Genomic DNA, 57671 nt, shown 5'->3' on the forward strand with positions numbered 1-57671 from the left:
ACCGCCCACACCGGAACGGACGCGATACTGGACTGGGCGATGGACCAGCGGGAGTTCGCCTTCGGCGGCATCCACGTTCCCATGCAACTGCCGGAGTACTACGGCATGGTCGGCGGCGCCTGTCGGTACGGGGTCGGGTACGCCAGCGCGACGGCGACGAGCGAACTGACCGAGTACACCCAGCCGTTCGTCGACGACTACGAGGCGTTCCACGACGGGACCACCCCGGTCTACACCGGTTACATCGCCTACGACGCGGTCAACCTGTTCGCCGAGGCGGTCGAGCGGGCCGACTCCCTCGACAGCGACGTCCTCGTCGACGAACTCGAGGCCACCGAACACACCGGGACGACCGGAACGATCGAGTTCTACGATCGGGATCACCCGCACGCTCACGATGTCGTGTACGGCGAAGACAACGTCCACCCGGTCTTCTTCCAGTGGCGAGAGGACGGCGATGGAGAGGGAATTCAGGAGACGATCTGGCCCCGCGATCAGGCAACCGCTGACTACGTCGACGCCAGCTGGTTGTAGGCGATCGATCGCCCCGTCTGCAGCCGGTTTTGGTGGCGGGGTTCGCTTCGGACGGCGACGGAGGTTTGCTTTGGATGGTGACGGAAGTTCGCTTTGGATGGTGACATCGAGGTGAGAGCGCAGTAGCCGCAAACGAACGACCGTTTCTCGATTCGGCGGCGACTCGAACTGGCTCCGGTTTCGACTCGACCGGTACCGTCATTTCGATGCAGATTTGGCCACCCACATTCACATCGGAAATAATCTAATTAAACGAGAGTAAACCAAACATACATTTCCTCGTATCCGGTAGTTGGCGTCGAAGCTCCACTGATTCTTCCGTATCGTTCCGTCCTGTACTATTTGCCCACAAACATTAAGGAACCAAGGAGATAACAACTGCATGGTATGAATAAACGTGGGTGTCGTGGTGAGGGCGACTTCGGTTCGAACGGGCGACCCGGGTCGCTAGACCGACGGACGCTGCTCAAAGTGACTGCCGGCGGGACCGCAGGTGTCTCTCTCGCGGGCTGTCTCAGTTCCTACGAGTCCATTACCGGAGCCAGCGGCGACGAGGAGACGATCACGATCGGGATGCTGGCTCCCGAACCCGAGAGCAACTTCGTCGGCCGGTCGATGGCTCAGGCAGCCGCGGTCGCCGTCGACGAACTCAACGAGAACGGCGGTATCGACGGCAAGGAGGTCGAACTGGCCGTCGGCGATACGAACGGGAGCCCGCTCGAGGCCCGCCGGCAGTACCAGCGGCTCATCCTCGAGGAGGGTGCGGACGTGACGGTTGGAACCTTCGCGAGCGAGGCGCTCGTCAACATCATGGACGACATCGCCGAGCAGGAGACCCTTCATCTCACCACCGGCTCGGCGACTCAGATTGCAAGCCGGCGAGTGCACGAGGAGTACGACCGCTACAAGTATCACTTCAGGGTCGGGCCGACAAACGACGTCGACCTCGGTCGGGCACAGATCAACTTCATGAACGATGTCGCGACCGATATCGGCTGGGAGTCGATCGCGGTGCTCGCGGAGGATTATCCCTGGGCTGACGAACCGTGGCGCATCTATCAGGACCAGCTCGGCGACACCCCCGTCGATGTCGTGATGGAGGAGCGCTATCCGCCGGCGACGAACGATTTCTCGGAGATGTACGACGAGGTCGTCGAGGCGGGCGCCGACGCGGTGTTCATCTCGACCGCACACACGGGTACCGACGCGCTCCTCGACTGGTCGTACCCGAACCGCCCCGATCCCCAACCCCAGCCGCAGCCGTTCGCGTTCGGCGGGATCCACGTCCCGATGCAGTTGCCGACGTACTACGAGGACACGAACGGTGCGTGTCGGTACGGGCTGGGCTACTCGGCCGCGACGGAGGAGAGCGAAATCACCGAGGTGACGCCGCAGTTCATTGATCGCTATTACGACACGTTCGACTCCTACCCACAGGATATGGGCTACTACACGTACGATTCGGTCGCGCTGTTCGCCGAGGCCGTCGAGCGCACCGGGACGACGGAAACCGACGAACTGATCTCGGAACTCGAGGAAATCGAGTACACCGGTGCGACCGGAACCGTTGAGTTCTACGATACGGACCACGATCACGCGCACGACCGAGTGTACGACGAAACGGACGATACGACGGTTGGCATCTACTTCCAGTGGCAGGAAAACGACGACGGCGAGGGCGTCAGAGAGGTCATCTGGCCCGAGTCGTACGCGACGAGCGAGTACGTAACGCCACCGTGGCTCGCAGACCGGTGACGAACGCTTCATCGTTCACATAACTGCAAAGAAGAAGCCCACCCCTTTAGGAGTGGGAGGGGTCCGACACCGGTGCGTTCGTCGTCGGCCGAAATCCTTCGAGACTCGTGTTCCAGTAGCCACTCTCAAAAAATCAGTTCTGATAGTCGCTTGGCAACTATTATCATAGGTAGCTGTGAACGGAGTTCAATATGACCGGGCCCGAGGGCCACGATACGGAGGACCGAACGCACTCGAGTGCGAGAGGAGGACGGCGACGACTGAATCGGCGGACCCTGCTCAGAACGACAGGAGGGACCATCGCCGGCGTCTCCTTCGCGGGCTGTCTCAGCTCTTACGAGACTATGGTCGGGAGCAGCGCCGAGGAGGAATCGGTGACGATCGGGGTATTGGCCCCGGATCCGGACAGCGACTACATCGGTCAGTCGATCGTCCGAGCCGCGGAGGTCGCTGTCAGCGAACTCAACGAGAACGGCGGGATCGACGGCCAGGACGTCGATATGGTCGTCGGCGATACGAACGGGAGCCCGCTCGAGGCGCGTCGCCAGTACCAGCGACTCGTCCTCGAGGAAGGGGCCGACGTGACGGTCGGCGTCTTCGCGAGCGAGGCGCTCATGAACATCATGGGCGACATCGCCGAGCAGGAGACGATTCATCTCACCTCGGGCGCGGCGACGACGGCGGCCAGCAGACTCGTACACGAGGAGTACGATCGGTACAAGTACCATTTCCGGGTCGGGCCGAACAACGACGCCGACCTCGGGCAGATGCAGATCGACCTCATCGACGACATGGGCCCGGACCTCGGCTGGGAGTCCGTTGCGCTCCTCGCGGAAGATTACCAGTGGACCGAACGGCCGTGGGAGGTCTATCAGGAACAACTCGGGGATACGGGCGTCGAAATCGCGATGGAAGAGCGGTATCCACCGGCGACGGACGACTTCTCGGAGCTCTACGACGAAGCCGAATCGGTGGGTGCCGACGCGGTATTCATCACGACGGCCCACACCGGGAACGAGGCGCTTCTAGACTGGTCGTACCCGAATCGACCCGACCCCGAGCCCCAGCCGCGACCGTTCGCGTTCGGCGGCATCCACGTCCCGATGCAGTTGCCGGCGTACTACGACATGGTTGGCGGGGCGTGTCGATACGGCGTCGGTCAAACCAGTGCGACGGCGACCAGTACGATCACCGAGAAGACCCAGCCGTTCGTCACGGCCTATCAGGACGCCTTCGACGGTTCGAACCCCGTCTACACGGGCTATCACACCTACGACGCGGTCATGCTGTTCGCCCACGCGGTCGAGGAATCGGGAACGCTCGATGCCGACGCCCTCGTCGGGACTATCGAGGACGCCTCGTTTACCGGTGCGGCCGGCACCGCGGAGTTCCACGATCGGAACCACGAGTTCACACACGATCTCATCTATCGGAAGGAAGACACCCTCTACTTCCAGTGGCAGGAAAACGAAGACGGCGAGGGCGTCCAGGAGGTCGTCTGGCCCGAGGAACAGGCCACCGCCGACTACGTAACGCCGCCGTGGCTCGCGTGAACGCGCTGACCGTTTCGAACGCCTTCCATTACGCCGCCGAGACGGACCTGTACGCGGCAAGTGGGACGATATCGCGAAGCGACACTCCAACGCGAACCCGGCGTCAGAACAGGTAGCGTTCCTCGAGATCCTGCGGTAGAATAATCTCGATCTCACCGCTCGATTCGTACTCGTGGACCGTCTCGACTAGCGTTTCGAACGCCTCGAGATCCTCGCCCTCGAGGCGGTGGTAGAACATCGACGTGATGCCTCTCATCTCGGCCGTCCGCTCGAGCGCTCGCTCGACGCGCTCGACGTCGGGTTCGCCGATGCGGGAGGCCAGCCGCGTGTTCGTGGTGTATCCCTGGACGGGCCGCCCGCCGGCGAAGCCGATCGAGTGGTAGTCGTCGACGAGTTCGATCGTCGTTGCGTCGTACTGGCCGAACGGGTACGCGAAGTACTCGGCGTCGTCTTCGAACCCCTGATCGATGAGCCACTCCTTCCCGTCGCGGATCTCGGCTTCCTGCTCCGCCGCGCTGAGTTCGGGCAACCGCGGGTGACTCATGGTGTGATTCGCGACGCACCAGCCGGCGTCGTGGAGTTCGTGGACTTCGTCGGTCGTCACCCGCGGATCCCCGCCGGCTTCACCGCGTTCGACGTAGTCGGGGTTGATGAACGTGACCGCCGGATAGCCGTACTCCTCTAAGATCGGCAGCGCCTTCGTGTAGTCCGTCTTGTGAGCGTCGTCGAACTGGATCATCACCTTCCCCGTCTCCGGCCGGGGCGTGAAGTGGAAGTCGTCGAACCAGACCGTCCGCTCTTGGCCCTCGCCCGTGCTTATCTGAAGGTGTACCTCGTCGACGCTTCCCGCGTCGAACCCGTCGTCGACGTCTGTCACGCCGAAGTTGTACCGATCGAGCGGCAGATCGGGGGTGATCCCGCGCCGATACTCGATCGAGTTGCGTTCGCTGTCGACCAGTCGGAGCCACGGGACGACGAGGTTGTCCGACGCGACCGCGACGCCGGGAACGACGTCAGTCAATTCGCGAGACTCCGAGAACGTTTTTGCGAGTCTGGCACTCCCTTCCGTCACCTCAAACCGAGCGCTCTGCGAGCCGATGAGCGCTCGGCTCTCGTCGGCCGTCAGCGTACCGCCAGTGACGTCCCAGACGTCGAGGTCTTCGAAGTCGTCGTCGGTTCCCGCGGCGTCGGGGTAGTCCCGCGACTCGTCACCGTTGCCGGTCGAGGTCGATCCGTCGTCGTCGCCGTTTCCCGAATTCGAGTCGAGAAACGTGGCGTCGGTACAGCCGGCGAGCCCAGCCGCTGCTGACGTTGCGACGGCGAGGTACGTTCGTCGGTTCATTGACGAGAAAACAGATCAGCAATCACTATTGTTACGCAGCCGTTACTGTCACTCTCCGAAAAGAAACCAAAATCTAAACGGTTGTTCGGCGACCGTTCTACTCGCCGAGCGATCGGCCGAATGGCGTTTACAGCCGTCGTACGGGACGATTCAGTCCTCGAGATCCTCGTCGCTGACTCCAACGGCCTTCGAGACGTCGGCGTCGTCGGGTTCAGCCTGTCCACCGACGATGAGTTCGCCGTCTTCGGTTTCGACGTAGACGTCGTCCGCGAACCCGCCCTCGGCGTGGGGATGCTCGGGGTCTTCGAGTCGTTCGGGCGTCGAAGGTGCCTCGGGAAGCCCCTCCGGCGGTGCGAACTGGCCGAGCGGGTCGTCGATCGTGATATCCCAGCGCCCGAAGAACTCCCCGTAGCGGTCGTGGTGGGCCTCGAGCTCATCGATCGGGATCTCCATCATCTCGGTCCAGCCGTGGTTGTAGAAGTCGAAGTTAGCCTGAATGTGGGTGATTTCGCGGGCCTCGGCCTCCGAGTACTCCTCCTGTAGCGCCTTCAGATAGCTATCCATCGTCGCGTCGAAGAGCGCGTCGAGTCGCTCCTTTCGCTCGTCTGCGTGCTCGGGGTCGGCTTTCCCGAGGAAGATCTTGGTGTGCATGCGAACCAGCCCCGACGTCGCGACCGAGCGAACGACCGGCGTCTCGAGAGCCTTGCGAGAAGCAAAGTGACGAACGTTTTGACGGAGTTTCATATCGCCGTCTACGGAGGGACACGTCAATAACGGTTTGGCTAACGACGTACCCCGGTCGGGTGACCGGCGGACGACATTCGCCCGGTTCGGAACTGTCAAAAACAACGGCAAATCGTGCAATATTCAGAATTGGAACGGAGCCAGCGTCGTTTCGCTACCGACCGTTACAATATTTGGAAGATAGATCACGATCGTTGTCTTCGATCAGGCAGCTGGACGAAATAGACGAGATAGCAACCCACTTTAACCCGCATTACGAACGTTCTGGATATGACCCAGTACGTGATCATCGGTGACGGGATCTCGGGCAGCTCGGCTGCCGAGACCCTCCGGGAAGAAGACCCGGATGCGAAGATTACCGTCATCACCGATGAGGGGGAGCCACTGTACAATCGGATTCTCATCAAGGAACACGCGAAAGGAAAACTCCCCGAAGCCCCCATCTCGATCCACGAGGAAGAGTGGTACGAGGAACGCGACATCGAACTCTCGCTCAACACGCACGTGACGAGCGTCGATACCGACGAAAACATCGTCCACACCCACGACAGCGGTGACATCCCCTACGATAAGCTGCTGGTCGCGACGGGCGGGACGCCGACGCAGTTGCCCGTCGACAACAGCGATGCCGACGGGATCCACCACTTCTGGACGTTCCAGGACGCACGCGGGATCCGCGAGAGCGCCGAAGCGGCCGACGAAGCCGTCGTCGTCGGTGCCGGTCTCCTCGGTATCGACTTCGCCGCGGTCTGTGGTGCACAGGGTGTCGACGGCAAGTATCTGATGCGCGGCGATCGGTGGTGGCGCTACGCGCTCTCGGGTGAGGGTGCGGAGATCATGCACGAGGGAATGCGCGACGTCGGCGTCGAACCCGTCTTCGACAGCGGCGTCGACCACTTCGAAACCGACGACGACGGCGCCGTGACCGCGGCCGTCGATCCGAACGGCGAGCGTTACGACTGTGACTTTGCCGGCGTCGCCATCGGCCTGACGTTCAACACGGAGTTCCTCCGCGGAGCCGGTCTCGAGCAGGACAACGGCATCCTCGTCGACGAGTACATGCAGACCAACGTCGACGACATCTACGCGGCCGGCGACATCACGCGCTTCTACGACGTGTTGCTTGGCGAGCAGGCCCAGAACGGATCGTGGGGGTCGGCCAAAGAACAGGGCCGCGTCGCCGCGGTGAACATGGCGGCCGACGCCGAGGAAGAGGAGTTCCAGTGGGTCTCTTCGTACTCGATCACCCACTTCGACTTCCCGTTCCTTTCTTTCGGCCATCCCACCCTCGGCGACGAGCACGCCGAGCGCAAGTACAGCGACACCGAGTGGCGTCGCGTCGCGTTCAAGGACGGCAAGATCGTCGGCGGTGTCCTTATCGGGGACCTCTCGCCACAGAGCAAATTCAAACAGCTCATGCGCGAACAACGCGTCGTCTCCGATCAGGCCGAGGTCCTCCTCGAGAAACAGGTCGACCTCGATAACCTCGCGCCGGAACAGGAACAGTAATCTCGCGAGCGGTCGATCAACGCCGCCGATTGTCACCGATTTTCTCGCCCGGGTTCCCATCGATACTGTCCGAAGAGCGTTCGGTCTCCGCGTTGGCACTTCGTTTCACTGGTCTGTCCGCAACAGTTACATACTGAAAGACATTCGGTAACAATGAACTTGGCCTCCAGTGAAATCCTCCGGCGATCGCGACACCTCGAGCGAGTCGAGTCAGTGACGGCTGAGGCGACCGTTCGTCACGTCGATCAACTCGATACGGAGACACTGGACGCGTTTTATAGCGCACTGACGGCCGACCGGCCGGTTTCGGAGGCCGACGTCGACCTCGAGTCGGGTGAGGTGATCGTCTTCACCGACTACTACCGCGTCGCTCGCGCCTGATACGGACGAACGTACTGAGTCGGTGAATTCGTCGAACCCACTTCGTTAGATGGCCATTTCAGTGAGCTTTCCGCACACTACAACTGCGTACTGTTCGATGTTCTCCAGTACATGACACTCAGATTATGCTGTCATCATAACTGCTTATGGAGCGAGGAGATGTCTCTCCTCTATGACCGATTCGAGTAGCGACGAGTTCGACCCAACAGCGCCAGATCAACGGGAGATCGGCCGTGAAATGGTTGACGACAGTACGGGACTCGGTTCGGTGATGGCCCATGCCTATCGCGGAGAGATAGACCGAGTGGGGACGTGGCGGCAGCGCCTCGACGAGTCGACGACGTGGGCGGTGACGCTGATGGCAGCAATCTTGACGTGGGCGTTTTCGAGTCCCGATAACCCACACTATATCTTGCTGATCGGAGTCCTTATCGTCACCATCTTTCTGGGCATCGAAGCACGGCGGTACCGGGACTACGACGTCTTTCGCTCTCGTGCTCGAGTGATCCAAGAGAACCTGTTCGCAAACGCCCTCGATCCGTCCCAAGGCATTGAAAGTCACGACTGGCGAGCGGAACTGAGCAGGGACTATCGCAGGCCGACGCTGAAAGTCTCGGTATACGAAGCACTCGCAAACCGGCTCCGGCGTGTGTACCTTGCTCTGCTCAGTGTCCTCTTGGTCGCGTGGGTCTTCAGGATTACAGCGTTCGCGCCGCGCCAGGACTGGCTGACAACCGCTGGAATCGCTCGTATCCCCGGGATAGGTGTGGTTGCCGTTGTGGGTGTGTTCTACGTCGTACTGTTGGGCGTCACCTTCTGGCCCCACGAGCGCCATGCCAAGGGTGAATTCCGTGAAGGGGACCCGGACGACTGGAAAGAGAACCGATAAATTCGTTCTCTGTATGCATCAACAGGGGTATTGAAGCTACCAGCTGAGAAGAGTTTCAACAATGCCCACTTTCCCTCTACTGATCACACCTCGGATTTCGTTCGCTCTCTATGGGGCTGAATTTGTCGATCACTACATTTTTCGAGCTGTACACTTCCAAATTACTGCTGTTGACTACATGACCTGCTCAATAACGAGGCGTCCAGAATCCTGGTTTTGTTGAAATCCTATTCTTCAGGTGTATTTTAGCGTGAAACGCACGCTCACTACACGTGCTTATTGTGTACTCTTTTAGTGGGCCGTGTTTAGACGCTAGTAATATTGCCTCTATGTCGAGAATTCTAGGAAATGAAGCGAGCACAGGTGGATGTGCACTCCAAACTGGCCCGCTTCACCGAACGATGCGTCGAATTGTCTCAAAAAGCTGTCGGAAGCGGTTCGAAAGAACCTCTCAGCAAAGGAAAAGATGGCTACGCCGACTGGGTGATCGTAGCGATCCACGGTCTTCGAGAATACCTCGATCACTCCTACCGACGGTTGCTAGACGTTCTTCGAGAAATGCCTGCTATTGTCGCCAAACTCGGTCTTTCACCGGATGAGCTGCCGGACCTCACCACCGTTTGTGCTCGAAAACAAGATCTCAAGATGCCCGTCTGGCGGATGCTGTTACAGCTGTCGGCGGAACTATTCGATACCGGAGAGGTCCAAGCAATCGACTCAACCAGCATCGCTCATCGCTCGTCCAGCCATAACTACGCAAAGCGCGTTAAAGGAACGTTTGAGTCGGTTAAGACCACTATTCTCGTAGACTGTTCTACGCGGGCTATTCTCGACGTACACTGCTCGGTGAACCTACCACATGACACGCAGATTGCGTGACAAGTCCTGAAAAGAAACCTGAACAACGTAGATACCGTCGTCGCTGACAAAGGGTTTGATTGGGATGAACTCCGGCAGATGCTGCGAAACGAGGGAATTAGACCGGTAATCAAGCACCGTGAGTTCTACTCGCTCGACGCCGCACACAATGCTAGGATTGATGATGAAACCTACCATCAACGGTCTATCGCAGAATCGATATTTTTCGCACTGCGCAAACGTTTCGGTTCGACACTTAAGACAAGAACGTGGTTTGGACAGTTCCGAGAGCTCGTCCTTAAGTCCGCCGTGAAAAACATCGAACAATCGCTCAGGGCCTAAATCTGATGATATCGACCGTCTAAACAAGACCGCTGGCGCTATATCGTCCGACTCTACCGACCACGTGAAGAGGTTCTCGATGGAAGCTATCAGTTTCCCGAGGCCGAGCCGATCGAGTGAGACGGTCGTCCTCGGGGACGGATCTGTTTCAGCTGCGATCTCTCGAACCTCGCTGAGCCGTCCGAACGGATAACGGCTCGAATCCGAGGCGGCCGGCGTGGCGTCTTCGGTCAGTCCTCCACGGCTGTTTCAGACGTTTCATGTGTCGAACCCTGGGGCGATTCGGAGCGGTCGGTTCGTTCGTCGGCTTCTGGTATCTCCCGTGGCAAGAACGTCGATGCGACGAGCAAGAGCAACACGACCAGTACGAGGAGGAGCAACGTCGCCCGCTGGGCGTCGAACATCGCAGCCTCGAAGATCTCCTCGAGCAACTGTTGTTGTGTCGGAGTGAGTCGGTCCAGAAACTGTTGTTGTGTGGCTTCGGTCGCCGTCTCCGCTGCGTCCTCGAGGGCGATCACCAGATCGTTTCGTTGCGACGCTGAAACGGTCACGTGTTCCGCTCGGAGGACCCCGTCGACGACGCTCCCGTAGAACCGTCCGAGAAAATACGAGCCGACGACCGCTGTCCCCAGGGCGAATCCGATCGAACTGCTCACGTTCAGGACGGCGGATGCCTCGGGGGAGTCCGTGGTCGGGACAGCTGACATCGTCATATTGCCAATCTGTGCCACGATGAGTCCGACACCGGCCCCGTAAAGCGCCACTGGAAGAAGCATCCGGCCGATCGTCTGACCGGGACCCGTCTGCTCGTACAGTACCAGCAGTCCAGCGCCCATACACACGATGCCGACCTGGACGAGCGTCTTCGGTGAGATGTATTTCCGCCAGCCGGTCGTAAACGTCGCAAAGAGGATCGATGCGATGGAATACGGCAACAGCGCGAGTCCGGTTTCGAAAGCGGTGTACCCGAGTACTGCCTGGAGATAGACCGGGAAGATAAACATGAAGCCGGCCGAGACTATCGAGCGTATATTGTACGTTATAATGCCGGCTAAAAAAGGGCGGTTCGTCAGTACGTGTAGCGGAACGAGCGGCGACTTCCCGGCGCGTTCCAGTCGGTGTTCGTACTGAACGAGCGCGGCGAACGCGAGCAGTCCGACCCCGAGAAACCAGATCGCCGGCGACGTCCCGAACGGATTGAACTGCATCTCGCCGACGACGAACGGCCGCCGTTCGACCAACCACCCGTACTTTCCGCTCAGGAGGAATCCAGCGACGAGCGACGTCGCACCGACGATGGACAGTGCCGTCCCACCTTTATCCAGCGAACTGCGCGATTCCGACAGCGGGTTCGGAGTCACGTACTGAACGAAGAAGAGAATAATCCCCGCACCGAGGATTTGGAGAGAAAATCCCCAGCGCCAACTTGCGTACGTGGTTAGTGCCCCACCGATAATCGGTCCAAGAGTCGATCCAACCCCGTGAACGCCAGCCAGCAGGCCGAACGCCTTTGCCCGGTCATCGTCTTCGTAACTGACTGTCAATACAGTGAACGTCAGGGGAAATATCACAGCGGCCGCGGAACCCTGGACGAGTGACCAGCCGAGATAGAGGACCGTCGTGTTCCAGCTAATCGCCGCCACCAGCGTTCCGCCGGCGTAGACGGTCAGTGCGACTGCCATCACACGCCGAGGACTACGCCGAGACGGCAGCGTACCGGCTGGGAGAATTAGCGCAGCTATCACCAGCGAGTAGAGTGAAACCGCCCCTTGAATCACGGTGACCGTGGTATCGAATTCGTCCACCATCGTGGGAATCGCCACGTTCATCAGGGAGGCGTTGACAACCACGATGAACGTTGTCAGACTCACGGCGATTGCCGGAGCCCAGTACTGTACCCTCGTCCGCAACTCCTTAGATATAGACGTATCCCCCTTTGAAGGAAACTCGTCCGGGGTCATAGAGTGGTCTCATGCTTTTGACCGCCAAATAACCGGGATGTGGTCAGGTACGTCGATTGGTCAGCGACTGGCGAGACACCGAGTGTCTTTATACTACCAGCGAATGTGATCGAGAAGGCGAGATACACCCCCTCATCGTCAGAACGCTACTTTTCAGCCCCATCGAGGGTTCCTGTGGAGAGTCTCGTGAAGTGCCTGGAGAATTCTCCTCGAGCGCCTGAAAATAGAGGATCACCCGACGATGTTGTTGACAGTGATCACGACGAAGATGAGGATCACGATTTCGCTCACGATCCACGAGTGTGTGTTCATCCAGGTGCGAACCTTCGGAAGGAGCGTCTCCGCACGGTTACCGATCGTAACCAGGGCGAGCGATGGACCGGCCAGGAACAATAGCGTCAGTAAGACGAACCCGGCCGCGTACCACAGCGGATCGCCGTGACTCGCGAGGTAGGTCCCGACGGTGATCGACGTGAGAATGTCGGTTGGAAAGAATCCCAATAGCAGGAATCCGAGTCGAAACGAGAACGTCGGGTTCGCAGTCTCGAGTTTGCCCATCCACGTCGGCGGCTCCGATTGCTCGCGCTTCAGGTAGACGTTCACCATCGCGGCAAGGAGAACGACGAGCACGAGCAGGTGCACCAGCCGATTCGACCCGCCCTGACGAACGCCACTGCCGAAATAATACGCGAGCGTGACGATGAGACTGATCGAGAGAGAGGCACCGAAGACGAACGCGGCTGAATTCCGTCGCCAGTCTTCGCTCGTGGCCAGAAAGATGGCGCTGAGGATTTGCGGCCCGCCGATCATGACGAATACCAAGGGGAGAACCACCAGGAAGTTCATCGGTCGAGGATTACACGCATGGTCGCGGCCTGTCCGTGGACACTCGAGATTGTCGGCTCACGGCTAGAACTGACGTCGATCGGAAACCACGGTTCGAGTGTCGGTAGTTGATTATACTCATATGACTTTCGACCGAATACACTGCCCACCGACATTATAGCCCACTCCTGTGAGAGATCGTCGATAGCCAGAGTTGTTGCTGAAAATCAAGCGGATGAGGACACCGCTGACACGGTGCCGATCACGGCGAGTCAACGGTCGCCCGGAACGTTCGAGACACCCAACTGGGATCAGGAATCGCTCGAGGGAATCCGCAATGCGCTCATCACGGTCGGAGAGACGATTGACGACTCCCGGGGCGTGTGGGACGACGCCGCCGAAGGAGAGTACCTCGTGATGGTAACGGGCAGATTCGTGACAAGAATCGAAACAATCAGTGCTACTGAATAGTTAGTTCACGAGTTTCGACCTGAGATCAGCAGTTGTGGGGTGTTGAATAGATTCTCTAGGCCTTGTTTGAACGCGTGATCTTACGGGTGTGAGTCCTCGATGGCGCGTTCGATGTTTCGGACCGCGGATTTCATGACAAGCTCACGGAATTGACCGAACCAGTTCCTCGACCAGAGTGTATCGCCGTATCTGCGCCGAAGACCGAAAAATACCGATTCAGCGTTCGAACGCTGGTGATACGCTCGATCCTTGATGAGCAAATTTCTCGACCATCCCCGCATTCCAGGATCTCGCTGCGGGATCAGCGGTGTGACACTTTCCGCACGCAATCTCGTGCGAAGCTCCTCCCAGTCGTAGCCCTTATCGGCAGCGACAGTCGCCAACTTGTCGAGATTCCGCACTAACACCTGCCAGCCGACCTGTGTATCATGCGGTTGTTTCATCGAACAGTGTATGTCGAGAATCGCACTGGTTTTACAATCAATGAGCAGCGTCGTCTTCACCGCCTCGAACGTGTAGTCCGTCCGTTTTGCGTAGTGCTGGCTAGCTTGGACGCGATCAACACCGGTTGCGTCGATCGCCTGCACATCACCGAGATCATACAGTTCGGCGGACTGATCGAGAATCGCTCGCCACCGCTTCATTGGAATCGCCTGCTTTCGCGTACACACCGTCGAGAAGTGTGGGACCGTTTCAGGCGTCAATCCGAGTGATTTCGTCATTCTCGGCATCTCACGGAGGACGTCCATCAGCTTCCGGTACGGGTGGCCGAGATACTCTTTTAACCCCTGGACGGCGAGAATCACCCAGTCAGCGTAACCTTCTTCTCCCGGACGGTAGGCCGGAGCTGGCTGGCCAACGACGGCTTTTTGGGCGAGCGACACAACCTTCTCTGTGAAGCGGGAGGTCTTCGTGTGCACAACGAACCCATCCCGCTTCACTTCCTAGTAGATTTGGCATTTTCATCGAGCTACTAGCACGGCGATACGAATTCGATTGGCTCTACACTGCTGAAGTTTGAGCGTCTAAACAAGGCCCTTTTAGTGTATCAAACGCACGAATAGCTATGCTCTGGACGATATTGATCGGATTTCTGGTTGTCGTGATCGGAACGTATATCGGCGCAAGGATGGCGCTTCGGTCGTTCTTTGGTCGAGATTTCGTCGATCCCGAGACGGGTGAATTCACCCTGCCCGAGTCTGCTTTCGATGATTCGGTAAAGGAGAGCGATCGATAGGTACCGGTCATGTACTTACCGCAGAGGGTACCAAACCTATCATGTTCTAAGGATTTCAACAGAGCCAGAATCCTGTATTCGCACATCGTACTGGTGGTCGTTGTGGTCCGTCAGATCTACACTAACAGCGCTGCCACCGTTGTTCTCGGTGACGAGCTGATCGAGTGCTGTTGGATCAACGTGGTCAATAATCCTTACACCCGTATCGGCGTGGTACTGTCGGATGCACTCGGAGGTATATCGCTTCAAAACAGCGTCTATAAACCCTCTAGAGGGGCTTTCCTTTTTTATAGAGAATCCTGCTTGGTGGCTGCTCTTTCCCGATAGACACATACGCTGTACCGACATCAATAGCTGCGGTAACTCCTTCGCCTGTACGTACCGTTACGGGTACAAAAACTGCTACTAGATATCCATCTCGAGCAGGGTAAGTGATCAGTTTCGGCCCACCGTTCGAGCCCTTCGGTGACGTTTTCGCGATCCACTGGCTGTCGTCGTGTCGATCGTTCACCGTCACCCAGTTAGTCGGCAGTATCGAAGCCGTTTTCCCCCGTGCGCGTCTTCACTCTCGTATGAACGGCGGTAGCGACATGACCCTGGCGTTCGAACTCGAGGCGCTGAAAGAGCTCGCGTCGCCCGAGAGCGTCTTCGAAGACGCGAGGGGCTGGACCGAGTACATCGGCGTCGTCTCCGAGAAGCCCACCTACGTGGTGACGAACTTCACGCGCAAGAACCGCATCCGACAGGATTTCTTCTCGGGCCCGCGCGGCAAAGCCGAGAGCTTAGAAGGCGTCAAAGATCAGTTCGATACCGATCGCTACGTCCTGATCGCTTCAAGCGAGGAAGACGAACAACTCGCCGAGGAGGTCGGCTGGGAGTATCTCGACGTCGAAGACGCGGCCGAGGCCGCTGACTGGATCGTCGCCTCGAGCGCCGAAGATGACGCGGACGACGCCGAACCGGTTCGCGACGACTGGCCGTAGCTCGCCGACAGCGGCGATTTCGAACCTCCTGTACGTCGGTTTCGATTTTCGCCCGCTCCGGGACCCGTATCTGAACGATTATCACTTTTCACAGCGTTCGGTGCGTATCGACCAATGAGCCCTGCACTCGAGTCCCACGTCGACGATGATATGGTCGACGCGATCGGATCGCTCGGTAACCGCACGCGCCTCGAGATTCTGTTCGCGCTCGTCAAGCAGGAAGACGAGTGTCTGGAGCAGTGGGCGACGATGTCGTTTACGGAGCTGTACGAGGCTGTCGACCTCGAGAGCACGTCCCAGTTCTCCTATCACCTCGATCGATTGACCGATACGTTCGTCGTCGAGACGCCCGACGGCTACCGGCTGACCTACGGCGGCGACAAACTCGTTCGGACGATTCTCTCGGGTGCCTACGAGAGTACTCCCTCTTTCGACGACGTCGAGGTGGACGGGGTCTGTGTGTTCTGTGAGACGTCTGCGCTCGTTGCGACGATGGATACGGAGCGGTTCGTCGTTCGGTGTGACGCCTGTGAGGCGACCCTGCTGAACGATATGCTTCCCCGGAGCCAGACCAGACACCGCTCGGCGGCAGCCATCGTCGACAGCGTCGGCACCCGGATCTGGAGTACGTACACGCTGGTCAGGGGTGGCGTCTGTCCGGAGTGTTACGGACCGATCGACACCGCCGTCGACAGCCACGAACCGGACACGGGTGAGTACGACGGGCGGCCGTTCTACGCGCTCTCGCATACGTGCCGGGAGTGCTGGCTCGCGATCCACATGCCGATCGAGGTGACCGCGGCGTTCCATCCTGCTGCCGTCGGCTTCTTCTGGGAGCACGGAATCTCCCTGCTGGAGTGTCCGCTCTGGGAGTTCTTCGAGTACATGGTGAGCGAGACGGTTTCGACGCAGGTCGACAGCGTCGACCCGCTCGAGGTGACCGTCGAAATTACGCTCGAGGACGAGAGCCTCCACCTCGAAATCGACGACTCCTTCACCGCCATCCCTGAGCCGAGCAGCGGTGACTGAGTACGACGCTGACTGGCGGTCTCTCAAATGTCTTTGAGTTGCTCGACTGACAATATGTAATTCAAACGACAATATTTATCCCAGCCGGCTCGCATGAGTGTGTATGCGTTCCGATTTGCTGACCGATACCGCGGCGGCGCTCTGGAGGCTCGAGTATGGCAGCGATTGAACTCGACGGGCTGACGAAACACTTCGGTGACGTCGTCGCCGTCGACGACCTCGATCTCGTCGTCGAAGAGGGCGAAATCTTCGGATTCTTGGGTCCGAACGGCGCGGGCAAGTCGACGACGATCGATATCCTGTTGGATTTCATCCGTCCGACCGCGGGCACCGCGACCGTGCTGGGCCACGACGCGCAGACGGAGGGTGAGATCGTTCGCAGTCGAACCGGCGTGTTGCCGGACGCCTACCACGTCTACGACCGACTCACCGGCCGTCAGCACGTCGAGTTCGCCATCGAGATGAAAGGCGTCGACGACGACGCCGAGGCCCTGCTCGAACGGGTCCGGGTCGCCGACGCCGCGGACCGGAAAGCCGGCGGCTACTCGAAAGGGATGCGCCAGCGGATGGTCCTCGCGATGGCGCTCGTGGGCGATCCCGACCTGCTCGTGCTCGACGAGCCCTCGACGGGGCTAGATCCCAACGGCGCCCGCGAGATGCGCGAGATCATCCGCGAGGAGAACGAGCGCGGGACGACCGTCTTCTTCTCGAGTCACATCATGGAGCAGGTCGAGGCGGTCTGTGACCGCGTGGCGATCATCAACCGCGGCCGGCTGGTCGCCGTCGACACGATCGACGGACTCCGCGATTCGACGGAAACCGGCGAGACGCTGTACGTCTACGTTGCGGGACTCGACGAGCGCGTTCTCGAGTCCGTACAGGCCCTCGAGGGCGTCGGCAGCGCGTCGATCGACGACGGACGCCTGCGGGTGTCCGTCGACGGCGTCTCGAAGTTCGCCGTCCTGCACGCCATCGACGAGGTGGCCGCGGTTCAGGACTTCTCGGTCGTGGAATCGTCGCTCGAGGATCTGTTCGTCCGCTACACGAACGCGGGCCAGGAGGTCGAAGCGTGACTTGTCTCACCGTCGCGAAGAAGGACTTCCGCGACGCCGTCCAGTCACGGGCGCTGTGGTCGCTTGTCGGCGTCTTCGTCGTTCTCTCGATCGTCTCCACGTACGCGTACGTCGAAGCCCCGGCGTTGTTGGGCTCGCAGGCGGAGGCGACGTTCGGCGGCCTGATCTTCTTCACGATCGGGCTCACCGGGTTGTTCGTTCCGCTGGCGGCGATCGTCGTCTGTTACAAATCCCTCGCGGGCGAGCGCGAACTCGGGAGCATCAAGCTCTTGCTCTCCCTGCCGACGACTCGCGGCCAGGTCTTCGTCGGAAAGGTGATCGGCCGAGCCGCCGTTCTCGCGTTCGGGCTCAGCGTCGGTCTCGTGGTCGGTATCGGCTTCGGCTCCGTCTTGCTGGGCGAGTTCGACGCTCTCGCCGTGCTGGTGTTCGTCCTCGTCACGCTCTCGTTCGCCGCGATCTACGCGGCGATCGTCGTCGGGATCTCGGCCACGACGGGATCGACCTCGCGAGCGACGACGCTGGCTCTCGGCTTCTTCGTCGTCTTCGAGTTGCTCTGGGACGTGGTCCCGATGGGGATCCTCTACGTCGTCGAGGGCTTCTCGCTCCCGACGACGATCCCCGATTGGGTGTACCCCGTGATGCAGCTCTCGCCCTCGTCGGCGTACTTCACGACGATCGTCGCCCTGTTGCCAGACCTCGCGGAGACGGTCGGTGCCGACCCGTCCGGATCCGGGGCCGGCGTCGAGGTGAGCGCCGCCGAGGCCGAACCGTTCTACGCGACCCCCGAGGTCGGCATCCTCGTCCTCGCCCTGTGGCTCGTCGTCCCGCTCGCCGTCGGCTACTACCGGTTCGACGCGGCCGACCTCTGAGATCTGGGCGTCGTCGATTTTCCTCGAGTCGTCGCGCTTATGCCCGGGCCGGCCGAAAGACGCCCAATGGCAGAGCCCCGCGTCCCGGGTTCCGGCGGCGATCGAACGCTCGAACTTCCCTGTGGGAAGTCCCTCGATCCACACGAGATCGACCTCGGAATGCGTGAGTACTCCTGTAGCTGCGGCGACAGCCACGCCGTCGTCACCGACGTCCATCCCCCCTCTCGATTCTTCCCCGAGTCGCTCGTCGAGATTCTCCAGGAGACGATCGAACCCGCCGACGAGTTCGAGGAGTTCGGCACGCCCCACCTGCTGGGCGTCGTCATGGAGGAGTTCCCCGAAAAAGTCGCCACCTACGACGCGAGCGACGACGGTGCCGTCGGCTACGCGATGCTGTGGGTGACCGACTTCGACTCCCGTCGGCTCCACGAGATCATCGTCGAACTGGTCGTCGAACTCATGGACCACGCGATCAGCCACGCCGAAGACGACAACGCCGTCACCGACTTCGAGTCCCAGATGCTCGAGTTCGACGTGAGCGAGTTCGTCGAACAGTACCGTCTCCAGCGCGACTTCGAGAGCGAACACGACCGCGCACTGTAGGCTCGAGTATCCGACGAGTACGACCCGCGAACCGACGACCGTCAGCGACGGGTTTCGACGCCGCGGAACTCGAAGCGCGCGCCCCCGGCGTCGCTTTCGGCCACGGTGAGCGACCAGCCGTGTGAGTCAGCGATCCGGTCGACGATCGCGAGTCCGAAGCCGGTCCCCTGGGTTGCCGTCGAGTAGCCGCTCTCGAGCACGCGCTCGCGCTCGTCGCTCGGGATTCCGGGGCCATCGTCCTCGACGAAAAAGCCCTCCCCGTCGGGGAGGTCGCCGACCGTGACGGTGACGCCGACATCGATGGGTTCGCCCCCGTTAGCAGTCGGTTGCGCTCGTTGGTCGGGACGCGCCGTACCGTGCTCGACCGCATTTCGCATCAGGTTCTCTAACAGCCGTTCGAACCGGCGCGTGTCGACCCGGACAACGGCGTCCGTCGGGGTCTCGAGTCCGACGCCGTCCGTTTCGACGTATCGCCAGCACCGACGGGCGAACACCGCCAGCTCGATCGGCTCGCACTCTGCAATCGGTTTCTCTTCGCGTGCGAGCGTCAGGATATCGTCGATCAGCCCTTGCATCCGGTCGTGGGCCTTGGCGACGGTCTCGAGTCGGTCGTCATCGCGGTCTTCCAGCACCAGCGAGAGCTGTCCCTGGGCGACGGTCAACGGGTTTCGAAGGTCGTGGGAGACGACGTTGGCGAACGACTCCAGGCGCTCGTTCTGCCGTTTGAGCGTCCGCTCGCGCTCCTTGCGCTCGGTAATATCGCGGAGGACACCGACGGTTCCTCGGAACTCGCCGTCCTCCATCGGGAGGAGCGCGAGGTGGTTTTCGTTCGGCACCCGGTCGCCGTCTTTCGTGCGAAGCGTAATTTCGTAGGAGCCCCGTTCGCGGTCGTCGTCGGCCAACAGCTCCGCAATTATCGCTTCGCCGGTCCTGATATCGTCGTCGTCGATGACGAGCGAGACGTGTTCGCCGATCTGTTCCTCGGGTTTGTAGCCCGAGACCGTCCGATCGCAATCGATCGGCGGGACGACTTTGGTGAACCGACCGTTGGCATCCAGCGTGTACACCTCATCGGGAATCGTCTCGAGAATCGTTTCGTACTGCTCGAGTTCCCACTCGCGTTCCTTCCGAGCGGTAATATCCCGGACGACACCGGCAGCACCGCGATACTCGCCGTCCTCGAGCGGGAGCAGGGAGACGTTGTCCTCACACTGAATCCGCGTTCCGTCGCTCGTTTCGACCGTGATCTCGTAGGTCTGCTGGCTCGGTCCCGACGCGCTGGTCAGGAGTTCCCGGATGACGTCAGTCCCGCGCTCGACGGACGGTTCGTCGAGCAGAAACGAGACGGGTTTCCCGACGATGTCGGCTTTCGCGTAGCCGGTTATCTCGGCGTAGGCGTCGTTGACGAACGCGTAGCGGCCGTCCGAATCGATCGTGTAGACCGGATCGCCGAGCGCCTCGACGATCGTCTCGTAGCGTTCCAGATCGCGCTTGCGATCCCTGTGATCCGTAACGTCTCGAAGGGTACAGATGAGTCCGTTCCGATCGGTCGTCGAGAGCGTGTGGTCGACGACGATCCGGCTGCCGTCCGCTCGAACGCCGGTCGACTCGTCGTGCCAGTACCCTTCCGCGCGTACCGTCGGGAGCACCTCTTCGTGTACGGTCGCGGCGTCCTCGTCGGTGTACAGGAGTTCCCAGTGCTCGCCGATCAACTCCGCGGGCTCGTAGCCGAAACACTCCGCGTACGCCCGGTTCACGTAGACGAACGTTCCGTCCGGATCGAGCAGACTGATCCCCTCCCGTGCGGTTTCGATCGCCCGACGCTGGCGTTCGTGGTGGCGCTGGGTGCGCGCCGTCTCGACCGCGTTGACGAGTCGGTTGGCGAGCACCGGAAACTCGCCGCTGGCGGTCTCCTTTTGTACGTAGTCCGTGACACCCGCCGCAATCGCGTCGCTGGCGAGCGCTTCCGACCCGGCGTCGGTACACAACACGAACGGCGCGCGCTCGTCCCGATCGCGAACGCGTTCAAGCAACGCGAGTCCGTCGATGTCGACCAGATCGTACTCCGAGACGAGACAGTCGATTCGATCGGTCTCGAGGCGCGCGAGCCCTTCCCGTGCGGTCGTCGCGATGGTCGTCTCGAACCGGTCGTCTTCCCGCTCGAGTCCCTCGGCGAACTGCGCTGCAAACTCCGGGTCGTCGTCCACATGTAAAACGCGGATTCGCTCCGGCCGGCCGTCCGCGCGTGGTGAGTCACCGGTCGGTCTCATGGCTCCCCTTTTGCCAGTACGGAGAAATAGATTGGGTCCGCTCTCACGGACAGGCCGCGTTGTGATACTGCCTCCGGCGACTGAATCAATTGGAATCGGGCAGAATAAATCGGCCGAACAACTGCTGGATGAGTAACTGAACACCCGCTGGCGAACCGGCTGGACCGCCGCTACGGCGTCCCGACCGAGATCGCTACCCGTAACCCGCCGCTCGCACTCTCCCCGAGCGAGATCGACCAGCCGTGGGCCTCGACGACCTCGGAGACGATCGCCAGTCCGAACCCGGTTCCCTCGGCCGCCGTGCTGTACCCCCACTCGAGGACGTCGTCGCGCTCGTCGGCCGGTATCCCCGGCCCGTCGTCCTCGATCGCGAACCCGTCTGCGGTCGCGGTGACCGTCACCGTCACGTCGTCGCCGACGTGTTCGCGGGCGTTACGTAGAATGTTCTCGAAGAGCGCACGGAGTCGACTCTCGTCGCCGTCGACCGTCGGCAGCGAGCCGTCGCGGACCACCTCGAGTGTGGGATCGACCGCGCGGTGGGCCTGATCGAGAACGGCGTCGAGGTCGACTGCGACCGTCTCGGTCAGCCGCTGGCTGCTCCGGGCGAGCGCGAGCACGTTCTCGACGAGTTCGTCCATCCGGTCGAGCGCCCACGCGATCTCCTCGAGGTGCTGTTCCCCGCCTTCGTCGACGTGAGCGTCGAGGTTCTCGAGGTGGCCCGCCGCGAGCGTGAGCGGGTTCCGAAGGTCGTGAGAGACCGTGCTCGCGAACGCCTCGAGGCGATCGTTCTGACGCTCGAGTTCGCGGCTTCGATCGGCGAGTTCGCTCTCGCGGGCGGCGCGGTCGAGGGCAGCCTCGGCGTTGGCAGCGAGAATTCTAGCGAGCGTCAACGCCTCGGAATCCAGGCCGTTGACCGCGAGTGAACTCACGATGAAGATCCCGTGCTCGCCGAGAGGGATGTGGGCCTCGCTTCGGATCGGCGTCTCTGGGCTGCGAACGTTCGGTGCCCGACGGAGGTCGCCGTGGACGATCGCCTCGCCGGCTTCGTAGGCGTCCCAGGCGATACCGCCGCCGGATTCGATGTAGCCGACGGTGCCGAACAGTTTGCGAGCGCGGTCGCTCATCGCCGCGGGGACGAGCCCGCCGTTCGAGTCGTCGAGGGGTGTCGTCCCGTCCTCGGAAGCCGGTTCCCCAGTCGCGCGGTCGGGCGGCGATGCTGCGGCCGACCGCGTCGTGATATCCGACTGGTAGAGAAACACCGAGTTGAGGTCGAGATTGATCGCTTCGCTGGCGATGTCGGTCATAATACGTGCGATCTCGTCGCTTCCCGTCGCGGCCATCAACCGGCGCGTTCCGTCGTGTAGCTGCCGGATTCGGCGCTCGTGTTCCTTCCGGGCCGTGATGTCGCGTATCGCGCCGACGCTGCCGAGCAACTGGCCGTCGTCGTCGAGCACCGGCGCGATGTTATCCTCGATGTGACAGGTCGAGCCGTTCGGCGATTCGATGGTCGTTTCGATGGTACCGCTCCGTCGGTCGTCGCTGGCCTGCATCTCCTCTATGAGCGCCCACCGCTCCTCGAGTTCGGCCTCGGAGATGAACTCGGTGACGTGCTCGCCGACGATCGCGTCGCGGGGCTCGCCGAAGTAGTCGGCCATCGCCTCGTTGACGATCTCGACGTTCCCGGCCGCATCGAGGACGTACATCGAGTCGTCGACGGTTTCCACGAGCGTTCGGTATCGCTCGAGTTTCCGCTCGCGACGTTTCTGCTCGGTCGTGTCCGTGTAGATCGCGTACTCGTGGATCTCGCCGGCGATCTCGGTCGCAAAGCCGCGAAAGAGGAAGTCCCGGGGACCGTCGGTCGTACAGCGCTCGACCTCGGCCGTAACGACGGACTCGAGACCGGCCGACTCGTAGACGTCGATCTCCTCGCTTCCCGCCGGGACGAGCAGTTCGTCGATGCCGTGCTCGTCGAGCGCGTCGCGATCGTACCCGAACAACTCCTCGAACGACGGGTTGACCGCGACGACGCGGACGCCGTCGGTACGGTTCAGCAGTAGTACCGCGTCGGGGACGCTTTCGAACAGTGCGGCGAAGCGGTCGCGTTCGTCTCGGCGCTCTCGCTCCGACTGGATCCGCGTGACCGTCGAGGCGACGGTCGCGGCGACGAGTTTGACGATGCTGACCGCGTGGCCGTCGAACGCGTTCGGCGTCGTCGAAATCGTCTGCAGGACGGTGTCGCCGTTGACGGGAACGCTCACGACAGAGCGAACGTCGGCGGCGGTCGACTCGCCATCGCTGGCATACGTCTTCGGATCGATCACGCCGGTCGTATCGGTCCGGAGGGCTTGCTCGACCAGTCCCTCACACGTCGATTCCTGAATGGCCGTCGTCCCGGCGTCCGTACCGGCGGCGACGACGGGTGCGAAGTCGGCGCTGATCCGGCTCGTGTCGGGATCGTCTCGCTCGACGAATATCGCCGTCGCGTCGCTCTCGAGCAGCCGGTCGACGGCGTCGACCGCGAGTCGGTACGTCTCCTCGACCGTCGAACAGGACTCGAGCGCCCGAACGGCGTCGCGGACGTCCTCGAGATCGAGTCCGATCTCGTCGATCTGGTCTGCCCGCAGAATCGTTCGCAACTGTTCGCGGAGCCGATCGATCGAGTCGTCTCGCCCTTTCGGAACGTACCCCGAGAGCCCGGCCGTGATCGCGTCGCTCGCGAGTTTCTCGTCGCCGTCGGCGGTGTAGAGCACGATCGGGACGGTTGCGAGACCGGCCGCCCGGAGCGAGTCGTACAGCGAGAGCGCGTCGGTTTCCTCGAGGCGGTACTCGGTGACCACACACGCGTACTCGCTCGTCTCGTCGGCGAGCGCGTCGCGAAGGACCGCGGTCGTCGGCACTTCCTCGACCGTGAGCGTGCTGTCGTCCGCCTCGAGTGTCATCGCGGTCTGTGTTCGATCGGTGGGATCCGGATCGAGGTACAGAACGGGATCCAGCGCTGCGTCACCGCAACTCCCGGACTCTGGCATTTCGTCGTCTTCTATCAGTAACGGCGTCCTGATAAGATATTCGGCCATTTTCGACACCCGACGTAGTCGTCCGGAACTCGGGCCGGCGGACTCGTTGCACCAGTACAGCGGCGTGCGTACGGTTTCGCGAGGCTTCCGGTTTTTGCGCTGACAGATCGCACTCCAGTTCGAATTTCGAAAATCGATTTCGAGATTCGTACTGTATCGTGGGGCTTATTACGATGTGCGAACTCCGATTCGACAAGCAAAATGAGTACGGACCACCAGAGCGAGGGCGAGACTGGGGACGGACGCACGATTCTGCTGATCGGCAGTGGCCCGATCCAGATCGGACAGGCCGCCGAGTTCGACTACTCGGGCGCACAGGCTTGCCGGGCGCTCCAGGAGGAGGGTGCTCGAGTCGTGCTCGTCAACTCGAACCCCGCGACGATCATGACGGATCCGGAGATGGCGGACGAGGTCTACATCGAGCCGATCACCACCGAGGCCATCGCCGAGATCATCCGCAAGGAACGTCCCGACGGCGTCATCGCCGGCCTCGGCGGCCAGACCGGGCTGAACGTCACCGCCGAACTGGCAGAGGAGGGCGTCTTAGAGGAGTACGACGTCGAGATCATGGGGACGCCGCTGGACACCATCTACGCGACGGAGGACCGCGACCTCTTCCGCCAGCGCATGGAGAAGATCGGTCAGCCGGTCCCCGCATCGACGACGATCTCGCTCGAGGAGGGCGAGTCGGTTACCGAACTCAGCGACGAGGACGTTCGCGAGCGCGTCGAAGCCGCCGTCGAGGAAGTCGGCGGGCTGCCGGTCATCGCCCGCACGACCTACACCCTCGGCGGGTCGGGATCGGGCGTCGTCCACGAGATGGACGAACTCCTCGCCCGCGTCCGCAAGGGGCTGCGCCTCTCGCGCAACAGCGAGGTTCTCATCACCGAGTCCATCGCGGGCTGGGTCGAGTACGAGTACGAGGTCATGCGCGACGCCGACGACTCCTGTATCATCATCTGCAACATGGAGAACATCGACCCGATGGGGATCCACACCGGAGAGTCGACGGTCGTCACGCCCTCCCAACTGGTTCCCGACGAAGGGCATCAGGAGATGCGTACGGCCGCGCTCGACGTTATCCGCGAACTCGGCATTCAGGGCGGTTGTAACATCCAGTTCGCCTGGCGCGACGACGGCACGCCCGGCGGCGAGTACCGTGTCGTCGAGGTCAACCCCCGCGTCTCCCGCTCCTCCGCGCTCGCCTCCAAGGCGACCGGCTACCCGATCGCTCGCGTGACCGCGAAGGTCGCCCTCGGCAAGCGCCTCCACGAGATCACCAACGAGATCACCGGCGAGACGACCGCGGCGTTCGAGCCCGCGATCGACTACGTCGTGACGAAAGTTCCGCGATGGCCCAAGGACAAGTTCGACGACGTCGACTTCGAACTGACGACCGCCATGAAGTCGACCGGCGAGGCGATGGCCATCGGGCGCACCTTCGAGGAGTCGCTGTTGAAGGCGCTCCGGTCGAGCGAGTACGAACCCGACGTCGACTGGGCCGAGGTCAGCGACGAAGAACTCGAGGAACACTACCTCGAGCGCCCCTCCCCCGACCGTCCCTACGCGCTGTTCGAGGCCTTCGAACGCGGCTACACCGTCGACGAGGTCGTCGAACTGACGGGGATCTTCGAGTGGTACACCGAGCGGTTCAAGCGCATCGCCGACTCGACGCTGGCCGCCCAGGAGGGTGACTTCACCGAGGCTGCTATCGCGGGCCACACCAACGCCTCGATCGCTGCGGCCGCGGGCGGCGAGGTCGATGTCGACACCGTCGAACAGCAGGTACCGGGTCGCACCTACAAGCAGGTCGACACCTGCGCCGGCGAGTTCGAGGCCGAGACGCCGTACTACTACTCCTCGCGCAAGAACGAGTTCGAGTCCGGCCCGCTGGTGGGCGAGGCCGCCTCGGGCGAACTCGAGGTCGACCTCGATCTCGAGAGCGTGATCGTCGTCGGCGGCGGCCCGATCCGTATCGGGCAGGGCGTCGAGTTCGACTACTGTTCGGTCCACGCAGTTCAGGCCCTCCGCGAGATGGGGATCGACGCCCACGTCGTCAACAACAACCCCGAGACGGTCTCGACGGACTACGACACCTCCGACGGGCTGTTCTTCGAACCGATTACCGCCGAGGAGGTCGCCGACGTGGCCGAGGCGACCGGCGCAGACGGTGTGATGGTCCAGTTCGGCGGCCAGACCTCGGTCAACATCGGCGAACCGCTGCAGGACGAGATCGATCGCCGCGGCCTCGAGTGTTCGGTCATGGGAACCAGCGTCGAAGCGATGGACTTAGCGGAGGACCGCGACCGCTTCAACGCGCTGATGGACGAGCTGGGGATCGCCCAGCCCGAGGGCGGAACCGCCTTCTCCAAGACGGAGGCGCTCGAACTCGCCCACGACATCGGCTACCCCGTCCTCGTCCGCCCCTCCTACGTGCTGGGCGGGCGCGCAATGGAGGTCGTCTACGACGACGAGGAACTCGAGAAGTACATCGAGGAAGCCGTCCGCGTGAGCCCGGAGAAACCGATCCTCGTCGACGACTTCCTCGAGGACGCGGTCGAACTCGACGTCGACGCCGTTTCCGACGGCGAGGACGTCTTGATCGGCGGCATCATGGAACACGTCGAGGCCGCCGGGGTCCACTCCGGCGACTCCGCGTGTATGATCCCGCCGCGCTCGCTTGACGACGACACGCTGGCTCGCGTCCGCGAAGTCACCGAAAATATCGCGGACGCGCTCGACACGGTTGGCCTGCTGAACGTCCAGTTGGCGGTGAGAGACGGCGAAGTGTACGTCCTCGAGGCGAACCCGCGCTCTTCCCGTACCGTTCCGTTCATCTCGAAGGCGACCGGCGTCCCGATCGCCAAGATCGCCGCGAAGGTCATGGCCGGCACCTCCCTCGCCGACCTCGACATCGACGAGCAGATCCCCGAGCAAACCTCGATCAAGGAGGTCGTCCTGCCGTTCGACCGCCTGCCGGGTTCGGACCCGCGTCTCGGCCCGGAGATGAAGTCCACCGGCGAGGTCATGGGTAGCGCCGACACATTCGGCAAGGCTTACGACAAGGCCCAGGACGCGACTAACAAGCCGATCCCCGAGTCCGGAACCGCCATTATCGACCTCTCGGCGGACAAGTTCCCCGATCCGGACACCGAGGCGGGCGACGCGCTCGTCGACGGCTTCACCGACCACTTCGATCTCTGCGAGGAGGTCGATCTCCCACAGGCCGTCCGCGAGGGTAAGGTCGACCTCATCGTCTCCCGCGACCGCGACCTCCTCGAGGTCGCCGTCGAAGAGGAAGTGACGTACTTCTCGACGCCCGCGAGCGCGTCGGCCGCGCTCGAGGCGCTCGAGGCCAAGGCCGAACCGATCGATGTCCAGTCGATCACCGACCGCCCCAAGCGGTCCGGCGAGTGGGGCAGAGCGGAATAGCGTCGGTTAGACCGACAATCGGCGGTCTTCGTTCGACGGAACGACCGGCAAAATGATTCGCCGTTTCTGATGCGTCTGAGTGTTGTTGTTACCGAACGGTTCCGCGGTCCGTATCGAAAACACCGCAGTCGGAGCCGACAGTCGACGATCATCGAAACAGACGACGGTCTGATCGCCCGTTCGACGTTCACTCGAGCGTGTACCAGTCGAACTCCTCGATCGCGAACAGATACGAGACGGGGGGTGCAAGGAGCCCGACGACGAGGACGGTCCACGCGGAGATCGTGATGCCGCGAGCGGAGACCGCCAGTTCGGGGCCGGGCGTCCACGCCGTCACTGCCGTGAACAGGTCGGCGATCAGACCGGGCGCGTCGGCGTAGAGGACGGCGGCGGCGATCGCTGTAAGGATGATCGAAGCCGAGTAGACGATGAAGGCGGTTTTGCTCGGCATCACCGCCTCGCGGTTGTTCGTCACCTTGACGCTACCGTATCGGGGGAAGGCAGCGCCGACGCCGGTCGCGAGCGCCGGCGTCGCGACCGCGCCGACGGTGGTGGCGACGACCAGCGCAACGGTGTGCTCGAGCGAGAGCGGACTGAGCAGGCCGAGGGTGAGCGAGCCGAGGAGGGCGACCGGGCCGGCGACGAGCGCGCCGGCGACGACCAGTCCCGTGATCGCCTGTCGGCCGGCGAGGGGCGAGGCGACCACGGCGGGCAGCGCGCGCCCGAGATCGCCAAGCGGGTTGAGCGTGAACAGCGCGCCGGCGGCCCAGACGATGTACAGCGAGAGGATCACGGCGACGTGGGTCGGCACGGTTCCGGTTCGGGCGATCTCCTGGACGAACGCGATCGATCCCAGCAACGGATAACCGACGTAGACCAGTCGGATCGGTGCCCGTTTCGTTCGGCGGATCGCGGTCGTCGCCACCGTCCGGATCGGTCGCGACAGACCGTACGACAGCAGTTTCGCGAGTCGATCCGACGAGTCCGTCACCGACTCCTCAGGCTCTTCGAACCGCGCGGGATCGGCGAACCAGTGTCGTCGCGCGGAGGCGATGCCGACGGCGACGGCGACCGCGCCGAGCCCCGCTGCGCCGAGCAGTGCCCCGAAGGCGGTGGCGCTCGAGGCCGCGACGTTTGGGACGCCGAGCAACAGGAGGTGGCCGGGCCAGCCGAGGGGACTGTCCTGGAGGGCGTAGAACAGTTGGTCGATGACCAGATTGAACCGTCCCGTGGCGATGGCACCGAAGTAGAGCACCCAGAACGCGATGAAGATCACCATTCGGTACCGGGCGATCGGTTCGTAGACGATAACCAGATGGCGGACCCAGACACCGACCACGAAGCCGACGGGAACGGCGGTACAGAGGGCGAGGACGACCACGAGCGGCACGAGCAAAATTGGGAGTAGCGTCCCCGTTCCGGAGGCGAATGCGATCGAGAGGACGACGGCCGGTGGAAGGAGCCAGCTTCCGAACAGGAGTATCTCGGCACCGACGACGCCGACGACGACGTTCCGGAGCGGCGTCGAGGTGAGCAGAAAGGCCGGTTTATCGACGGTCGCGGCCGCCGTAAACGCCCGAATTCCCGCCATGAACACCAGAAACAGCCAGGCGACGGCGACGCCGCCGGTGACGAGTTCGGTCGCCGTCGTGGCCTCCGTCTGCGTGACGCCGTCCGCGAACTGCTCGCCGAGCATCGGCAGCAGGTAGCCGCCGGCGACGACGATCGAACCGAACATGACCGCCGCGAGCAGCCCCATCATGAACAGCTTCGAGCGCTCGTTCGACACCGCTCGAACCGTGCGTCGAAACTCCGTCGTGGCGACGAGGAAGGGAACGCGCGACATCAGCGAACATCACCGCAGCGGTGGCGACTGCACATCAGCGGGGAGGGACACGGTAGTTCGGGGACCATACTCGATAGCGCGTCATCCATCCAGTAAATCATTTGGATCCTGTCATTCGCGAGTCGATACCGTTCGACGGGCGCGTGGTAACCCGCTGGTGCCTCGAGCACCGTCGAATATGTCACACATTTACATCGAGTGCGACGAAACGAGATGTATGAGCCCCGCCGACGCCCCCGCGATCGAAACCGAGGCCCTCACGAAACGGTACGGCGAGACGACCGCCGTCGCCGGGCTGACGATGACCGTCGATCCGGGGACGGTGTACGGCTTCCTCGGCCCCAACGGCGCGGGGAAGACGACGACGATGCGAATGCTGACGACGCTGACGAAACCGACCTCGGGGACGGCCCGGGTCGCCGGCCACTCGATCACCGACCGCGAGGCCGTCACGCCCCACATCGGCTATCTGCCCGAGGAACCGCCGATCTACGACGAGCTAACGGGACGCGAACAGCTCGAGTACGCCGCCGGGCTCCGAGACCTCCCCGACGCCGACGCCACCGAGCGCATCGAGTCGCTGCTCGAGCGGTTCGACCTTCTCGAGGATGCCGACAGGCGGATCGAGGGCTACTCGAAGGGAATGCGCCAGAAGGTCGGCGTCATCCAGGCCGTCCTCCACGAACCCGCCGTCGCCTTCCTCGACGAGCCGACGAGCGGGCTGGACCCCCGGGCCGCTCGAACCATGCGCGAGACCATCGCCGACCTCGCGGATCGGGAGATGACCATCTTCCTCTCGACGCACATCCTTCCCGTCGTCGACGAACTGGCCGACGAGATCGGGGTGCTCCACGACGGCAAACTGGTCGCCCAGGGCGACCCCGAGACGCTGAAGTCCCGCGCCGAAACCGGCGAAGCGCGGAGTCTCGAGGAGGCGTTCCTCGAGGTCACGCAGGAGGCGTCGCCTCCCGAGGACGATACCGTCGAGCCGTCGATGGAGTGACGATCGTCTCCAGCTCACTCCTCGAGCGTGACGATTCCCTCGGTCGAGTTGAAGTGGATCCGACGATTCTCGCCGACGGTTAGACTCACGCGAGCGAACTCGAGGCCGTCGGACGGCCGTTCGACCTCGAGAACGGAGTGCCGAGAAGTCAGATCGGCGGTCCGTACGTACGGGTCGGTGTAGTAGCCGTGAAGTTGCGCGATACCGTCGTCGTTCTCGATGCGTGCCCAGCGGTGGTCGACCGAGCCGGAGCCGAAGCCGGACTCGACGAGCACCAGTACGGACTCGTCGAAATCGACGGCCCGTAGCCGGTCTCGCGTCTCGTCGTCCGCGTCTGCGTCGTCGAACACCGATTCGTACTCGTCTTCGTCACCTATCAGGCGAACTCGATACACCTCGCCGCTCGGTTTAGCGTCGGTGCTGAACACAGTATTTCGTATCGTGACGGCGGGTGTCAGGAGTCGCTCGAACTCGAGTGACGGCTCGGTCGCCATCTGATCCCCGAGGTACTCCTCGTTCCAGTCGTTGTCCTCCGGGTCGAACGGATCGTCCGGATCGTCCGGATCGTCCGGGTCTTCGGGTGGGTCCGGCCGCTCGATACCGTGGGACGGCTCGGTGACCCGTGGGTCCTCTTCGATGGCCTCCTCGACCTCGTTTTCGTCGTCTTCATCGTCGTCACCGTCCGTCCCGTCGTCTTCGCCGTCGTCGGCACTCTCACCTCCGTCGTCTCCATCGGTGTCGGCCCCCGGACTTGCGTCGTCAGCCGCCTGTTCGTCGAGACAGCCACCGAGAGCAGCAGTGGCGGAGGTGACGGAGAGTCCAGCGCCGACGAGGATCGTTCGGCGATTCATATCAACACGGCAGTACGTATTGGATAAATACTTTCCCCACAGTGTAGTGGTTATTTTAGTCGTCACCGAGGGGGGCCGAACGACCCCGCGAAGCGGACACGGTGACGGAGCGACAGAGACGGACGTCGGGAGCGAAGACGATGCCAAGTCCGACATTCCTAAGCGCGCGGACTCTGTGATTCGAGTATGGAGTATTACGAGGCGGCGGACTTTTTATTCGATCTGCGGCGGTTCCGCCCGAAACCCGGGACGGGGTCGACGGCGCGGCTGCTCGCCCACCTCGAGAACCCTCACGAGACGGTCGATTTCGTCCAGATCGCCGGCTCCAACGGGAAGGGGAGCACGGCGCGGATGGTCGAACGGAGCCTCCGGGAGGCCGGGCTTTCGGTTGGCCTCTACACCTCGCCCCACCTCGAGGATCTTCGCGAACGCGTCCGCGTCGACGGCCGCAAGATCCCGCGGTCGGCGGTCCGTGACTACGTCGAGGCCGTCTACGAGTACATCACCGAGCGCGGGGCCGACGGCGAATCACCAACGTTCTTCGAGACGATGACCGCGATGGCCATCTGGCACTTCGGCCGCGAGGATGTCGACGTAGCCGTCCTCGAGGTCGGTATCGGCGGCAAGTACGACGCCACGAGCGTCGTCGATCCGATCGCAAGCGCCGTGACGAGCGTCACGCTCGAGCACACGGGCATCCTGGGCGACACCGAAGAAGAGATCGCCCGCGACAAGGCACACGTCGCCCCGACCGACGCGCCGCTGGTAACCGGCGTCTCCGGAGACGCACTCGAGGCGATTCAGGAGATTGCCGGTGACGTGGTGACCGTCGGTCGAGCGTCTACCGTACAGGACGACGAAGACGGCCCCGACGTTACCGCCGAGTACGGGGGACGGGCGAACCACACCGAAGCCGCCGTCGCCATCGAGCGCGACGGCTGGCGTCTCGAGACTAATATTCCCCTTCTCGGCACCCACCAGGCCGAAAACGCTGGTATCGCCGCCGTGCTCGCGAGACAGGTGACCGACATTGCGGACGACGACCTCGCACGCGGACTGCGGAGCGCCCACTGGCCCGGTCGCTTCGAGGTGATCAATACGGCACCGCTGGTGATTTTGGACGGCGCGCACAACCCCGGCGCCTGCGAGCAACTCGCGGAGACGCTCTCGACGTACGCCTACGACGACCTCCACCTCGTCTTCGGCGCGATGCACGACAAGGACCACCGCGAGATGGCCGCGACGCTGCCGACGCCCGATTCGGTACGCGTCGCGGAACCGTCGCTCGATCGGGCTGAGGACCGAGACGTCCTCGCGACGGTGTTCGCGGACGCCGGCGTCGACGACGTTCGGACGAGCGAGAGCGTTCAGGACGCCCTCGAGACCGCACTCGCGGACGCCGGGAGCGACGACTGCGTGCTCGTGACCGGGTCGCTGTTCGCCGTCGCGGAGGCTCGCTCGCGCTGGACCGCTGCCGGCGTGCCAAAGCGGATTCGGAACCTCGCGGACGCCAGTGACGCGCTCGCGAGGGCGAACGTCCCGCAAACTGAGAGTACCCAATCGCAAGCCGACGCCGTCCACCGCGTGGTCAAACTGACGGTCGACTCCGGTCAGGCGACCGCACTGAAGACCGAACTGGTTCGCCTCGGCGGCGAGTGTGCCGTCTCCGGGCTCCAGCAGCACGCCGAGGCTGTCGAGACGGTTCTGATGGGAACCGTCAGGCAGTTCGAGGCGCTCGTCGCGACCCTCGAGTCGGACGCGGACGGCCGCTCGAGCGGACTGGCGGACGTCGCTCGAGAGATCCGGGAGACCCTCGAACTCGATGCGGCGACTGCAGACGTAACCGCATCGGCCTCGAGTGCGTCGGGTTCGGTCGATGTGGACTCACGCGACGCGGGCGGAGACGGCACCGAATCGGCCGAAAACCGCGGCGACGACCGCTATCCGTGGCACGATCGCACTGCCGTGATGGGGATCCTGAACGTCACGCCGGACAGCTTCCACGACGGCGGCGAGTACGACGCGCTCGAGGACGCCCTCGCCCAGGCCGAGGCGATGATCGAGGCCGGCGTCGACGTGATCGATGTCGGCGGCGAGTCGACCCGTCCGGGTGCCGATCCCGTCTCGGTTCAGGAGGAAATCGATCGCGTCGTCCCCGTGATCGAACGGATCGCGGATCTCGACGTCGAGATCTCCGTGGACACGCGCAAGGCCGCCGTCGCGGAGCCGGCACTCGAGGCCGGTGCCGACATCGTCAACGATGTCTCGGGGCTCGAGGATCCCGAGATGCGCTTCGTCGTGGCCGACCACGACGCGGGGCTCGTGGTGATGCACAGCATCGATGCGCCGGTCGTTCCGGATCGGGACATCGAGTACGACGACGTCGTCGAGGACGTGATCGACCAACTCTCCGAGCGCGTGCTGCTCGCCGAGAAGGCCGGAATCGACCGCGAGGATATCGTCGTCGACCCTGGTATCGGGTTCGCCAAGTCCGCCCGCGAAAGCTTCGAGATCCTCGGTCGCCTCGACGAGTTCCGTGCGCTCGGCTGTCCGATCCTGTTCGGCCACTCCCACAAGTCGATGTTCGATCACGTGGGCTCGGCGGCCGGCGAGCGCGGCCCAGCGACGGTCGCGGCGAGTGCGCTCGCAGCCGACCGCGGTGCGGACATCGTCCGCGTCCACGACGTGCCGGAGAACGTCGCCGCGGTTCGGACGGCGCTCGCAGCGCGCGATCCGGAACGGTTCGAGTGATAACCGCTCGGCGATTCACCGACCGCGGCTCCACCTGGCTTTCAAACCAGGTAGTAAGGCAGATTCTCCGTGCCGCCGTGTGCGAAGCAGTTGACTGAGTGTTCAGGTGCCGGTCCAACCTTCAACCGTCCGGACGGAGTACTCCCACTGAGCGCAGCGTGCGCGAACGATTACAACTCATGCCTGAGGAACACGATTCCGATCTGGCGGCGAACATTCCGACGGAGAAACTCGAGGAGTACGACGTCGAAAAACCGGTCGAGACGGCCACGTCGATAGTCGACAACCCGAAACGCGTGTTGCTGCCATTGCTCGGCGGCGGCGCGTTGCTCCTGTCTGCCCTCCGCTCGCTCAAACGAGGGCAGTTCCGCGCGATACCCAAGGCGGCCGTCGGTGCCGGGCTGCTGAGCTACGGCCTCCGAAACCGGCGCTCGAGCGAGTCGCCCACCTTCGAACCGAGTACGGTCGAGATCGAGGAGGGGACCGCCGGGAAGGAGACATCGGACGAGGCCAGCGCCGCTGCTGAGCGCACCGATTCCGGGCGAGAGTCACAGATCGACGCGGAGGGGAACATTGACGAGTCGGCACAGCTCGGCGAGGAGGGAGAGACGGGCTCGAGGATCGAGTTCACCGATGACGCAGAGCAGGACGAGCCGCGAACGAAACCAGAACACGGCGGTGACGAGGAGGACCCCCGCCGCAGTACCGGCGACGATGACGAGCCGGTCGAAGTCGACGTCTCCGATACGGCGATGGCCGAAGAAGTGGCCGAAGCGACCGGGCCCGACCCCGAGCAGGCACAGCCGTCCCAGACCGACGCGACCGAACCCGAGGAAACGCCCGATGAGGACGCTTCGGAGATGAAAGTCGATCCGGACGAGGACGCCGACTCGACGAGCGACGAGTCGGAGGCCGATGCAAGCGACGAAGACGACGAAACTGACGAAGACGACGACCGATAACCCAGTACAGCTCCAACGGGACGCCGGCTTCTCGAGGCGACGCGCGAACGTTCGGGCGGCTCGAGCCTCTCGAACTGCTTGCTACTCCGAGCTAGGGGTTCCCTTCTCGACCCGCCTCCTCCTGGGCCGACTGCCAGCCGGAGAGCACGTATGCGGGCAGCGCGATGGCACCGACCACGAGCAGCGTGCCGGCGACGATCGTCCCGACGGTAACGTGGCGCGGATTCAGGGTCAGCGACGCCGGCAGACCGAACTCGAAGAGCGTGAGGGCACCGAGAGCGGCGACGCTCGCGATGGCTACGGTGGCGATCACGAGCAGCAGGTTGGGAGAGTCGAGTCGCCGGGACTGCTCATCCATACGATAGCTCGTTAGCGACCGTGCATGAGTCATTCGCCTCGCGGACCGAATCCGCGCCGCGGTCCGCTGCTGGAACTGATATCGAACCGGACCGAACCTGTTCTGCCAGACTGAACTGGACCGAACACGTTCCCGTCCGCCCTGCGACGCGTTCCGCACGCAATAAGTCCCCTCGCTCCCAAGAGCCGTACATGCAATACCAGGAACTCGGCGACTCCGGCGTCGAGGTCAGCGAAGTCGGCTTCGGCGCGTGGGTCGTCGGCACCGACTGGTGGGGCGACCGCTCAGAAGACGACGCCCTCGAGATGGTTCGGTACGCTATCGACCAGGGAGTGACGTACATCGACACGGGCGACGTCTACGGCCACGGCCGCAGCGAGGAACTCATCGGCAAAGCGATTGCGGACGTCCGCGACGACGTGACGCTCGCCACCAAGGTGGGCTACGACTTCTACAACAACCCCCAGGCCGGCCACGGCGAGTTGCCCAAGGAGATGGACCCCGACTATCTCCGAGACGCCGTCGAGCAGAGCCTCGAGCGACTCGACGTCGAGCAGATCGACGTACTCCAGCTCCACAACGCCAACGTCGAGGAGATCACCCCCGACGTACTCGAGTTGCTCGACGAACTCGAGGAGGAGGGACTGGTCCGCGCGCGCGGGCTCGCGCTCGGCCCCTCGATCGGCTGGCTCGCGGAGGGCGACCTCGCCATCGAGAAGGAGTTCGACTCCCTGCAACTCGTCTGGAACGTCCTCGAACAGGAGGTGGGCAACCACTTCCTCGAGACGATCGAGCGGACGGGATCGTCGACCAGCCTGATCCCCCGTGTCCCTCACTCCTCAGGTATCCTCAACGAGCAGGTGACGCCCGAGACCGAACTCGAGGAGGGTGACCACCGCGGCTTCCGACCCGACGCCTGGTACGAGACCGGCTGGGAGAAACTCGAGGCGTTGCGTTTCCTCGAGCGCGCGGAGCCACGGTCCGCGGATAGCTCGAGCGAAGCGAGCGGCCGTGAACGAACGATGGGGCAGGCCTCCATCGCGTGGCTCCTCTCCCACGACCCGGTCGCGTCCGTCACGCCGACGTTCCGGACGACAGCCGATATCGACGAGTGGGCGGCCGCGAGCGACGTGCCGAAACTCTCCGACGAGGAGATGGCTCGCGTCGAAGAGCTGTACGAGAGCGACTTCGATATCGACCGCGACGATGGCATGGACTCGCTGCGCTCGTCGGTCGGCGGGGCGGACATCGAGTCGGCGGGGCTCGACAAGCTCGCGGCCGACTGAGGAATCCACGGAACAAAGGTAAGCAGATTTAACAATTCTATCAGGCTGTTTCATCTCTCGGTACTGTTCGCCTAGTCCGCCGTTAGATGGCTCATAAAGCCGTCTAGCCGACAATTATTTTGGGAAATAATTTTTTGATATTTCCTGAAAACCCGAGATATTGTTCTGGGTGTTGATAACTATCTCTGGGTGGACTGTCAGTCGCGTATGGTCGATCCGACCAACAGACGTGCGTTCCTGGGGGGTAGCGGACTGGCAATCGTCGGTCTCAGCGGCTGCCTCGGCAGGTACAGTACCGAATCGGAGACGGATAGCTCGAACACCGAACCCGCCGACGGTGAAAATCATGATCGAACGCTCCAGTGGGGCAGACAGGGGGGCGAGCACGCGATGCAGGACTGTCCTGGGGAACGAGGATACTGGAAGTGGGTACTCACGCCGGGTGGCCCGACCGCGATCGAAGCCGGTGCGGTGCTCACCGTCGAATTCGAGGATGGGGGCAGCGAAACGGTGGACGGATACTTCCCCGGGGGAGGGCAAGGAGCCGTTCACTTTGACGTTTTCAGGGACGATGGCGGAACCGTCGAGAGCGCGACCGTCGCGTTCAGTGGGGGTGGCAACAATGCCCTTCTGACGATCAGTGAAGGCTACTGCGTCGAAGGTCCAGAAGACCCAGAGGATCCGGAGGACCCCGAAGACCCAGAAGAACCGGAGGATCCCGAAGACCCAGAAGAACCGGAGGACCCCGAAGACCCGGAAGATCCCGAAGACCCAGAAGACCCGGAGGATCCCGAAGACCCGGAAGATCCCGAAGACCCCGAAGAACCGGAGGATCCCGAAGACCCAGAAGACCCGGGGGATCCCGAAGACCCAGAAGACCCGGAGGATCCCGAAGACCCCGAGGATCCAGAAGATCCGGAGGATCCCGAAGACCCAGAAGACCCGGGGGATCCCGAAGACCCAGAAGACCCGGAGGATCCCGAAGACCCAGAAGACCCGGAGGATCCCGAAGACCCAGAAGACCCGGAGGATCCCGAAGACCCCGAGGATCCAGAAGATCCGGACGAACCCACGAAGAAAGAACAAAAGAAGAAAGAAGCGAAGAAGAACTCGAACTAACCCACGACGCAGCTAACGAGTCAGTGCCGGGTCGAGGAACTCGGTGCTACACGTCGCTGGTCCTCAAGACCGACCGACTGTCGAGAGCCAGGGCCTGTTGACGCCCTACTCCGCGTCGGTCGTCGTGACTCTGAACTCGAACTCGAGTTGGCCGCTCGTTTTCACGTTCACGCCGCCGAGTTGCTCGGAGATCTGTTCGCGCGCTCGAGAGCTCGGTTCGACGGTCACGGAAACGCTGTCGCTGTTCGTGTTGTAGGAGATGTTGCCTACCGTCACGTCGAACTCGAAGAGCGTCGGCACCTCCGCCCTGAGCTGTTCGCGGACGTCTTCGACCTCCGAGCGGACGGTCGCCATCTCCTCGTTTAACGTCGTCATCGGCGGAGGTAGCTGCCAGTCGCGCTTAATCGTGTTCCTTGCTTACGTACCGCATTCATACGTTCGAGGCGCTCGGAGCCGTCTAACTCCAGCGGGGTGGAACAGTGTCGTACTCGGTCCGCTCCTGCAATCGTCTACCCGGTGCCGTGAGAGCTTGAGAGGTGGTCGGCTCCGGCTGCTATACACCTCCCTCTATATTCGGGTACTCCCCCTAACCCCGCTGGGTGCCTACTGTGTGATAGGAGAGACCCATGTCCACCCAAACATACGAGTTCACCTGTCCGGACTGCCAGCGAGCGATTCCCGTGACTGGCCCGATGCGTGAGGCGACGCTGTCGAGCGGTTGTCCCGTCTGCGGTCGGTCGGTGACCGACGTCCACTTCGGAACGTGACTCCCGACGCGGTCGACTCGTCACGAACTCGCCGAACCGAATCGCAGACCAGTCGAACCGCCGCAACAAGACCCTTAGTCCCATTTAACATCTTTTGGGAGTGGCTTTTTATACGGCGTCATTGTGTGTTACTACGTCATGAATAACGTTACGTACGTCCAGAAAGCGTGTGCGTACATCACGCGCCAGACGGGCGAACTACTGGTCTTCGACGGACCGGGCCACGACGGGTTACAGATTCCGAAAGGAACGCTCGAGCCCGGCGAATCGCCGCGCGAGGCGCTGTTTCGGGAGGTTATCGAGGAGAGCGGTCTCGGGACGCTGAGTTCGACGAGCCATCTGACGACCGATGTCTGGACGCGCCGCGAGTCGCCGCCGAAGCGCTACGTCCGCCATTTCTTTCACTCGACGGTTCACGAGCCTCGAGATCAGTGGACGCATACGGTGACCGACGGCGGTGAGGAACACGGGGCCGAGTTCGACCTGCACTGGGTCCAGCCGACGACCGCTCGGGAGTTCGCCCTCGATCTCGACGACTACGTCCATCTGCTGCCGAACGTGACGCCGGCCAACGACGTCGCGACGGTCTCTGACTGAGCCCGTTCGGTCCGTTCCATCCGTCCGTTCCAGTATCTCTCACTTCGAGAGCGCGCGCTCGACAGCTTCGGCGACGCCTCTCGCTTTTTCGGCCAGTTCGTCGGAGACGTAGCCGTCGGCCACCGCGGCCTCGAGTTCGTCGGCGTCGACGATCTCGACCGTTCCGTCGGGTGCCCGGACAACGTCGATGTAGAGGTCGACGTACCGCGCCGCGTCGGGGAAGAGTTCGACCGGCGTACAGACGTTGACGTAGGTTCCCTTCGCGGTGCCTTGCTCGTCTCTGTACGTCGTTGGATACCACCACCGACCCTCTCGGAACTTGGTGACGGCAACGTCGCCGTTCTCCTTGGGCACGTCGAGCGCGTCGTACGTGCCGCCGCCGCGCATCGAGCGCTCGAGGGTCACCGAGCCGTCCCCGTTCCAGTCGGTTACCTCGCCGCGACCCAGCGAAATGAGTCGGCCGTCGGGCTTCCCGTGACCGATCCCGATCCGATCTCCCGATGCCGGACCGAACTGTTGGGCGACTGCAGGGAAGGGAAACTCGCCGTCGGCGAGATCCGTCTCCGTGCCGGTAGAGCCACAGACAGCTTCCGCGAAGTCGACCGCCGCGCTCGCGGCCCGGTCGGCGGCTTTGGTCCGGTGGTGGCCCGGCATCGTCGTCTCCACCTCGCGACGGACCGCGTCCAGCGCGAACCGCGACTCGCGACCGAACCAGCACCACGCCGTCGTCCGCGGTGCAGCGAGTACCCCGGGTTCGTCCGGCTCCTCGGGCGCGTCTGTGAGTGTGTTCTCGAGCGCCCGTACGCGGTCGGCTGCCTGCTCGAGCGCAGTTGTCATCGCCTCGAGGTCGGCGTCGGCGGCCGCGTGCTGCCAGCGCAAGCCCCAGCCGTCGGGGATCTCGACCGAGAGCAGGTCGGTCATGCCGACGAGTTCGTCGGCTCGCTCACCCCGGAGTGCCGCAGAAACGCCGGTCCGATCGCGCGAGAGCGTACAGAGCCCGCCCTGCACCTCGAGCGTCGGCACGACCCGCGGATCGTCGTCGCTCCAGGGCGGCGCGGGCTCGCGGACCTGCACGCGATAGCGGTTCCCCGCATCCACGTAGCCGTCGACGTCGTCGTAGTGGAGGTAGCCGCGTCGACCGTTTCCGAGGTCGACCGTCGCGCCGCCTCCACCCCCGGCGTCGATCACTTCGCACTCGAAGACTGCGCTGCGCGAGACGGCGTCCTCCCAGCGAAAAGCATCGATCGCGAGTCCCTCGAGATCGCTTGCGACCGCATCGACGCTGCCGGACTCGCCCGAGACCTCGACGCCCTGTCTGTCACGAGTCGTTTCGATTCTTATGTCCGCCGGCACGGTCTCGAACGAGTCGTCGAACCGTTCTCGGATCGGGTCGGAGGCCTGCACGACCTCGAGCCCGTTCTCGCCGAGCAGTTGCGTGATCGCCGTCGTATAGATGCCGCGGACTCGAACGGTCGTCATCGTCTCACCTCCATCCGTCATCGACCCACCTCCATCCGTCATCGACCCACCTCCATCCGTCGTCGTTTCGCCACCATCCGTCCTCGCTTTGCCTCCACGTACTCTCGTTTCGCCGCCGCGGATCCGTTTCGTTGCGCTCGCTGCGCGTATCGGCCGTCAGGGATATCGCCTCTCAGCACGGAAATCACTCCAATGTCTCGCGGTCGGGTGCGAACCGCACTCGAGCGTGTATCGTCGGACCCAGCGTCAGTTCGACCGTTTCGTCCGGCAGCACTCGGCCGTCCTCGACGTAGACGCCCCATGTGTCGAATCGGAGCCAGCCACGCATCTCGTCCGCGTGCGTCGTGAGATCGAGCTGGTCGACCGCGTGTTCGGGGTAGTCCGACGCCGAGTGGGCCATCTCCATATCCGAGTAGACAGTGTCGTGGGCGTCGAAGAACTTCTCGAGCGCCGTCGCATCGGTTTCGACCGCTTCGACGACCGCCTCCGAGGCGGCTCGGAGGTCGTCGGTCTCGAGGCCGACGTCCCGGAGTGCCTGCTGCGTTCGCTGATCGAAGTGCATAGCCGTCGGTTGGGTGGGGAGGCCTTTGTGGATTCCGAGTCCGCGTCGGCGCGACGGCTCGACGAGAGTTCGGATCCGGGTGGTAGAACTGTGCTGTTCGCGTTCGCCGCTCGCGTCATACGGTTCGCTGTACCGATGTACCGGTGGGATCGCAGGACGGTTGCGATCCTCCCGGAACTGACTTCCAGCGGACAGTATCAGTCGTCGGCCGCGAGACTCTCGGTGCTCTCGGCGGACAGCACGGCCTCTTCGGGGTCCGTGCTGGTGTTCGTGGCTGTAACGTCGCCCTCGGATCGGTTTTCGTCCGTCTCGTCTGGTCCCGGCGGCGCGGTGTAGAGGATCCCTCGGCTCGAGTTGTACATCGTTGTCGGTCGAGTATCGCAATCGGACACTGATAAGCACGATCCTTATATGGATCTTGACAGTGAATATCATACTAGGTTCCTTTCCTCGCCGAACGCTTACCGGAGCGGACGTCGTAGCGACGGGTATGGATCAGCGACGCGACCTGGTTGAACGGGCCGACGAGCAGTCGCGGGACCTCCAGGAGGTCTCGACGTGGGAACCGCGAACGGTGGTCGATCGACTCGCGTACGTGCTCTACAACGCGGTCAACTACGGGTTACAGACGATCGTGCTCGCCGTCGCGCTGGGAATCACTCTCCTCTTGCTCGTCCAACCGGCGGTGCTCGTCCTCGAGGAGCCGTCGCTCTCGTTCTTCTTCGGGCTCTCGGTGGTTCCGGCGGCGTTGCTCGCGGGATTTATCTGGTACACGGATATCACGTCGAGCGAACCGCTGTCGCTGTTGGTGGCGACGTTCATTCTCGCCGTGCTCTTTGCGACGTTCGCGGCGGTCGTGAACTCCGCCGTGGGGCCGGTTCTGCAGGCGATTCCGGTTATCGGCACCGTCCTCTTTTTCTACCTGATCGTCGGACCCGTCGAGGAGGCGGTAAAGCTCCTCGCGGTCCGCGTCTTCGCCTACCGCAGCGACACGTTCGACGCGGTCATCGACGGCGCGGTGTACGGTGCAATCGCGGGACTCGGGTTTGCGGCGATCGAGAACGCCATTTACATCGCCAGCACGGTCGCGACGGCCGAGGTCGGGACGATCACCGCCGCGACCGGCATCGCGACCGTTCGAGCGCTCGTCGGTCCCGGTCACGTCATCTACTCCGCCATCGCGGGCTACTACCTCGGACTCGCGAAGTTCAACCCGGAACACGCCGGTCCGCTCGTCGCGAAGGGGCTCCTGATCGCCGCGTTTGTCCACGCGACGTACAACACCACGGTCGGTATCGTTCCCGGCCTCGTCGCGGAGACCTACGCCGTTTCCTTCGAACTCGCGTTCGTCGGCTACGTCATCCTGTTCGACCTCGTCGTCGGCTACTACCTCTACCGAAAGATCGCCCGCTACCGCCGGACCTACCGCGCTGTCAGAGATGAGACGCGTGCGTCGCCGAAGCCGGAACTGACCGAGTTCGACCCGCCACGGCGCTGACGGCCGATTTCACCGACGCGACCCTCCGACAGGTTCGCGGCCCGCTGGTGCAGGCACCACCGGCTTGCCTCGCAGTGTCGCACTGTCCGGTATGAGCGCGACCTTTACAGACGACGACCTCGAGAAGTCCGTCGAGAACGCCAACGGCGAGGTGATCGGGACCGTGAGGAAGATCGAAGCGGATACCGCCCGCGTCGAACCCCGTTCCGGTCTCGTCGACTCGATCAGAGCCGCACTCACCTGGAGCGAGAGCCACGAGGAGACTCTCGAGGTCCACGAGGAGTCGGTCGACGAAATCTCGAGCGAGGCGATCCGACTCGAGTCGGAATCGGTGGCGGACCTCGAGGACGAGTCGACCGAAATCGACAGCGAAACGGGCCAGTCCGAAACGCCGGATCCGGTTGGCGAACAGGACACGGCTTCCGAGCGGGATCCGTCTGAGAAACTCGACGATCCGTCGACCCACGACGCGGCCGAACGATCCGCGGAACCCGACCGGACGGTTTCGGTCGAAGAGATGGATCAGCCTCCCCTCGACGAAGAGGCGACAGCCGAGATGCCGGACGATCTCGAGGAAACGGAGACGCTCGACGGGTCGAATCCGGACGATCCGACTGACGAGTTCAAGGAGCCGGATGAGATTCCGACGAGCGGAATGACGGGCGAGGACGGCAGCGACGATACGAGCGACGCGGTCGATGATTCGGATGGATGGAACGACACGGAATCGTCGGCCGAAGCGGACGACTGGAGCACCACTGGGCCGGCGACCGGGTCGGCCGAACCGAACGAACAGTCTTCGCCGGACGCGATGAGCGACACTCGACCCGTCGAATCGCCCGGCGAGATGGACCGCGCTAGCGTTCAGGACGAACCGGCGGGCGAAACCCCGGAACCGATCGACGAGGAGGAGTTGCTCGACGATATGGCATCGAGTGAGGGTTCGAACGATGACACCACCGACGCCACCGACGGCGCCGACAGCGTCGATGGCGGCCCGAGCACGGAACGGGCCGCGGATTTCGAGAGCGTCGGCGACGTGGACGCTGACGACACGAATGCCGACGGTCCGATCGAGACCGCAGAGACCGAATCCGAAACGCCAGGGACTGATTCGACTGACGAGACGGATTCGACTGACGAGTCCGATCTAGCTGACGAACTGGACACTGGCACCGATCTCGAGTCGGTCGCCGACGAGTCCGACGGGCTGGACGACGGCGAGGTTGACGGTCCGGCGGAAACGGACGACGTGGCCGACGAGATGGATCCGGGCATCGATCTGGCGGCAGCCGCAGAGCTGGACGATACCGACGACCTTGAGCCCACTGACGGAGAGGGCGAGACCGACGAGATGAGTCTGGTCGACGAACTCGACACCGGCACCGACCTCGAATCGGCAGCGGAGTCGAACTCCGGTGGAGCGAGTCCGGAGACTGAATCGAGTGCCAACGGTCGGCCGGAGACGGCACTCGATCCCGACGTCGGCGACCACGCGTCGAGCGAGGCGGACCCGCGACCGGAAACCGAACTCGAGCCGGCGGAATCGGCTGCGAGCGACGAGTCGGTAGAACCCGCTGTCGGCGAGACGGCAACGATCGAGGAAAGCGAGGAGACGGCCAGCGACATCGTCCCGGGAGTCGACATCGAATCGGCCGTGGAATCGGACGACCAGCGGGCAGCCGAGATCGATCCAGACGCGCTCGCCGGCCGAGGCGCCGGCGACGAATCGGCAGCCGACGATGTCACTCCACAGCGAGTCTCCGACGACGAGGTCGACTCGGATACGGCCTCGGATCGGGCCGCACGAGCGCGAGTGGACGACGACGGAACGGCTACAGCGACAGACGCAGAGAGCCGCGATCTGGATCGGTCCCGGTCGAGTACGCCACTCGCGGCCACCCTCGCCGCACAGCGGGCAGCGATGACGAGCGGACAGGAACTGGTCGAGCAAAGCCTCACCGTCCAGCAGCGAGCCGCTCGAGCCGCAGTTGCGACGCCGCTGCTCGCCCAGCGACAGGGAGTCGAGAACGCCAAGTCAGCTACGCAGCAGTACTTCGACGCCGTTACCGCGCTGACGGGCACCGGGAGCAGTGACTCCCACGAGCAGCAGTCGCTGAGCGAGGCGATCGACGAACTCGAGGCGGCTCACAGGGGGCTCCCCGACGAGGACCTCTCCCGACAACTCGCGGACCACCTCGAGGAGCTTCGCTCGCTCCAAGAGCAGTTCGGCGACGACGTCGAACGCGAAAGCGAACGGGTTGTGGACCTGCTCGAGCGCCAGGCCGACCTGCTCGAGGCCTGCAGGGACTCGATCGAGGCCGACAGCGGGGAGACGGATCGATAGGACGGCGACGGTCAGTCGAACGTTAAGAGCGACGAACACGACCGGCCGCGGGAGTCTGTTACGCAGTATATATACCGGTGAGAAGTGTACGCTTTCGTGATGGTTCCAATTATCGGATCAGTCGTCGCGTTCGTCGTCGCACTGCTCGTCGGCGGATTGGCTATTTACGCAGGAGCATCGATTATCGCTGACGTCGACGACTACTCCTACGCGGTCGTGACCGCACTCGCCGGCGCGATCGCGTGGGCGCTGACGGTCTGGATTCCGCTGTTCGGGCCGTTGTTCGCGTTGCTCGCCTGGATCTGGGTTATCAACTGGCGGTACCCTGGCGGCTGGATCGACGCCGCCCTGATCGGGCTCGCAGCCTGGGTCTCCGCCCTGGTGATCCTCTTCGTGCTCAACAGTGTCTTCGGGCTCGGCGTCAGTGCGTTCGGCGTTCCGGGCGCGTAGGACCGTACTTCAGTCGAATCGGGCCTCGAGCAGCCGTTCGACGTACTTCGCGAGCACGTCGACCTCGAGGTGGACCGGATCGCCGACATCCTTGTCGGCGAGCGTCGTGAGGTCGTACGTCGTTGGGATGATCGCGACGGTGACGCGACCGTTCTCCTCGTCCAGGTTCGCGACGGTCAGACTGATTCCATCGAGCGTGATCGATCCCTTTTCGACGACGTAGCGGCCGTACCCCTCGGGGAGTTTGAACTCGAAGAACCAGTCCTCTTCGACGGACTCGATATTCGAGACCGTCGCGACCGCATCGACGTGGCCCTGCACGACGTGGCCGTCGAATCGACCGTCGGCCGGCATCGCGCGCTCGAGGTTGACCGCGTCGCCCTCCTCGAGGTCGCCCAGATAGGTCCGGTTGACCGTCTCGGTCGCGAGGAAGACCTCGAACCACGTTCGCTCCTCGAAGCGCTCGACGGTGAGACAGACGCCGCTGACGCTGATACTCTGGCCGTGCTCGAGTCCCGTCGCGACCTCGTCGGCTCCGATCCGAAGCCGCAGGCCGTCCTCGGTGCGCTCGCGTGCGACGATCTCGCCGGTCTCCTCGACGATTCCCGTGAACATACGTTGACGTACCAGCGGACGAATAAAGGCGTTCTGAACCCGTCATGCGTTCCAGATCTGAGACGCGCTCTTCTCGAGCATTGATCGACGAATCCAGTCGCCGTCCTTTTGTCCGTACCCGCGCTATCACCGCGCAATGACCGGTCTCATCGACACGATCAAACTCGCGGGGACGCTCGTCCTCGCGATTCCCGCCGCGCTCGCCGGGCTCGAGTTTCTGCTCGTTCGCGGGGAGACGGCGACCGGAGCGATCCTGCTCGTGCTCGCCGTCACGCTCGTGATCGTCCAGCACCGCGTGACGCTCCCGACCGACATCCCCGGGCTCGTCGCCAAACGAGTGGCGGGGTCGGTCGTAAGTGATTCGGACGCCGAGCAGGACGAACCCCAGGAGGTTCCGTCCGAGACTCGAGACGACCGCTCGTAGCGTTTCGGCGGACGGGTTTATGTTTGTGTGCGTGAAAGAACGGACAGGAGGAGCGACTCGTGGCAGACGCCATTATCGGTATTTTCAAACTGGGTGAAGTAGTGATCGACGGTCTCGTCAGCGTCTACGGTCGGTTCACGGGTTCGGACGGAGACGAAGACGAGAACGAAGACGCGGACGAGTCCGAGACGGACCGGTAGACCGCTGTTTCGGTTCCAGCACGGTCCCCTCTACGTCAGTCTTCGAGCACCGCCGACGGCTCGAGCGACCGCGACGGGGCCTCGAGGTACGTCGCCCGTTCGCCGTCCTCCGCTTTGACCAGCAGGTCGGCGATCCGGAGCCACGCCCCGTCGCCGACGTGGACGGCCGACTCGAGTCGAACGACGCTTCCGGGTTCGATCTGATCGCCACCCTCGAGCGGGCGTTCGCAGGACTCGAGACCCACGCCGTACGCTCGTGTCCGGATGTCGTCACCCTCACCGAAGCCGAACGCGCGGACTTCGGCCTCGAGGTCGGCTTCGACGGCGGTGACCGACTCCGCGTCCGCGGTCAACATCGCCGCCGCGGATCGAAACGACTGCGTCGCGCCGACGTGGGCGCGGCGCTCGCTGCCGCCGTCGCCGTCGACGACGAGCGTGCGGACGAGCCCGGCGTGGTAGCCGTCGGGTCCGCGGGGAGCCGTCTCGAGGACGATCGGTTCGCCGGGTCGCAGCGGATCCTCGCTCGTGTCTCCGTCGCCATCGGCCGCTCCCCCGCTGCTATCGAGAGTCGAGGGCGTGTGCCCCGGATCGGGGTTGACGACCGTGTTTCCCGCGGGAAACGCGCCCGCCGAGACGATGGCTTCGTCGATGCCCGTCCGGAGTCGATTCGGCGTCACCGGATCGCCGTCGACCACGAGAGTGCCGTCGTCGAGTGCTGCGCCTGCGAGCAGCGACGCTGCGCCTCGAATGCCGGCGCTTGCGGCGGCCTGTGCGTTCGCGATTCGGTCGCGCTCGGTGTCCGTCTTCGTCGCTCGAGCGCGCTCGAGGACGTCCGTCGAGGCGAGGTCGAAGCCAGCTTGCTCGAGGTAGAGCGCGGCGTCGTGTGGCACTCGTGCCGGCGTGAGGGCCGTGCCCGATTCGATCCGTTCGGCCAGCCGAGTCGCGAGCGCTTCGGCGGGGTGAGTCGACGCGTCTCGACTCGAGTCGAGGACCCACTCGTTCCCGTCGAACGCGACCGCAAACGTGGGCGTGGCGCAGTCGGTGATCAAATCGTGCTCGAAAGCCGACAGACAGTATCGAATGGCTGCATCGTCGTGGGCCCCGACGTGAACGAACGCATTCGCCTCGCGGCGCTCGAGCGTGTCGCGAATCGTCGACTCGAGGTGCGCATCGACAGTCTCGCTCTCGAAACCGCCTGCAGGTAGTTCCGCGTCAGTCACGGCGCTTCCGCTTCGATCTCCTCGCCGTTGGCGTCGGTGTCGGCCGGCTGCTGGGCCTCCTCGACCAGATCCTCGAGCGGCGTCTCGAGGAGTTCGTTGTGGAGCAAGACGTCGATCGGAAGCGTCGGCGCGCCGTCGACGAGGTTCTCGAGCAAGACGAGTCGCTCGCGGGCACGGGACATGCCGACGTAGAAGACGCGGCGTTCGTTGTCGGTGAGAACGGGAACCGGCGAGGTCGTCTTGGTGAACTCCTCGCAGCCCGGAATCGCCGTTGGGTCATCGACGGTCGCGACCATCTGCTCGACGACCTTCTCGGTGAGGTCGGTGCCGACGATGACGTGGTCGGCCTCACGCCCCTTCGCGGAGTGGATGGTGCCGACACGGACGCGGTCGGTCTTCATCTTTTCGTACTCACCAATAGCGAAGTAGGATTTGACGCTCTTCTTCTGGAAGTTGGTGACCTTCCGGAGCATGTCCGAGGCCGACGCGGGGCCGGGCATGAACGGAACGTGATCCTGGACGACCTCGACCGGGATCATGAGCTCCGCTAAGTCTTCGATGCCGGACTCCTCCTGTCGCTCGTCGATCTCGTCGAAGAGCGCGTCACGATCGTTGGTGCCGAAGGCCGACTCTTGGAGCATATCGGCGAGGCGTCGGGCCTGTAGGCCGGTGACGTCCTCGCCCGCGTCGATCGCCTCGACGGCTCGAACGTACTGGGTGAGTCGGTCTGTCCACATCCGCTGGTCGGTCAGGGACGTAAACGGCATCCCCTCGGTGATGAACTCATCGATGAACTGGAACATCTGGTAGCGAGCGCGGAAGAGCACCATGACAGTCCCCTCTTCGACGATGGATCGCCGGACCAGACGAACGACATCGAGCATGGAGGCGTTGCGTCGAGCCTCGACGGACCCGCCCTCCGTGCGCGGTTTGAGGTCCTTGTCCTGGCGCTTGTCGATGTGGCGGATCTCCTTGTTGACCGCGTTGAGTACGTTCGAGGGGAGCCGATAAGAGTTCGGCAGAATAACGTCTTCGTCGACCTCCTCGTCAAGCAGGAGTGCGGGGTCGGCGCCCTGCCAGGAGTAGACGACCTGGTCGTCGTCGCCGGCGATCAGGACCTGCTTCATGTGCGGTTTCCACTCCTCGTAGACGTCGTACTGCAGCGTCGTGATGTCCTGAAACTCGTCGATCACGAGGTAGTCGACGCTCGGGAGCAGTGAACGCTGCTTCACGCGCTCGAGCATGTCCGCGAAGCCGATCTTGCCGTTTTCGCCCTTGTAGGCGCGCCAGCCGCGAATCGCTTCGGGGACGTCGATACGGTCGTCGTCGGAGGGCCACGTCGGCGTGTACTTGTTGCCCTCCTGAGCGTTCGGATCGATTTCCGGCGGAAGTCGAACCTCCTCTTCGTCCCACTGGAAGGGGACATCGTACCAGTCGGCGACGTCGCGACTGGTCCGCTGGAGCCACTGGCTCGTCGCGATAACCTTGTTTCCGATCGTCGTCGAGCGGGCGGTGCGCCGGCCGGCGCCGCTGTACTCGTCTTCGTACTCGATGCCGAACTCATCGCAGAACTCCTCCTTGTCGGACTCGCCGATAACGTCGCTTCGAGAGAGATCAAGCAGTTCGTAGGCCTTCGCGTGCATCGTACAGACGTTGCCCTGCAGCGCTCGCGGACTCTCGTCGAGTCGCTCGGCCAATCGTTCGCGAACCTCCTGTGCAGCCGCTCGCGTGTACGAGACGACGAGGATATCCCGGAACGTCACGTCATCCTGTTCGAGGATTTCTTCGACGTGGTCGAGCAGGGCAGTCGTCTTGCCGCTGCCCGGACCACCGAACAACCGGGTCACCTTCGTCTCCGTAGTAGCCATTGTAGCTGTTCAAGGGCGCAATACCCATAAGTCACGTGGATTATCGTCGGCAAAAATGCCGATGCGGGTACCCATTTCGACCGCAAGCGACCGAAACCGACTGTTTCAGGGGTTTCGTGGAGAGCGGGCGCTTCGTATCTCGGCACCGTCGCGTATTTTGTCCTGGCAGTCGGGACAGACTCGCGGGTTCTCGACACCGCGTGGGGTGAACACGCGAGCGTACGCATCGGTGACGAACGCGTCGCAGTTCTGGCATTCCGGCATAGTGGTTCTCACTGAATTATTGTGGGGTCATACAGTATAGTTCTATCGCATATTCACCCGGGAAAATACGACAACAACGCCGGTGACCGACAGTGGATCGGGTCCGATGGAATCAGGCCGGCACCCGGACAACCGTCAGGAGGCTGATTCCGGACAGTTCGACGGCGGCCGCTATGGAACTCGAGTGTCGCCGACAGTATTCGAAAAACGGAGTCTCAGTGGCCTCAGAGCGTGGGCTCCCAGCCACAGACGGTACACGTGCTGGCGGACGTATCGTGGAGGCCGCCACAGTCCGGGCACTGTTTCTTGTTATACTCCTGGTCCCACCCGACTCGTTCTACCGTGTGACCGCGGTCCGTGAGGAATTGGTCGATGACGTCGTCACCGGCATCACTGGGTGAGGTTGCCATAGGTGTGTCAATATCACCCATGGTATTAAACTGTGTGGTCGACCCATATTTCTGCCTCGACCCGGCTAACGCATCCCGACGAGTGACTGTCTCCGCTACCCGTTTGTTCGATTCCAGCGGCAGTATACCGACCAGCGGACTTTTCTCGGTCTCGGCCGAATAGCCACCCATGAGCGACCTGCGCCTCGATGCCACCCAGCTCGATCGCTACTCGAGACACGTGATCATGGACGAAATCGGGCCCGAAGGACAGCAACGGCTGCTCGAGAGTTCGGTGCTGGTCGTCGGTGCGGGCGGACTCGGTTCCCCGGCGATCCAGTATCTCGCAGCGGCCGGGATCGGTCGCATCGGGATCGTCGACGACGACGTCGTCGAACGGTCGAACCTGCAACGACAGATCGTCCACGGCGACGACGATGTCGGCCGGCCGAAAGTCGAGAGCGCGGCGGAGTACGTCGCGGCGCTCAACCCCGACATCGACGTCGAGCCGCACGAGACCCGCATCACGGCGGACAACGTCGCGGAATTGGTCGACGACTACGACGTCGTGCTCGACGCCAGCGACAACTTCGGGACGCGATACCTGCTCAACGACTATTGCGTGCTCACGGGGACGCCGCTCTCCCACGGTGCGATCTATCGCTTCGAGGGGCAGGTGACGATGTTCACGAACGAACGCGGCGACGACTCGGGCGAGGCGAGCGACGGTACCGCCGGCGACTCGCCGCCGTGTTACCGCTGTATCTTTCCCGAGGCACCCGAACCTGGTACCGTCCCCGACTGCGCAACGACGGGCGTCCTCGGCGTCCTTCCCGGCACCGTCGGCTGCATTCAGGCCACGGAGGTCGTCAAGTACGTCCTCGGCAAGGGCGAGGTGCTCGAGGGACGGCTCCTCATGTACGACGCGATGGACATGACCTTCGAGACGGTCGAGATCCTGTCGAACCCGTCCTGTCCGGTCTGTGGTGACGAACCCGACATCGAATCGGTCGAAGACGTGAGCTACGAGGGCAGTTGCGGGATTTCGGCGGATTAGTCGGCCAGCTTTGACTAGCTCTTCTCGGCCCAGTTCGTTATCGGAGCCGTTCGGTTACGATCTCTCGAAGCTCGAGCGCGCCGAGAAGCCCGATGCAGGAGACGAACGCGATCGTCCCGAGTTTCCCGCCGGAACCCTCGAACGCCGGCGCGACCAGCAGAAAGACGACTCCGGAGAGCCCGCCGGCGACGCCGACCGCGAGCGCTCCGCCCAACCGATCCGCGCTCGACATTCCGACGAAGGAAGCACAGAAGGCGACGGCGGCCAGCGTCGACCCGAATTCCGGAACGGCGAGCGGAAACGCGACGCCTGCAGCCACGCCCACGGCACCCGAGCCGACCACGGCACCCCACTCGAGGCGGACGCTCAGGACGACCGTCGCGACGGCTCCGGCGACGGCCACCGGGACGATGAGGTGGGCGAACTCCCACTGCGGGGCCCCCGCCTCGGCGAAATCGAGCCCCAGCAGCGCCGCGGTCGCGAGACAGCCGAACATCGCGAGTGTCCCCAGCTTGCCGCCGACGCCGCCGAACGACTCCGTCGTTGCGACGAATCCGAGTCCCGCGACGACGCCCGCGAGGGCGACGGACTCGAGCGACCCGAACACCGCCGGCGAGGCCATCCCGACAAAGGAACCACAGTAGACCGGTGCACCGACCCTCGGGACGGCGAGTCCGGCGGCCAGTCCGACGAGCGCGGAGGCGAGCACGGGTCCGATACCGGCGTAGACGCTCAGCGCGTAGGTGACGACGGCACCGACGACCACCGCGAGCCCGGCGGCGGCGTCGCTTCGGTCGAACGCCGGCGTCTCGAACGCCTCGAGTTCACGTCGGTGTTCGATCACGCCGGCGACGGCGGCGGTGAGCAGGATTCCGAGCTGAATGCCGGTCGTTCCGATCGGCATCTCGGTCGGAGCGAGTACGGCCCCCACGAGCAACGTTCCGGCCGTCAGAAGCAACGCGAGGTAGCCCGCAAACTGTGCCGAACGGTACACGAATCGAGAGATGAGAAGGGGAACGGAGAGCGTTACGGTTCCGAGCCGTCCGGTTCTAGCTCCGCAGCAACCCGCCGTCGATGGGCACCGCGACGCCGTTGACGAAACTCGAGCGCGGACTCGAGAGCACGGTCACGATGTCGCCCAGCTCACGGGGCTCGCCGATGCGATCCATCGGAATTTCGCTCGCGAGGTCCGCCAGCCCTTCCTCGTAGTCGTCGTAGACGCCGCGCTCGATGTTCGCCTCGATGAGCTCCTCGATACGGGGCGTCTCGATCGTCCCCGGCAGCACCGCGTTGACGCGAATCTCGGGGGCGAACTCCCGCGAGACCGTTTTCACGAGACCGATCACGCCCCGACGGACGGCGTTCGACAGCAACAGGCCGTCCGCGACCTCGCGGACCGTGCGGGACGTGATACAGGTGATCGAGCCGTAGTCGGACTCGAGGAGGTGCTCGTGGGCTTCCTCGATCGTCCAGACGGCGCTCATCACCAGCAGATCGTAGGCCTGGTACCAGTCCCGTTCGTCGGTCTCGAGAAAGGTCGTACTCGGCGGGCCACCAGCGCTCGTGACGAGGTGGTCGAGCCCGCCGAAGGCGTCAACCGTTTCGCTGACGAGGTGGGAGACCGCGTCCGGATCGGTGATGTCGGTCGGCCTGGCTCGGACCTCGCCCACGGCCGTCTCGGCGATCGCCTCGCGGGCGTCTTCGAGCCGATCCTCGTCGCGACCGCAGAGCATCACGTTCGCGCCCTCCTCGGCGAGCGCCTGTGCGCTCGCGAAGCCGAGGCCGCTCGAGGAGGCCGTCACCAGTGCACTGTTGCCGTCGAGATCGAGATCCATGCTCGAGTACACGGCGGCGTGCTACAAAGTCTCAATGTCACTGGCAAGGCGCTCGTTCGGGTCCGATGTCGGTGGAAACCGTCGATTAGTCCGCGCCCAATCCGTCGAAGTAGATCGCCCGGCGTTCGTCGTCTGCGGGCGTCGTGACCAGCGAGACGACGACGGTGGCGAGCAGTCCGATTCCCATCCCGACGAGTCCGGCCGTCCAGCCGGCGTACGCGCTCGGGACGGTCGCGAGGAAGAGACTCGAGAGGTAAAAGCCCTGGCTGAGGACGATGCCGGCGGTGATCCCGGCTCGAGTCGTCCGCCGCCAGTAGAGCGAGACCATGACGGGCAGGGCGAGTTGGGCGAAACCGCTGAAGGCCGCGTCGCCGAGTTCGAACAGCGTTGCGGGGTTCCAGAGGCTGGCGACGAAGGCGGCGGTCGCAAAGCCCACGACGCCGACTCGAGCCAGCAGGTCCTCACGACGATCCGAGATGTCGCGGTCGACGAACGGTCGGTACAGGTCCCGCGTAAAGTAGGACGACCCCGACAAGAGCATCGAGTCCGAAGAGGACATCATCGCGGCCATCGCGCCGGCAATGACGAGCGCGGCGAACCAGACCGGCGTGTACTCGGCGAGGATCACCGGAAGCACGTTCTCGCCCTCCGGAATCGCCACGTCGAGCCCGCGGGCCCACGCGCCGAGCATGAACGAGGGGACGAACAACAACACGCAGAGGATCGGCCACAGCGCGAACGAGCGCTTGAGCACCGTTCTCGAGCCCGCGGCGAAAAAGCGCTGGTTCACCTGCGGGAACATCGCGACGCCGAAGCCGATCGTAATCGCCGTCGAGAGCATCCACTGGGGCGTATAGTAGGCGCTGCCGAGCGAGAGAAAGTCGGCGGTCGCTTCGTTGGATGCCAGTGCGTCCGTTGCGGCACCGGGACCGCCGACGACGGCGAGCACCCAGAGCAGGGCGACCCAGGTCGCGACGAGCATGAATGCGCCCTGCAGCGTGTCGGTCCACGCGATCCCCCGAAAGCCGGCGATGACGACGTAGAGGATCATGAACACGGTAATCAGTCCCGCACCGGCGGCGTACGGAACGGCGCCCTCCGTCAGGGCCTCGAGGGCGGTGCCGGCGCCGACCTGCTGGAGCATGACGTACGGAAAGAGCCAGAGCAGGCTAATGCCCGCGACGAGCCCGCGGAGTCGCCTCGAGGCGAACCGGTCGCCGAGCATCTCCCCGAGCGTGACGTACTCGTATCGCTGGCCGAGCAGCCACTGCTTGTAGCCGATGACGTACCAGAGGACGGCGAAAATGATTCCGTCCATCAGCCCCATGACGAGGATCCACTCCGGCCCCTGGGCGTAGGCGATGTTCGGTCCCGCGAAGAACGTAAACGCCGAGAGCAGCGTCGCGAAGGTCGTAAACAGCAGCACGATCGTTCCGACCGTCCGACTGGCGAGGTAGAAGTCCTCCGCCGTCCGGTCGGTCAGTCGGTAGGCGACCAGCCCGACGGCCAGCGCCAGAAGCAGGTAGCCGACGATGATGCCGAGTTGGAGGGCGAGGCTCACGGTCGATCACCGTTAGTCGCCGATCGGGCCGAGCGATTCGTTCCGCCGTTCCCGTTCGACGTTCCGTCTCTGCTCGAGTCTCCCCCCGATTCAGTTTCGATGCCGATTCCCCACGCTCGCTGGGTGAACAGGTAAAAGACGACCGACGTGAGCCCCATCCAGCCGATATGCCACCAGAGCCACACTGGGAGTCCGGCGACCACCGTTGCGTCCCCCCAGAAGAACCACGGGATCGCGAGCGCGCAGAGGACGACCGCGACCGCGATCCAGCCCACGAGTTCTAGCCGACGCATATCCGGAGGTTGGGATCGACGCTGATACCCGTTTCCCTTCAACGTTTCCGATTGAAGAGAATCTACTATCGGTTCTCAGACCGTCGCTCAGTCGCACGATTTGGCAAGGTAAAATCGCTCTTTCAGGGAGGAGAAAACGTATAGGTATTGCCAGACGAATGCAACTCGAACTGATATGGCCCGGCTGTTCCCGTTTCGCTCCGAACCCGCAGAACACGAGGGCCAGCCACGCGTCGTCGACCTCGAGGGCGAGGACGCCGATGCCGTCTTCAGCGCGCTCTCGTCGACGACTGCGCGCCAAATCTACGCCCGACTGGACGAGGAGCCCGGAACGCCGAGCGACGTCGCCGACGCGATCGACTCCTCGATTCAGAACGTTCGGTACCATTTAGAGAAACTCGAGGATGCCGGGCTCGTCTCCGTTGTCGACACGTGGTACTCCTCTCGCGGCAACGAGATGAGCGTCTACGCGACGACCGACGGTCCGCTGATCGTCACGGGCGACGAGTCGGCGGCGAGCCGAATACGGGAGGCCCTCTCCCGGTTCGTCGGTGGGATCGGCGCGCTGGCCGGCGGGAGCCTCTTAGTCCACCACGGACTCACGCGGTGGGCCGAGTCGGCGACGGACTCCTCGGGGGCGGGGACGGCCCCGGCGGGGGCAGAAACGGACGATACCGACGGTGGAGACGCCGGCGAATCGGAGGATGGTGGAGACACCGAATCGGACGACTCGACGGACGACGCAGCCGACGACGATTTCGGCGCACAACAGACGGATGCGGAAGACGAGGAGATGGACGAGGCCGACGAGGCCGAATCTGACGACGCCGACGTCGCGTACGACGAGGAGGGGACCGGCGAGACGTTCGATGCTGAACCGGCGGCCGGCGACGGCGCTGTCGAACCCGCGGGCGACGGTACTGCGGCGGTCGCCCAGACGCTGTTCGAGACCGTTCCGCCGGGGCTCCTCTTTTTCCTCGGTGGCCTGCTCGTGTTGACCGCGGTCACCCTCTACTGGTACTGGTACCGACCGGCGTACTGACGGCGTACCGCCGTGGTACCGGGCAGTGTACCGTCAGGAGACGGGGCCATACAGGTCAACAGCTATTTCCCCGTCACGATCCAAAATCTACACAACCGACCGCGGTACCGCGTCTGCGGTGCCCCTCGAGGGGATTCCCCATGGAAGACACGTCGAAATACCTCATCCACGCGAACGTTACGGCTGACGGGGTCGTCGAGCGGAGCGACGTCGTCGGCGCGATCTTCGGCCAGACCGAAGGCTTGCTCGGCGACGAACTCGACCTCCGTGACCTCCGTCAGTCACAGAAAGTCGGCCGCATCGATGTCGAGATAACCAGCACCGCCGGCCAGTCACACGGCCACCTCACCATCGCGACCAGCCTCGACAAGGTCGAGACCGCGACGCTCGCGGCCTCGCTCGAGACCATCGACCGCGTCGGGCCGTGTCGAGCGAACCTCGAGGTCACCGAGATCGAGGACGTCCGCGCGGCCAAGCGCAAGGAAGTCGTGAATCGGGCGAAGGAACTCCTGCAGACGGGGTTCGACGACAGTGTGATGAGCTCCGAGGAGATCCTCGCGGAGGTACGCCAGCACGTCCGGGTGGAGGATATCACCGAGTACGAGGGGCTGCCGGCTGGTCCCCGTGTCACCGATAGCGACGCGATCATCGTCGTTGAGGGGCGCTCGGACGTGCTCACCCTCCTCAAGTACGGCGTCAAGAACGCCATCGCGGTCGAGGGGACGAACGTCCCCGACGCGGTCGCGGAACTGACTCGTCACCGCACGGTTACGGCCTTCCTCGACGGCGATCGCGGCGGGGATCTCATCTTCGAGGAACTATCGCAAGTGGGCGATATCGACTTTGTCGCGTTCGCGCCCTCCGGCACGTCCGTCGAGGATCTGGACCACCATCAGCTGTTCGCGTCGCTGCGCAACAAGGTCCCCTACGACAACGTCTCCGGATTGAACGAGCCTCGAGAGGCCGTTGCGGCGACCGACGGGAGCTCGACGCCGGCCCCGGAACCAGATGCCAGACGCACGCACGGGTCCGAAGCCGCCTCGCCGACGTCGATCGACGAGTCGTCCGGTTCGACCACCCAGACGGCGAGTGGGGCGAACGCGGCCGCCGACGTGACGACCGCCGGCGAGGCGGCGACCGAGAGCGAGGCTGTCGGTCCGTCCGACGGCTCCTCGAGCGCGCAGTCGGCCGCGAGCACCGACGCGGGGTCGACATCAGGGGCGGCCCCCGACACACCGGCCGAACCTGCGAAACCGGAGACCGTCTACGGCCACGCGTCGGCTGTCATCCGAG

50 protein-coding genes and 1 pseudogene (2 of these 51 cut by a window edge) are annotated in these 57671 nt (G+C 63.4%); 28 read left to right on the plus strand and 23 right to left on the minus strand.

Annotated features, from left to right (window positions below; all coding sequences use genetic code 11):
* The 3 genes from NATTI_RS0112385 to NATTI_RS0112395 form a co-directional block, all read left to right on the plus strand.
* Nucleotides 1-534 carry the 3' end of an ABC transporter substrate-binding protein gene (locus tag NATTI_RS0112385; protein ID WP_006089783.1) on the plus strand. Its footprint begins 684 nt before the window's first position, so 534 of the gene's 1218 nt are visible here — the last part of the coding sequence; its start codon lies off the left edge, out of view; the stop codon is at nt 532-534.
* A gap of 387 nt (nt 535-921) precedes the next feature.
* Nucleotides 922-2289, plus strand: coding sequence for an ABC transporter substrate-binding protein (locus NATTI_RS0112390; protein ID WP_006089784.1), 1368 nt, complete (start codon nt 922-924; stop codon nt 2287-2289).
* 191 nt (nt 2290-2480) lie between these two features.
* A complete protein-coding gene (locus NATTI_RS0112395; protein WP_006089785.1) occupies nt 2481-3842 on the plus strand; it encodes an ABC transporter substrate-binding protein in 1362 nt (453 codons plus the stop codon).
* 103 nt (nt 3843-3945) lie between these two features.
* Here the strand turns inward: NATTI_RS0112395 and NATTI_RS0112400 are convergent, their stop codons facing one another.
* A complete protein-coding gene (locus NATTI_RS0112400) occupies nt 3946-5184 on the minus strand; it encodes a polysaccharide deacetylase family protein (RefSeq protein WP_006089786.1) in 1239 nt (412 codons plus the stop codon).
* A 150-nt stretch (nt 5185-5334) separates the two neighbouring features.
* Complete coding sequence (locus NATTI_RS0112405) at nt 5335-5928, minus strand: DUF6149 family protein (protein WP_006089787.1); 594 nt, start codon at nt 5926-5928, stop codon at nt 5335-5337.
* A gap of 270 nt (nt 5929-6198) precedes the next feature.
* Here NATTI_RS0112405 and NATTI_RS0112410 point away from each other — a divergent pair, with 270 nt between their 5' ends.
* The 4 genes and pseudogenes from NATTI_RS0112410 to NATTI_RS0112425 all read left to right on the plus strand — a co-directional run bounded on the left by NATTI_RS0112410 (nt 6199) and on the right by NATTI_RS0112425 (nt 9907).
* Nucleotides 6199-7437, plus strand: coding sequence for an NAD(P)/FAD-dependent oxidoreductase (locus NATTI_RS0112410; RefSeq protein ID WP_006089788.1), 1239 nt, complete (start codon nt 6199-6201; stop codon nt 7435-7437).
* A 153-nt stretch (nt 7438-7590) separates the two neighbouring features.
* Nucleotides 7591-7818: a hypothetical protein gene (locus tag NATTI_RS0112415; RefSeq protein ID WP_006089789.1), complete on the plus strand. Its 228-nt coding sequence runs from the start codon at nt 7591-7593 to the stop codon at nt 7816-7818.
* Nucleotides 7819-7990: 172 nt separating this feature from the next.
* Complete coding sequence (locus tag NATTI_RS0112420; protein ID WP_006089790.1) at nt 7991-8707, plus strand: DUF2270 domain-containing protein; 717 nt, start codon at nt 7991-7993, stop codon at nt 8705-8707.
* Nucleotides 8708-9076: 369 nt separating this feature from the next.
* Nucleotides 9077-9907 (plus strand): annotated as a pseudogene (locus NATTI_RS0112425) (IS5 family transposase).
* A 230-nt stretch (nt 9908-10137) separates the two neighbouring features.
* Here the strand turns inward: NATTI_RS0112425 and NATTI_RS0112430 are convergent.
* The 3 genes from NATTI_RS0112430 to NATTI_RS0112455 all read right to left on the minus strand — a co-directional run bounded on the left by NATTI_RS0112430 (nt 10138) and on the right by NATTI_RS0112455 (nt 14105).
* Nucleotides 10138-11778 (minus strand): MFS transporter, encoded by a 1641-nt coding sequence (locus NATTI_RS0112430; RefSeq protein ID WP_027119140.1) that lies wholly within the window; start codon nt 11776-11778, stop codon nt 10138-10140.
* A gap of 321 nt (nt 11779-12099) precedes the next feature.
* Nucleotides 12100-12714 carry a GAP family protein gene (locus NATTI_RS0112440; RefSeq protein ID WP_006089793.1) on the minus strand — a complete coding sequence of 205 codons (615 nt, stop codon included), beginning with the start codon at nt 12712-12714 and terminating at the stop codon, nt 12100-12102.
* 530 nt (nt 12715-13244) lie between these two features.
* A complete protein-coding gene (locus NATTI_RS0112455; protein WP_006089795.1) occupies nt 13245-14105 on the minus strand; it encodes an IS5 family transposase in 861 nt (286 codons plus the stop codon).
* 868 nt (nt 14106-14973) lie between these two features.
* Here NATTI_RS0112455 and NATTI_RS0112465 point away from each other — a divergent pair.
* From NATTI_RS0112465 to NATTI_RS0112485, 5 genes are all read left to right on the plus strand, one after another.
* On the plus strand, nt 14974-15384 hold the full coding sequence (locus NATTI_RS0112465; protein WP_006089797.1) for a DUF7124 domain-containing protein: 411 nt from the start codon (nt 14974-14976) through the stop codon (nt 15382-15384).
* A gap of 114 nt (nt 15385-15498) precedes the next feature.
* Nucleotides 15499-16413 carry an ArsR/SmtB family transcription factor gene (locus NATTI_RS0112470; protein WP_006089798.1) on the plus strand — a complete coding sequence of 305 codons (915 nt, stop codon included), beginning with the start codon at nt 15499-15501 and terminating at the stop codon, nt 16411-16413.
* 155 nt (nt 16414-16568) lie between these two features.
* The gene (locus NATTI_RS0112475) at nt 16569-17486 is read left to right on the plus strand and encodes an ABC transporter ATP-binding protein (protein ID WP_006089799.1); all 918 of its coding nucleotides are present in this window, start codon (nt 16569-16571) and stop codon (nt 17484-17486) included.
* Nucleotides 17483-18355, plus strand: a complete 873-nt coding sequence (locus NATTI_RS0112480) for an ABC transporter permease subunit (RefSeq protein ID WP_019991853.1) — start codon at nt 17483-17485, stop codon at nt 18353-18355. Before NATTI_RS0112475 ends, NATTI_RS0112480 begins: the two co-directional genes overlap by 4 nt.
* A gap of 66 nt (nt 18356-18421) precedes the next feature.
* Nucleotides 18422-18958: a DUF5815 family protein gene (locus tag NATTI_RS0112485; protein ID WP_006089802.1), complete on the plus strand. Its 537-nt coding sequence runs from the start codon at nt 18422-18424 to the stop codon at nt 18956-18958.
* 41 nt (nt 18959-18999) lie between these two features.
* Here the strand turns inward: NATTI_RS0112485 and NATTI_RS0112490 are convergent, their stop codons facing one another.
* Together NATTI_RS0112490 and NATTI_RS0112495 are read right to left on the minus strand one after the other, a co-directional pair.
* Nucleotides 19000-21228: a PAS domain S-box protein gene (locus NATTI_RS0112490; protein ID WP_241434319.1), complete on the minus strand. Its 2229-nt coding sequence runs from the start codon at nt 21226-21228 to the stop codon at nt 19000-19002.
* A 170-nt stretch (nt 21229-21398) separates the two neighbouring features.
* Nucleotides 21399-24302 (minus strand): hybrid sensor histidine kinase/response regulator, encoded by a 2904-nt coding sequence (locus tag NATTI_RS0112495; protein WP_006089804.1) that lies wholly within the window; start codon nt 24300-24302, stop codon nt 21399-21401.
* Between the two features lie 201 nt (nt 24303-24503).
* Here NATTI_RS0112495 and carB point away from each other — a divergent pair, with 201 nt between their 5' ends.
* The gene (carB, locus tag NATTI_RS0112500; protein ID WP_006089805.1) at nt 24504-27734 is read left to right on the plus strand and encodes a carbamoyl-phosphate synthase large subunit; all 3231 of its coding nucleotides are present in this window, start codon (nt 24504-24506) and stop codon (nt 27732-27734) included.
* 187 nt (nt 27735-27921) lie between these two features.
* Here the strand turns inward: carB and NATTI_RS0112510 are convergent, their stop codons facing one another.
* A complete protein-coding gene (locus NATTI_RS0112510; protein ID WP_006089806.1) occupies nt 27922-29580 on the minus strand; it encodes a hypothetical protein in 1659 nt (552 codons plus the stop codon).
* Between the two features lie 217 nt (nt 29581-29797).
* On the opposite strand from NATTI_RS0112510, the gene NATTI_RS0112515 reads away from it, so the two are divergent.
* Nucleotides 29798-30583: an ABC transporter ATP-binding protein gene (locus tag NATTI_RS0112515; protein ID WP_027119141.1), complete on the plus strand. Its 786-nt coding sequence runs from the start codon at nt 29798-29800 to the stop codon at nt 30581-30583.
* Between the two features lie 14 nt (nt 30584-30597).
* Here the strand turns inward: NATTI_RS0112515 and NATTI_RS0112520 are convergent, their stop codons facing one another.
* A complete protein-coding gene (locus NATTI_RS0112520; protein ID WP_006089808.1) occupies nt 30598-31434 on the minus strand; it encodes a hypothetical protein in 837 nt (278 codons plus the stop codon).
* 186 nt (nt 31435-31620) lie between these two features.
* Between NATTI_RS0112520 and folP the strand changes: the two genes are divergently transcribed.
* Together folP and NATTI_RS0112530 are read left to right on the plus strand one after the other, a co-directional pair.
* A complete protein-coding gene (folP, locus tag NATTI_RS0112525) occupies nt 31621-34185 on the plus strand; it encodes a dihydropteroate synthase (protein WP_006089809.1) in 2565 nt (854 codons plus the stop codon).
* A gap of 179 nt (nt 34186-34364) precedes the next feature.
* The gene (locus NATTI_RS0112530) at nt 34365-35147 is read left to right on the plus strand and encodes a prolipoprotein diacylglyceryl transferase (protein ID WP_006089810.1); all 783 of its coding nucleotides are present in this window, start codon (nt 34365-34367) and stop codon (nt 35145-35147) included.
* Between the two features lie 91 nt (nt 35148-35238).
* Here NATTI_RS0112530 and NATTI_RS0112535 read toward each other — a convergent pair whose 3' ends face one another.
* The gene (locus NATTI_RS0112535; RefSeq protein WP_006089811.1) at nt 35239-35505 is read right to left on the minus strand and encodes a hypothetical protein; all 267 of its coding nucleotides are present in this window, start codon (nt 35503-35505) and stop codon (nt 35239-35241) included.
* Nucleotides 35506-35696: 191 nt separating this feature from the next.
* Here NATTI_RS0112535 and NATTI_RS0112540 point away from each other — a divergent pair, with 191 nt between their 5' ends.
* Both NATTI_RS0112540 and NATTI_RS27000 read left to right on the plus strand, forming a co-directional pair.
* Nucleotides 35697-36791, plus strand: coding sequence for an aldo/keto reductase (locus NATTI_RS0112540; protein WP_006089812.1), 1095 nt, complete (start codon nt 35697-35699; stop codon nt 36789-36791).
* A gap of 207 nt (nt 36792-36998) precedes the next feature.
* On the plus strand, nt 36999-37910 hold the full coding sequence (locus tag NATTI_RS27000) for a hypothetical protein (RefSeq protein ID WP_019991855.1): 912 nt from the start codon (nt 36999-37001) through the stop codon (nt 37908-37910).
* A 105-nt stretch (nt 37911-38015) separates the two neighbouring features.
* On the opposite strand, the gene NATTI_RS0112550 is transcribed toward NATTI_RS27000, so the two are convergent.
* The gene (locus NATTI_RS0112550) at nt 38016-38285 is read right to left on the minus strand and encodes a hypothetical protein (protein WP_006089814.1); all 270 of its coding nucleotides are present in this window, start codon (nt 38283-38285) and stop codon (nt 38016-38018) included.
* A 251-nt stretch (nt 38286-38536) separates the two neighbouring features.
* Here NATTI_RS0112550 and NATTI_RS25380 point away from each other — a divergent pair, with 251 nt between their 5' ends.
* A complete protein-coding gene (locus NATTI_RS25380; RefSeq protein ID WP_081603651.1) occupies nt 38537-38677 on the plus strand; it encodes a DUF7560 family zinc ribbon protein in 141 nt (46 codons plus the stop codon).
* A gap of 138 nt (nt 38678-38815) precedes the next feature.
* The gene (locus NATTI_RS0112555) at nt 38816-39274 is read left to right on the plus strand and encodes an NUDIX hydrolase (RefSeq protein ID WP_006089815.1); all 459 of its coding nucleotides are present in this window, start codon (nt 38816-38818) and stop codon (nt 39272-39274) included.
* A 39-nt stretch (nt 39275-39313) separates the two neighbouring features.
* Here NATTI_RS0112555 and NATTI_RS0112560 read toward each other — a convergent pair whose 3' ends face one another.
* From NATTI_RS0112560 to NATTI_RS26080, 3 genes are all read right to left on the minus strand, one after another.
* A complete protein-coding gene (locus NATTI_RS0112560) occupies nt 39314-40753 on the minus strand; it encodes a DUF402 domain-containing protein (RefSeq protein WP_027119142.1) in 1440 nt (479 codons plus the stop codon).
* Nucleotides 40754-40937: 184 nt separating this feature from the next.
* Complete coding sequence (locus NATTI_RS0112565) at nt 40938-41315, minus strand: DUF7532 family protein (RefSeq protein WP_006089817.1); 378 nt, start codon at nt 41313-41315, stop codon at nt 40938-40940.
* Between the two features lie 197 nt (nt 41316-41512).
* Nucleotides 41513-41677 carry a hypothetical protein gene (locus NATTI_RS26080; protein ID WP_019991856.1) on the minus strand — a complete coding sequence of 55 codons (165 nt, stop codon included), beginning with the start codon at nt 41675-41677 and terminating at the stop codon, nt 41513-41515.
* Between the two features lie 128 nt (nt 41678-41805).
* Between NATTI_RS26080 and NATTI_RS0112575 the strand changes: the two genes are divergently transcribed.
* The 3 genes from NATTI_RS0112575 to NATTI_RS0112585 all read left to right on the plus strand — a co-directional run bounded on the left by NATTI_RS0112575 (nt 41806) and on the right by NATTI_RS0112585 (nt 45610).
* The gene (locus NATTI_RS0112575) at nt 41806-42813 is read left to right on the plus strand and encodes a PrsW family intramembrane metalloprotease (protein ID WP_006089818.1); all 1008 of its coding nucleotides are present in this window, start codon (nt 41806-41808) and stop codon (nt 42811-42813) included.
* Between the two features lie 91 nt (nt 42814-42904).
* Nucleotides 42905-45160, plus strand: coding sequence for a midas domain-containing protein (locus NATTI_RS0112580; protein WP_019991857.1), 2256 nt, complete (start codon nt 42905-42907; stop codon nt 45158-45160).
* Between the two features lie 99 nt (nt 45161-45259).
* Nucleotides 45260-45610: a hypothetical protein gene (locus NATTI_RS0112585; RefSeq protein WP_006089819.1), complete on the plus strand. Its 351-nt coding sequence runs from the start codon at nt 45260-45262 to the stop codon at nt 45608-45610.
* 9 nt (nt 45611-45619) lie between these two features.
* Here NATTI_RS0112585 and NATTI_RS0112590 read toward each other — a convergent pair whose 3' ends face one another.
* A complete protein-coding gene (locus NATTI_RS0112590; protein WP_006089820.1) occupies nt 45620-46225 on the minus strand; it encodes a riboflavin synthase in 606 nt (201 codons plus the stop codon).
* A gap of 136 nt (nt 46226-46361) precedes the next feature.
* Between NATTI_RS0112590 and NATTI_RS0112595 the strand changes: the two genes are divergently transcribed.
* Nucleotides 46362-46649, plus strand: coding sequence for a DUF7533 family protein (locus NATTI_RS0112595; RefSeq protein ID WP_006089821.1), 288 nt, complete (start codon nt 46362-46364; stop codon nt 46647-46649).
* A 59-nt stretch (nt 46650-46708) separates the two neighbouring features.
* Entirely contained in the window at nt 46709-46849 is a 141-nt protein-coding gene (locus NATTI_RS26085; protein ID WP_019991858.1) for a hypothetical protein, read from the plus strand.
* Between the two features lie 35 nt (nt 46850-46884).
* Here NATTI_RS26085 and NATTI_RS0112605 read toward each other — a convergent pair whose 3' ends face one another.
* The 4 genes from NATTI_RS0112605 to NATTI_RS0112615 all read right to left on the minus strand — a co-directional run bounded on the left by NATTI_RS0112605 (nt 46885) and on the right by NATTI_RS0112615 (nt 50611).
* The gene (locus tag NATTI_RS0112605; protein WP_006089822.1) at nt 46885-48069 is read right to left on the minus strand and encodes a M24 family metallopeptidase; all 1185 of its coding nucleotides are present in this window, start codon (nt 48067-48069) and stop codon (nt 46885-46887) included.
* On the minus strand, nt 48066-49937 hold the full coding sequence (locus NATTI_RS0112610) for a UvrD-helicase domain-containing protein (protein WP_006089823.1): 1872 nt from the start codon (nt 49935-49937) through the stop codon (nt 48066-48068). Before NATTI_RS0112610 ends, NATTI_RS0112605 begins: the two co-directional genes overlap by 4 nt.
* A gap of 105 nt (nt 49938-50042) precedes the next feature.
* Nucleotides 50043-50201 carry a DUF7563 family protein gene (locus NATTI_RS27645; RefSeq protein ID WP_449289286.1) on the minus strand — a complete coding sequence of 53 codons (159 nt, stop codon included), beginning with the start codon at nt 50199-50201 and terminating at the stop codon, nt 50043-50045.
* Between the two features lie 224 nt (nt 50202-50425).
* A complete protein-coding gene (locus tag NATTI_RS0112615; RefSeq protein WP_006089824.1) occupies nt 50426-50611 on the minus strand; it encodes an HVO_0416 family zinc finger protein in 186 nt (61 codons plus the stop codon).
* Nucleotides 50612-50780: 169 nt separating this feature from the next.
* On the opposite strand from NATTI_RS0112615, the gene ubaA reads away from it, so the two are divergent.
* The gene (gene ubaA, locus NATTI_RS0112620; protein WP_006089825.1) at nt 50781-51647 is read left to right on the plus strand and encodes an SAMP-activating enzyme E1; all 867 of its coding nucleotides are present in this window, start codon (nt 50781-50783) and stop codon (nt 51645-51647) included.
* A 37-nt stretch (nt 51648-51684) separates the two neighbouring features.
* On the opposite strand, the gene NATTI_RS0112625 is transcribed toward ubaA, so the two are convergent.
* The 4 genes from NATTI_RS0112625 to NATTI_RS0112640 form a co-directional block, all read right to left on the minus strand.
* Entirely contained in the window at nt 51685-52641 is a 957-nt protein-coding gene (locus NATTI_RS0112625; RefSeq protein WP_006089826.1) for a hypothetical protein, read from the minus strand.
* 55 nt (nt 52642-52696) lie between these two features.
* Nucleotides 52697-53482, minus strand: a complete 786-nt coding sequence (locus NATTI_RS0112630) for an SDR family oxidoreductase (RefSeq protein WP_006089827.1) — start codon at nt 53480-53482, stop codon at nt 52697-52699.
* Between the two features lie 85 nt (nt 53483-53567).
* Complete coding sequence (locus NATTI_RS0112635) at nt 53568-55043, minus strand: sodium:solute symporter family protein (protein ID WP_006089828.1); 1476 nt, start codon at nt 55041-55043, stop codon at nt 53568-53570.
* Entirely contained in the window at nt 55040-55336 is a 297-nt protein-coding gene (locus NATTI_RS0112640; protein WP_006089829.1) for a DUF3311 domain-containing protein, read from the minus strand. Before NATTI_RS0112640 ends, NATTI_RS0112635 begins: the two co-directional genes overlap by 4 nt.
* Nucleotides 55337-55511: 175 nt before the next feature.
* On the opposite strand from NATTI_RS0112640, the gene NATTI_RS0112645 reads away from it, so the two are divergent.
* Complete coding sequence (locus tag NATTI_RS0112645) at nt 55512-56378, plus strand: ArsR/SmtB family transcription factor (protein WP_006089830.1); 867 nt, start codon at nt 55512-55514, stop codon at nt 56376-56378.
* A 140-nt stretch (nt 56379-56518) separates the two neighbouring features.
* Nucleotides 56519-57671 carry the 5' portion of a DNA primase DnaG gene (gene dnaG, locus NATTI_RS0112650; protein WP_006089831.1) on the plus strand. 275 nt of this gene lie beyond the right edge of the window, so 1153 of the gene's 1428 nt are visible here — the first part of the coding sequence; the start codon lies at nt 56519-56521; its stop codon lies beyond the right edge, outside the window.

This window comes from Natronorubrum tibetense GA33 (genome assembly GCF_000383975.1).
Lineage (GTDB): Archaea > Halobacteriota > Halobacteria > Halobacteriales > Natrialbaceae > Natronorubrum > Natronorubrum tibetense.

Bases quoted from the DNA above. Each gene is read 5' to 3' on its own strand.
- NATTI_RS0112390 (WP_006089784.1), top strand. From the start codon at position 922: ATGAATAAACGTGGGTGTCGTGGTGAGGGCGACTTCGGTTCGAACGGG.
- NATTI_RS0112395 (WP_006089785.1), top strand. From the start codon at position 2,481: ATGACCGGGCCCGAGGGCCACGATACGGAGGACCGAACGCACTCGAGT.
- NATTI_RS0112400 (WP_006089786.1), bottom strand. From the start codon at position 5,184: ATGAACCGACGAACGTACCTCGCCGTCGCAACGTCAGCAGCGGCTGGG.
- NATTI_RS0112405 (WP_006089787.1), bottom strand. From the start codon at position 5,928: ATGAAACTCCGTCAAAACGTTCGTCACTTTGCTTCTCGCAAGGCTCTC.
- NATTI_RS0112410 (WP_006089788.1), top strand. From the start codon at position 6,199: ATGACCCAGTACGTGATCATCGGTGACGGGATCTCGGGCAGCTCGGCT.
- NATTI_RS0112415 (WP_006089789.1), top strand. From the start codon at position 7,591: ATGAACTTGGCCTCCAGTGAAATCCTCCGGCGATCGCGACACCTCGAG.
- NATTI_RS0112420 (WP_006089790.1), top strand. From the start codon at position 7,991: ATGACCGATTCGAGTAGCGACGAGTTCGACCCAACAGCGCCAGATCAA.
- NATTI_RS0112440 (WP_006089793.1), bottom strand. From the start codon at position 12,714: ATGAACTTCCTGGTGGTTCTCCCCTTGGTATTCGTCATGATCGGCGGG.
- NATTI_RS0112465 (WP_006089797.1), top strand. From the start codon at position 14,974: ATGAACGGCGGTAGCGACATGACCCTGGCGTTCGAACTCGAGGCGCTG.
- NATTI_RS0112470 (WP_006089798.1), top strand. From the start codon at position 15,499: ATGAGCCCTGCACTCGAGTCCCACGTCGACGATGATATGGTCGACGCG.
- NATTI_RS0112475 (WP_006089799.1), top strand. From the start codon at position 16,569: ATGGCAGCGATTGAACTCGACGGGCTGACGAAACACTTCGGTGACGTC.
- NATTI_RS0112485 (WP_006089802.1), top strand. From the start codon at position 18,422: ATGGCAGAGCCCCGCGTCCCGGGTTCCGGCGGCGATCGAACGCTCGAA.
- NATTI_RS0112490 (WP_241434319.1), bottom strand. From the start codon at position 21,228: ATGAGACCGACCGGTGACTCACCACGCGCGGACGGCCGGCCGGAGCGA.
- NATTI_RS0112495 (WP_006089804.1), bottom strand. From the start codon at position 24,302: ATGGCCGAATATCTTATCAGGACGCCGTTACTGATAGAAGACGACGAA.
- carB (WP_006089805.1), top strand. From the start codon at position 24,504: ATGAGTACGGACCACCAGAGCGAGGGCGAGACTGGGGACGGACGCACG.
- NATTI_RS0112510 (WP_006089806.1), bottom strand. From the start codon at position 29,580: ATGTCGCGCGTTCCCTTCCTCGTCGCCACGACGGAGTTTCGACGCACG.
- NATTI_RS0112515 (WP_027119141.1), top strand. From the start codon at position 29,798: ATGAGCCCCGCCGACGCCCCCGCGATCGAAACCGAGGCCCTCACGAAA.
- NATTI_RS0112520 (WP_006089808.1), bottom strand. From the start codon at position 31,434: ATGAATCGCCGAACGATCCTCGTCGGCGCTGGACTCTCCGTCACCTCC.
- folP (WP_006089809.1), top strand. From the start codon at position 31,621: ATGGAGTATTACGAGGCGGCGGACTTTTTATTCGATCTGCGGCGGTTC.
- NATTI_RS0112530 (WP_006089810.1), top strand. From the start codon at position 34,365: ATGCCTGAGGAACACGATTCCGATCTGGCGGCGAACATTCCGACGGAG.
- NATTI_RS0112535 (WP_006089811.1), bottom strand. From the start codon at position 35,505: ATGGATGAGCAGTCCCGGCGACTCGACTCTCCCAACCTGCTGCTCGTG.
- NATTI_RS0112540 (WP_006089812.1), top strand. From the start codon at position 35,697: ATGCAATACCAGGAACTCGGCGACTCCGGCGTCGAGGTCAGCGAAGTC.
- NATTI_RS27000 (WP_019991855.1), top strand. From the start codon at position 36,999: ATGGTCGATCCGACCAACAGACGTGCGTTCCTGGGGGGTAGCGGACTG.
- NATTI_RS0112550 (WP_006089814.1), bottom strand. From the start codon at position 38,285: ATGACGACGTTAAACGAGGAGATGGCGACCGTCCGCTCGGAGGTCGAA.
- NATTI_RS25380 (WP_081603651.1), top strand. From the start codon at position 38,537: ATGTCCACCCAAACATACGAGTTCACCTGTCCGGACTGCCAGCGAGCG.
- NATTI_RS0112555 (WP_006089815.1), top strand. From the start codon at position 38,816: ATGAATAACGTTACGTACGTCCAGAAAGCGTGTGCGTACATCACGCGC.
- NATTI_RS0112560 (WP_027119142.1), bottom strand. From the start codon at position 40,753: ATGACGACCGTTCGAGTCCGCGGCATCTATACGACGGCGATCACGCAA.
- NATTI_RS0112565 (WP_006089817.1), bottom strand. From the start codon at position 41,315: ATGCACTTCGATCAGCGAACGCAGCAGGCACTCCGGGACGTCGGCCTC.
- NATTI_RS26080 (WP_019991856.1), bottom strand. From the start codon at position 41,677: ATGTACAACTCGAGCCGAGGGATCCTCTACACCGCGCCGCCGGGACCA.
- NATTI_RS0112575 (WP_006089818.1), top strand. From the start codon at position 41,806: ATGGATCAGCGACGCGACCTGGTTGAACGGGCCGACGAGCAGTCGCGG.
- NATTI_RS0112580 (WP_019991857.1), top strand. From the start codon at position 42,905: ATGAGCGCGACCTTTACAGACGACGACCTCGAGAAGTCCGTCGAGAAC.
- NATTI_RS0112585 (WP_006089819.1), top strand. From the start codon at position 45,260: ATGGTTCCAATTATCGGATCAGTCGTCGCGTTCGTCGTCGCACTGCTC.
- NATTI_RS0112590 (WP_006089820.1), bottom strand. From the start codon at position 46,225: ATGTTCACGGGAATCGTCGAGGAGACCGGCGAGATCGTCGCACGCGAG.
- NATTI_RS0112595 (WP_006089821.1), top strand. From the start codon at position 46,362: ATGACCGGTCTCATCGACACGATCAAACTCGCGGGGACGCTCGTCCTC.
- NATTI_RS0112610 (WP_006089823.1), bottom strand. From the start codon at position 49,937: ATGGCTACTACGGAGACGAAGGTGACCCGGTTGTTCGGTGGTCCGGGC.
- NATTI_RS27645 (WP_449289286.1), bottom strand. From the start codon at position 50,201: ATGCCGGAATGCCAGAACTGCGACGCGTTCGTCACCGATGCGTACGCT.
- NATTI_RS0112615 (WP_006089824.1), bottom strand. From the start codon at position 50,611: ATGGCAACCTCACCCAGTGATGCCGGTGACGACGTCATCGACCAATTC.
- ubaA (WP_006089825.1), top strand. From the start codon at position 50,781: ATGAGCGACCTGCGCCTCGATGCCACCCAGCTCGATCGCTACTCGAGA.
- NATTI_RS0112630 (WP_006089827.1), bottom strand. From the start codon at position 53,482: ATGGATCTCGATCTCGACGGCAACAGTGCACTGGTGACGGCCTCCTCG.
- NATTI_RS0112640 (WP_006089829.1), bottom strand. From the start codon at position 55,336: ATGCGTCGGCTAGAACTCGTGGGCTGGATCGCGGTCGCGGTCGTCCTC.
- NATTI_RS0112645 (WP_006089830.1), top strand. From the start codon at position 55,512: ATGGCCCGGCTGTTCCCGTTTCGCTCCGAACCCGCAGAACACGAGGGC.